The sequence below is a fragment of the Aquimarina brevivitae genome (assembly GCF_004216895.1).
Classification (GTDB): Bacteria; Bacteroidota; Bacteroidia; order Flavobacteriales; family Flavobacteriaceae; genus Aquimarina; species Aquimarina brevivitae.
The window spans coordinates 403,701-461,371 of the sequence record NZ_SGXE01000002.1 but is presented as its reverse complement, the minus strand read 5'-3'; the positions used below and the strand labels follow the sequence as shown (position 1 = coordinate 461,371).

Below are 57,671 nucleotides of genomic sequence, written 5' to 3'. Positions count from 1 at the left end.
GTTAGGCGTTAAACCAAACGACAAAGTTGCAATCATCTCTTCAAACAACAGAACAGAATGGAATATAGTAGACATCGGAGTACTACAATTAGGTGCACAAGATGTACCTATTTATCCTACTATTTCTGAAGAAGATTATCAATATGTATTGAATCATTCAGAATCGACCTATTGCTTCGTTTCTGATGAAGAGGTATTTCAAAAAGTAAATAATATTAAAGCAAATGTACCTTCATTAAAAGAAGTGTACTCCTTTGATGACATCGACGGTTGTAAAAACTGGAGTGAAGTATTAGAATTAGGTAAGGATGACAGTAATCAATCTGAAGTTGAAGCTTTAATGGCCAATGTAAAAGAAGATGATCTGGCAACTTTAATATATACATCTGGAACCACAGGTAGACCCAAAGGTGTAATGCTAACGCATAAAAATGTAGTAAGTAACGCGATTGCAAGTTCTACACGATTTCCTATTCCACCGGGTCAGGCAAAATCCTTGAGCTTTTTACCTGTTTGTCATATTTATGAAAGAATGTTAATGTACCTCTACCAGTATCTAGGGATCTCAATACATTTTGCAGAATCCTTGGAAACTATTAGTGACAATCTTAAAGAAGTGAAACCACAAGTAATGACTGCGGTTCCTCGATTACTAGAAAAAGTATACGACAAAATTATTGCTAAGGGCGCAGACTTAACTGGGCTTAAGAAAAAATTATTCTTTTGGGCTGTAGAATTAGGCTTAGAATATGAGCCATACGGTGCTAACGGTTGGTGGTATGAAAAGAAACTGGGAATAGCCCGAAAATTAATTTTTAGCAAGTGGCAAGAAGCTTTGGGAGGAAACTTAGAAGTAATTGCTTCGGGTAGTGCCGCGTTACAACCTAGATTAGCTAGAGTATTTAATGCAGCGGGTATATCAGTAATGGAAGGATACGGACTTACCGAAACCTCACCTGTGATCTCTGTTAATGATGTAAGAAATAAAGGCTTTAAAATAGGTACTGTAGGTAAATTATTACCCGACACAGAAGTGAAAATCGCAGAAGACGGAGAGATCCTAGTTAAAGGTCCACAGGTTATGATAGGATATTATAAGGATCAAGAAAAAACAGACGAAGTTCTTAAAAATGGATACTTCCACACTGGTGATATCGGAGAAATTGACAGTGAAGGATTCTTGAAGATTACCGACCGTAAAAAAGAAATGTTCAAGACTTCTGGTGGTAAATATGTAGCGCCGCAGTTAATTGAAAATGCCATGAAGCAATCTAGATTTATCGAACAAATTATGGTTATCGGAGAAGGAGAAAAAATGCCAGCCGCTTTTGTACAACCTAATTTCGAGTTTTTACGAGAATGGGCAGAACGCAAAGGCTTGGATATAGGTTCCTCAAATGAAGAAATGATAAAAAACGAAAAGGTTATCGATAGGTATCAAGAAGAAATCGACGAGCATAATGAGAAATTCGGAAAATGGGAGCGTGTTAAAAAATTCGAATTAACCGCTGACGAATGGAGTATCGAAGCAGGGCACCTTACCCCTACGATGAAGCTTAAAAGACGGATAATCAAGGACAAATACCAAGATTTATATCAAAAAATCTATAATTAATTTGTAACCCTATAGACTTTAACATATTAACTGTTAATTGTTAAACTCCTCATTTTGTGAGGAGTTTTTTTATTAATTCCTCAGAAAAACGTAAATTCCTTCTTTGATTCGTAATTTTTTAAAAAATTTATTATGCATGCATAGTAAATTTTCTTACCTTTACATCGAAAGAAAATCGGAATGCGAGAAAAAACAATTGATTATGCCCTCAGAGCTACATGGATGTCTGTGGCTAAGATGTATAATGAAGAAGCAGGCAAAAAAGGAAGCACTATGGCGACCGGATTTGCTTTGATCAGTATTGACCCCGAAAATGGAACCCCATCTACTTCGCTTGGCCCAAAAATGGGAATGGAAGCTACTAGCCTATCCAGAACCCTAAAAGTTATGGAAGAAAAAGGATTAATTTTTAGAAAAAAGAATCCTCACGACGGTCGTGGTGTATTAATCTACCTCACCCCGTTTGGTAAAGAAATGAGAAATTATTCAAAGGATGTTGTCTTTGCATTTGACAATGCCGTAAAGAATACCATTTCACCTACCAAGCTAGAAGTATTTTTTGAAGTATTGCAGAATATCAATGATCTGATTGCTTCAAAAAAGATTTATATAAACAAGGAAACATCAACTAAAGGATAAGAAATTACAATTAAGTTTCATTTAAAACAGGTAATTTTTACTGACATAACAAATCGGTATAACAACTAAAATAACTTTTAACAACAAATGAAAAGAATCATTAAAAAAGTAGCAGTCATTGGTTCAGGAATTATGGGATCAGGGATTGCTTGTCATTTTGCTAATATTGGCGTCGAAGTATTATTATTAGACATTGTACCCAGAGAGCTAAATGATAAAGAAAAGGCTAAAGGTCTTTCATTAGAAGATAAAGCAGTACGTAATCGAATTGTAAATGATTCTCTTACTACTGCATTAAAGTCAAAACCTTCACCTATCTATCATCAATCATTTGCTAGTAGAATCGCTACGGGTAATCTTGAGGATGATATCCAAAAGGTTGCTGATGTAGATTGGATAATCGAGGTTGTTGTAGAACGATTGGATATTAAAAAACAGGTTTTTGAAAACCTTGAAAAACATAGAACCCCAGGTACTCTGATTACATCAAATACATCAGGTATACCTATTAAATTTATGAGTGAAGGAAGAAGCGAAGATTTCCAGAAACATTTCTGCGGAACACACTTCTTTAATCCAGCGCGATATTTAAAGTTATTTGAAATAATTCCAGGTCCAAAAACTTCGCAAGATGTATTGGATTTCTTAAACGGATATGGTGAACAATTCTTAGGAAAAACTTCAGTTGTTGCTAAGGATACTCCTGCATTTATAGGTAACCGAATCGGTATCTTCAGTATTATGAGTTTATTCCATATGGTAAAAGATATGGGGATGACTATTGAAGAAGTTGACAAACTAACAGGTCCTGTAATTGGTAGACCTAAGTCAGCAACTTTCCGTACAGTAGATGTAGTAGGTTTAGATACATTGGTGCACGTTGCTAACGGTATTGCTGACAACTGTCCTGATGATGAACGCCACGAGCTGTTTAGGCTTCCAGACTTCATCAACACGATGATGGAGAACAAATGGTTAGGAAGCAAATCAGGTCAAGGTTTCTACAAAAAAGTAAAAAATGATGATGGGTCTTCAGAGATTTTATCTCTAGACTTAGACACCTTAGAATATAGAAGTAAAAAAAGAGCATCTTTTGCTACGCTAGAAATGACTAAAACCATCGATAAAGTAATCGATCGTTTTAAAGTACTAGTAGACGGTAAAGATAAAGCGGGTGAATTCTACCGAAAAAACCTTGCTGCTTTATTTGCTTACGTTTCACATCGAATCCCAGAAATCACAGATGATCTATACAAAATAGATGATGCGATGAAAGCAGGTTTTGGTTGGGAACATGGTCCTTTCCAAATTTGGGATGCTGTAGGTGTGAAAAAAGGATTAGAATTGATGAAAGCAGAAGGACACGAGCCAGCTGCTTGGGTTAATGAAATGGTTGCTGCAGGTAGTACTTCTTTCTACTCTGTTAAAGATGGAGCAACGTATTATTACGACATTCCTAAGAAAGAACAGGTTAAAGTACCTGGACAGGATGCATTTATCATCTTAGATAACATTCGTAAATCTGCTGAAGTATTTAAAAATAGTGGTGTAGTTGTTGAAGATCTTGGTGACGGCATCCTTAACGTAGAATTCCAAAGTAAAATGAATTCTATTGGTGGAGATGTTTTAGCAGGTATCAATAAAGCTATTGACATTGCCGAAAAAGACTTTCAAGGACTTGTAGTTGGAAACCAGGCTGCTAACTTCTCTGTGGGTGCCAATATTGGAATGATCTTTATGATGGCCGTTGAGCAAGAATATGATGAGCTTAATATGGCGGTGAAGTATTTCCAGGATACGATGATGCGTATGCGTTACTCTGCTATCCCAACCGTTGCAGCACCACACGGTATGACTTTAGGTGGTGGATGTGAGCTTTCGCTACACGCAGATAAAGTAGTTGCTGCTGCAGAAACCTATATGGGATTAGTAGAATTTGGAGTTGGAGTAATCCCTGGAGGGGGTGGTTCCAAAGAAATGGCATTACGTGCTGCGGACCTATTCCAAAAGAACGATGTGGAGCTAAACGTATTGCAAGAACACTTCTTAACTATTGGAATGGCTAAGGTGTCTACTTCAGCGTATGAGGCTTACGATACTAATATCCTACAGAAGGGTAAAGATATTGTTGTAGTCAACAAAGATCGCCAGATAGCAACAGCTAAGTCTTATGCTAAGCTTCTTGCTGAACAAGGATACACACAGCCTGTGAAGCGTAAAGATGTTAAAGTACTCGGAAAACAAGCCTTAGGTATGTTCTTAGTAGGAACAGACTCTATGGAAGCAGGGAAATACATCTCAGAACATGATAAAAAGATTGCTAATAAATTAGCTTATGTAATGGCGGGAGGAGATCTTTCTGAACCAACTAAAGTTTCTGAACAGTATTTACTAGACTTAGAACGAGAAGCTTTCTTGTCGTTATGTACAGAAAGAAAGACGTTAGAACGTATTGAGCACATGCTTAAAAAAGGTAAACCTTTACGTAATTAAGAGCCAGTACTTAAATCTATTAGCTAAAAAAATACACTGAAAAAAATGAAAACAGCATATATAGTAAAAGGATATAGAACAGCAGTAGGTAAAGCACCTAAGGGACTGTTCCGATTTAAAAGACCAGACGAATTGGCTGCAGAGACCATTGAGCATATGATGAACGAGCTGCCTGGTTTAGACAAATCAAGAATTGATGATGTCATTGTAGGTAATGCAATGCCTGAGGCTGAGCAAGGACTTAACATGGCACGTTTAATCTCACTAATGGGATTAAAAGTAGAAGACGTTCCAGGAGTTACAGTGAATAGGTACTGTGCATCTGGAATTGAAACTATCGGTATTGCTACTGCAAAAATCCAGGCTGGTATGGCTGATTGTATCATTGCTGGTGGTGCAGAGAGTATGTCATACATCCCTATGGGAGGTTACAAACCAACCCCTGATTATGCACTAGCCAAAGAAGGACATGAGGACTACTACTGGGGAATGGGATTAACTGCAGAGGCAGTTGCTAAGCAATTCAAAGTATCAAGAGAAGATCAAGATGAGTTTGCGTACAACTCACACATGAAAGCGCTAAAAGCTCAAGCAGAAGATCGTTTTAAAGAACAAATCGTACCTATCGATGTAGAACACGTCTATGTAAACGAAGAAGGTAAAAAAGCTTCAAAAACCTATACCGTTTCTAAAGACGAAGGACCACGTGCTGGAACAAGTAAGGAGGTTCTTGGTAAACTAAGACCTGTATTTGCTGCCGGTGGTAGTGTAACTGCGGGTAACTCTTCGCAAATGAGTGACGGTGCAGCTTTTGTAATGGTAATGAGCGAAGAAATGGTAAAAGAATTAAATCTAGAGCCCATCGCACGTTTAGTTAACTATGCAGCAGCTGGTGTAGAACCAAGAATCATGGGTATAGGACCAGTTAAAGCGATTCCAAAAGCGTTAAAGCAAGCTGGATTGAAGCAAGATGATATTGCACTGATAGAATTGAATGAAGCCTTTGCTTCGCAATCACTTGCTGTGATGAGAGAATTAGGTCTTAACCAAGACATCGTCAATGTTAATGGAGGCGCTATTGCACTTGGACACCCACTAGGATGTACAGGAGCTAAATTATCTGTTCAGTTATTTGACGAAATGCGCAAAAGAGATATGAAAGGTAAGTACGGTATGGTAACTATGTGTGTAGGTACTGGTCAAGGTGCTGCCGGAATTTTTGAATTTTTAAACTAATCAAATTACAAATATTAAAATTGAGTAGTAAGAAAACGAAGATGACGCCTTACTACGCTATTTTAAGTAACTATTAAATTTTATAAAAATGAGTACAGAAACGATAAAAAAGGATCTTATTAGAGGAGGTCAGTTTCTTGTAAAAGAAACAAAATGTGAAGATGTATTTACTCCAGAGGATTTCTCTGAGGAGCAAAAAATGATGAGAGACAGTACCAAAGAGTTTGTAGACAGAGAGCTATGGGCACATTGGGAGCGTTTCGAACAAAAGGATTATGCATATACGGAAGAGTGTATGAGAAAAGCAGGTGAGCTAGGTCTTTTAGGTGTTGCTGTTCCTGAGGAATATGATGGACTTGGAATGGGATTCGTATCTACTATGTTAGTATGTGATTACATCTCGGGTGCTACTGGATCTTTTAGTACTGCATTTGGAGCTCACACCGGGATTGGTACAATGCCTATCACCCTATATGGTAACGAGGAACAAAAGAAAAAATACGTACCTAAATTAGCTACCGGCGAGTGGTTTGGTGCATACTGTTTAACTGAGCCAGGAGCAGGATCTGACGCCAACAGTGGTAAAACTAAAGCAGTTTTATCTGATGATGGTAAACATTACTTGATTTCAGGTCAAAAAATGTGGATCTCTAATGCTGGATTCTGTAACTTATTTATCGTTTTTGCTCGTATTGAAGATGATAAAAATATTACAGGTTTTATTGTAGAAAACGATCCTTCTAATGGAATCAGTTTAGGAGATGAGGAGAAAAAATTAGGTATCCACTCTTCTTCTACACGTCAGGTATTCTTTAACGAAACTAAGGTACCGGTTGAAAATATGTTATCCGAAAGAGGTAACGGATTTAAAATCGCTATGAATGCCTTAAACGTTGGTCGTATTAAGTTAGCTGCTGCTTGTCTTGATGCACAACGTAGAATCGTTGGTGAAGCAACTAAGTATGCTAATGAGCGTGTTCAGTTTAAAACGCCAATCGTAAACTTTGGTGCAATTAAAGCTAAACTTGCGGAAATGGCTACCAATACTTATGCGGATGAATCTGCATCGTATAGAGCCGCAAAAGATATTGAAGATAGAATAGCAATCCGCCAAGAAGAAGGTAACTCTCACCAAGAAGCAGAATTAAAAGGGGTAGAAGAATTCGCTATCGAATGTTCTATTCTTAAGGTAGCTGTTTCTGAAGATGTTCAGAAAACGACTGACGAAGGAATTCAAATTTTTGGAGGTATGGGATTCTCTGCAGATACTCCTATGGAATCTGCTTGGAGAGATGCTCGTATTTCTAGAATCTACGAAGGTACTAATGAGATCAATCGTATGTTGGCTGTTGGTATGCTTGTTAAAAAAGCAATGAAAGGTCACGTTGATTTATTAGGACCTGCAACAAAAGTAGGTGAAGAATTAACAGGAATTCCTTCTTTTGATACTCCTGATTATTCTGCATTATTATCAGAAGAAAAAGCGATCGTAGAACAACTTAAGAAAGTATTTTTAATGGTTGCTGGTTCTGCAGTACAAAAGTACGGACCAAAATTAGAAGAGCACCAACAACTATTACTAGCTGCTGCTGATATTTTAATTGAAATCTATATGGCAGAGTCTACTATCTTAAGAACTGAGAAAAATGCTAAGCGTTTTGGTGAAGAGTCTCAAGCTACTCAAATAGCAATGTCTCAATTATACTTATACAATGCCGTAGATCTTATCCAACAGCGTGCTAAAGAAGCAATTGTTTCTTTCGCAGAAGGAGATGAGCAACGTATGATGTTAATGGGATTAAAGCGATTCACTAAATATACTAACCAGCCAAATGTGGTTGAGTTAAGAACAAAAATTGCAGATAAAATAGCTGAAGAAAACGGATATTTTATAGCATAACAAATCCAATATTGCGGCCGTGCCCTTAGGCATAAAATAAGGGAAAAAGTTGTTTAATTTTGATTTAAGAAACCGTCTTTCCATAAAAAGACGGTTTTTTATTTTACTTACCTAACGCTCTAAGCAACAACTCTTGCTTCACGAATTATAAAATCGCTCATTAGTTTCTTATCATAATTTTAAAAGGCTAAAATCTTGAACTCCTTGTTGGCGATAAAATATAATTTTTTATCAACACGAAATCGTTGTAGTGCCAATTGACGTTCTGAAAATTGAATATTTAGCAATAAATTGGGTAAAACACAACACAAGAAACACTTTTAATAACCTAAAATTATCAAATTATGAAAGCTACTTTCAACAGTACGAAACATTTCGTTCCGTTAACATCGCTTGAATTTCAATTCTTATCTGCGGGTATGTATAAAAGGAAAAAACTTAAAACGTAATCCCAGTTTTCTCCTAAAAATGCTAAACTATTTAAGTCAAATATAGCCGGCTCACTATTGGTTTAAAAAATGTCCAATCGAATAATATATCTAAAATCGGGTGTTCCATTGGGTATTCCTGGAAACCTATTCGTACGGAATATACCTATAGCGTCCTTGACTTGTTTAGCTAATTCTTCAAAATTATTCTTTTAACCCATTTTATTTCACACAAATGAATTTCAAAAAAATCACAAGATTAGTACTCCTTGCATGGGTCTTACTTATTCCCCTATTAAGCATAGCACAAGACGAAGATGTATTATTTCAGGCCTTTGACTGGAATGTACAAAATCAACCCGCTGGAATTACCTGGTACGATGTAGTTAGTCAAAATAGCACTGCAATTAACGAAGCAGGTATTGATGTAATTTGGATGCCACCACCAAGTAACGCAGCATCTCCTCAAGGCTACCTTCCTCGAGAATTATATAATTTCAATAGTTCTTACGGAACAGAAAGCCAGCTGCGCAATTTGATAAATCAATATCACGATTTAGGCATTAAAGTATTAAGCGACATTGTAGTAAACCATCGTGTAGGTACCAATGATGCAGTTACCTTTACGAACCCAGCTTGGCCGACATATTTTATCACTGCAGATGACGAAGGACGAAATTTTGTCAACTACCCAGTAGAATTTAGCATCAATGGAGATTATGTCCCTGGAACTACCTTGAAAGCAGACGGTTCTAATGGTACCTATGCCGCAGCTAGAGATTTAGACCATCAAAACCCTGAGGTACGACAAGAAATTAAGAACTGGATGAGTTTTTTAAAAAACGACTTAGGATTTGATGGATGGCGCTATGATTTCGTTCACGGTTACGATCCTATTTATAATAAAGAATATAATGATGCCACCGATCCTTATTTTGCTGTAGGAGAGCTTTTAGAAAGCAGCAGAATTCAAACGAACAACTGGGTCAACTTTACGCAGCAGTCTTCCTCAGCATTTGATTTCAACACAAAAGTATCCTTACAAAATGCTATTAGAGATAATAATCTATCCTATCTCAGAGATGGACAAGGAAGGCCATCCGGAATGATTGGTATAAATCCAGGTAAATCCGTAACATTTTTGGATAATCATGATACGGGAGCAGCACAACAATGCTGTGGGTCTAATTATGTTTTTCCTGGAGGCGAAACTAACCTCAGAAAGGGATATGCTTACATTTTAACACATCCTGGTAATCCTATGATATTTTGGACTCATTTCTTTGACGCAGGATCCGGAATACAAGAAGCGATAAAAGATTTAATCGCAGTAAGGAAAAGCGTACGCTTACACGCTAATTCTACCATCAATATTGTTGAAGCACGCAATGATTTATATGCAGCATATATAGATGGAAGATCCGGTAGGGTAGCAATGAAAATAGGAGATGCCAACTGGTCCCCCAATGGCAATGGTTGGAGTTTACAAACATCGGGGAACGGGTATGCAGTATGGACAAATACGGACGAAGAACCTGAAGAAGCTGTACCTCCCTATACGGTTCATTTTTATAAACCTCAAGGATGGAATGCTCCTATTAATGCATATTTCTTTGATGCGGGTGCTAACACTACCCTACCCGGCACCAACGGCTGGCCAGGTCAACAAATGACCAATACTAACGATACCAATTGGTATACCTTTACCGTAACTCCGCCAGCTGGTGTAACTGCCACAAATCTACGGGTGATTTTTAATGATGGCACTAACCAAACTACAGACCTGGCTAGAAGTACAGACGGTTGGTACAAAAACAGTAACTGGAGCAACAACTGCCCTTCAAACTGTAGTTCACTCCAATCTAGTACTGTACAATATTATTTCCAAAAACCAAATAGTGATTGGGGTACTGCTAACATCTATCTATACAATAAAAATACGAACACTACCCTATCCGGAACTCCAAGTTGGCCGGGTAGTCAAATGGATGACCTTAACAATACTTCCTGGGCATTCTTTACAATCAATAAACCTGCAGAAATTGATTCAAATGCAATAGGAGTTGTGTTTAATAATGGCTCAGGGCAACAAACCGTAGATTTGACACGTGGCGTTGATGGATGGTTTACTATAACCGGTAGTACCAATGGCAAAAGCACTGGTTTTTGGTCTGGCAACTGCCCTACAGACTGCTCAATCTTAGAGAATAAAAGCAACTCCGCTTTACAAGGTGAGTTTGACGCCAAAGTTATCCCAAATCCCTTGCAATCCAATACATCTCTTTATCTAACAATACCTGAACAAGGCAAATTACAAGTTTTTATATCAAATCTATTGGGTCAGCGATATCAGCTGTTGTCGAAATCAGTAAAAAAAGGAAGGCTACAAAAGCAGTTAAAATTTCCACCTTCTATTGAATCAGGGTTATACTTTGTAACCATATCATTAAACGGCAAGGTAATTAAATCAATCAAAGTGATTAAAAATTAAATCCACGTTGATTCTTTACTCAGAAACAAACAGCTATGATATTTTCATAGCTGTTTTTGTTATTTAGTTCATAAAGAACTAAAAGTGAAATTGATAATATTCAAAAAGTACAGTTTTATAACCCCATTATAATTAACAGATTACGTTTTTTACTGTTAAATTCATAATTCTCTATATTCAGCTAAACGAACACATACATTTAAAAGACATTAATTTTTTTAATTCTAAAATAATGAGTAGACTGCGACACTATAGCAAACTACTAAACAACCCAAAAACAAATACACCTGCCTATGAAATTAATGGCTTTAGATCCAGATTTACTAAAAAAAACATCTATTGTTTTTTTAATCTTAGTCTTGACGTTTATAACCATTAAGTTTATTCTCAAAAAGATAGGTAAAGATCCAAAATATTATTTACCAACTACTTTTGCAAAGCAAGTAACCGCTCCCCTAATCATATTTTTGCTAGCTACATTTCTTCAATTTAGATCCGTTAAAGCATTTTTTAAAGAATTTAATTTTGGGTATACCAAGCAAGTAGCCACACTCCTATTCATTATTTCCGTTACCTGGACGATATTGGTTTTTATAAAAGTGGTAAAAAATAAAATTTTTAAACGATATAACATTAGTAAAAAAAATAATCTAAAAGCTCGAAAAGTACTTACACAGCTTAATATCTTAGAGCGAATCAGTACATTTATTATTGTTCTTTTGGCAATAGGAATCGCTTTAATGTCTTTTGACAAAATAAAATCAATAGGTGTAAGTGTATTAACCTCAGCTGGATTGGCAGGAATTATCGTTGGCTTTTCTGCTCAAAAAGCATTAGGAACACTACTGGCTGGTATTCAAATTGCATTTACGCAACCAATTCGTTTAGATGATGTTTTGATTGTTGAAGGAGAATGGGGAATTGTAGAAGAAATAACCTTAACCTATGTGGTCATTAAAATATGGGATAAACGAAGATTGGTGGTACCTACCACCTATTTTATTGAAAAACCCTTTCAAAACTGGACGAGGTCTACATCTGACATCCTGGGTACAGTTTTTATCTATACCGATTATAATGTCAACTTTGATAAATTAAGAGGAAAACTAACTAATATTCTAGAGAATACCCCCCTATGGAATAAAGAAGTTAATGTGCTTCAAGTAACCAATGCCGCCAAAGACAATGTAGAGATAAGAGCTTTAATGAGTGCTGATGACTCTCCTACTGCCTGGGATCTTAGGGTACACGTTAGAGAGGAATTGATTAAATACATACAACAAGAATTCCCTGAAAGCATTCCCAGAACTACAGTTAGAATGGATTCTTCCTCTTAAGATTAATGCATTTTTTCGATAAATTTTTCTTCCTTGGTCAAACCTCCAGAAAAATTGGCTGCTGTTTCTATCAATGCTAAGTGAGAGTATGCTTGTGGGAAATTACCTAATAAACGTTTAGTTCTAAAATCGATATCCTCGCTAAATAATCCTAAATGATTACTGTATGATAAAAGTTGATCAAATAATTCTTTGGCTTTTTTATGTTCTCCAATTTTATACAAGCTATTGATAAACCAAAAGCTACATATAGTAAAAGAAGAAGAAGGTAAACCAAAATCATCTTTATTTTTATATCGATACATTAAGCCATCGTGGCATAATTCTTTTTCAGTAGCTCTAACCGTGTTAATAAATCGTTCATCACTGGCATCAATAAAACCGTATGACTCCATCAGTAAGGTAGAGGCATCTAAATCCTCAGAGCCATAAGACTGGGTATATGCATTGACCTTTTCGTTCCAGGCATTTTTATAGATATCCTCGTAAATTCTATTGCGAAGTTTTGTCCATTTTTCATTATTGATCGTTTTATTGATCTGCTCCCCAATTTTAATAGCTCGATCTACTGCAACCCAGCACAGTAATTTTGAAAAGGTAAAATGTCGTTCTTCTGTCCTAAACTCCCAGATTCCTTTATCTGGCTTTTGCCAATTGACATTAACGATGTGCACAATACTTTTACAGATGGTCCATAATCCTTCGCTATTGTCTAAGTCGCAATCAAATTTAGCAAACTGTTGGTAAATGACATCCATCAATATCCCGTAAATATCATTTTGTTTTTGGTGATAGGCTGCGTTACCCACACGTACAGGACTGGAGTTTTTATAGCCTTTAAGATGATCTAAGGTTTTTTCGGTTAATTTCTTTTCACCATTGATACCATACATGATTTGGATCTTCTCATCCTTATCAGGTATAATATCGATAATGAATTGCAAAAACCTTTGCGCTAATCGTTTATGCCCAAGATTAGAAATTACCTTGATCACCATCGAGGCATCTCGTATCCAGCAAAAACGATAATCCCAATTCCTCACCTCCCCTATGGTCTCTGGTAAAGAGGTTGTAGCTGCGGCTAAAACAGCACCGGACTTATCATAGCTTAATAATTTTAATACTAAGGCACTTCTTAGTATTTCATTATTATAATATTCATAAGAAGTAGTATTATCACACCAATTTAACCAATATACTCTGGTGCGTTGTAATTTTAAATAACACCGTTCTAACGACTGTTCTAATAATTTTTCGTGATAACTGATCACGAAATAGGCGTGATTGGTAAGTTCAATTTCTTTAGAATTGAGAATACTGTCATAATCTAAATCAGAGTACAAATAAAGGGTATCATACTTTTCTTCATTCGTAACACTTTTTATAAAATTATCCTTTACCTCCTTTTCTGTCTTCCCTAAAGAATACTCTAACCTAGGATCATACTTTACACTAAATTTTGGTTTCCCGGCAATTAACTTTACATATCTAACAATATCTGGTGGCGCATAAAAAGAACCATCCTCGTTGCGATACCTTGGCATAAAATCAATAAACTCAAATACATCCGTTCCGTTATTAAATTCAGTAACCAGTATATTAGTTTTAGGGATATACTTCTGAGAAATTTCATAATCGTCAGACACAATGACTTCAAAACTCCCACCTATTTCTTCGTCTAAAATTTTTGCAAAAACCGAATAAGAGTCAAAATTAGGCAAGCAGCACCAATCTAATGAGCCGTATTTAGAGATTAAAGCAGCGCTTTTACAATTACCGATTATTCCATAGTCGAGGTTATTCATAAATCCTAAAATTCTTTTAAATAGCCGTTTTTTTAATTATGTTTTGCGAAATTTAACAAAATTCGAAAAGAAAGAACCAACTTTAACCACATTTATGAGTAAAACTATCATTATCTCAAACAGATTACCACTTCAATTAAAAATCCATGATAATTCAATTGAAACCATACCCAGTGTTGGAGGATTAGCAACGGGGATGAAATCTGTCCATTCAGGTAATAACAGTATATGGATTGGTTGGAGTGGATTAACGGAAGGATCTTATGAGCAATCACTTCAACCGAAAATAAATACTGCGTTGCGAGAGCACCAATGTGTAGGAGTTGCTTTATCCAAAGAAGATATAGATGGTTTTTATTATGGGTTTAGCAATAATACCTTGTGGCCGCTATTCCATTATTTTATGGAGTATACTGAGTTTGAAAGAAGCACCTGGGAAAGCTACCAAGAAGTTAATCAAAAGTTTGCCGATGTTGTATTGGATCAGATAGAAGACGGAGACACCGTCTGGGTGCACGATTACCAATTATTACTTTTACCTAAACTAATTAGAAAAAAAAGGAAAAATGTGTCTATCGGCTTCTTCTTGCATATTCCATTTCCTTCCTATGAGGTTTTTAGAACGATTCCTTGTAGAGAAGAACTATTAGAAGGAATACTAGGCTCTGACCTTATCGGTTTTCACACCTATGATTACGAAAGACACTTTTTGAGCTCCGTACAGCGTATTTTAGGGCACGAAATCAGTTTTAACAACGTAAACTTAGAAAATAGAGTAGTTAAAGTAGATTCTTTCCCTATGGGAATAGACTATGACAAATTTTACAATACCGCTAAGTTTCATAATCAACAGAGTAACAAAGAACGATCAGAAATTCAGCAAGAGATTGACAAACACCTTGCGGATACGAATAAAGCGAAACTTATTCTATCTATCGACCGATTAGATTATACCAAAGGAATAGCAAACCGGCTTAGAGCTTTTGAATATTTTCTTGAAAAATATCCTGAGTTCAAAGGAAAAGCTAGACTAGTGATGCTTGCTGTACCATCGAGATCTGAGGTGCCTCAATATCAACGGCTAAAAAACGAAATAGATCAATTAGTTGGTCGTATTAATGGAAAATTTGCTGAAGTAAGCTGGACACCGATATGGTATTTCTATCGATCGCTACCTTTTGATAATTTAATAGACCTTTATACATCGAGCGAAGTAGCACTCCTCACTCCTATTCGTGATGGAATGAATTTAGTTGCCAAAGAATATATAGCGTCTAAAGTTGACAAAAAAGGTGTGTTGATACTTTCGGAAATGACAGGTGCTTCCAACGAAATGAGTGAAGCCTTAATCATCAACCCTAACAATTTTGAAGAGATAGCGGATACCTTAAAATACGCGCTAGAAATGCCGGAGGCAGAACAGATCAAAAGGAATACGGCTCTGCAGAAGAGATTAAAACGTTATAATGTAGAAAAATGGGCAAAAGACTTTATGCAAGCCCTAGAAAGCACTAAACAGGTCAGCAAAAAATATGCTGTGCAAAAACTATCGGATACCTTACAAGATGACATACTTAAAGCGTATAAAAATGCCAGATCCAGTATTTTATTTGTGGATTATGATGGTACATTGGCACCCTTTAAGAAAAACCCTGCTGATGCGAAACCCACAGAAAAGATCTATACGATCTTAGATCAGTTACAAAAAAGTTCTACTACTAAATTAATACTGATTACCGGTAGAGATAAGAAAACGTTCAATGAATGGTTTGGTCATAAAAATTACACATTAATTACGGAACACGGAGCCTGGTTAAAAGAGGAGGATAAAGACTGGGAGCAAATGGAAAGTGCGAATAACACTTGGTTTGAGTCTATATTACCCGTATTAGAATCCTTTACTGACAGGACTCCTGGCTCATTAATCGAAGAAAAAAATTATTCCTTAGCATGGCACTTTAGAAATGTTGATCCTGATCTTGGAAAAAACCGCGCAAACGAATTAAAAATTACAATTCGTCATTTGATCGCTAATCATAATTTGGAGATACTTGAGGGTGACAAAGTTATAGAGATAAAGGTTAGTGGTATAAATAAAGGTAAATCGGCTGCCAAAATGTTAATTAAACAAAAGTATGATTTTGTGTTAGCTATTGGAGATGACTGGACGGATGAGTATATGTTTAAAGAATTACCAGAGCAAACACATACGATCAAAGTTGGACTTAAAAAAACAGTTGCAAAGTACTATGTGGAGGACACCGACCAGGTACATCAGCTATTAAAAGATTTTGCTACCTTAGCTCCTTAAAAGTAACGCGCTGAAATCCAAATTCTACATACTTCCTATCATCATTATTTCGCAATTTTTATGCACCTCATTGTGGTTTGCTGGTAATGTTGTGATAGATGAATTGGCTTCACAAATAAAGTCCTCTTTCGATTTGTTAGGCTACTTGATCTCCTTTGTTCAATTTGGTTTTATTGTTGGAACGTTGACTTTTGCGTTACTAACAATCACAGATCGATTTTCGCCTTCTAAAATTTTCATGATCTGTGCGCTGTTAGCCTCGATCAGCAACCTGACCATCTTAATCCCAAATAATAATGTTATTAATCTATTAACCGCTAGATTCGCTACCGGATTCTTTTTGGCAGGTATCTACCCTGTTGGTATGAAAATAGCATCCGATTACTTTCAACACGGTTTAGGAAGAGCTTTAGGATTCTTAGTTGGAGCCTTAGTGCTTGGAACCGCTTTTCCACATTTTATTAATGCAATTACCTGGACTAACGACTATACTACGGTAATTATAAGCACCTCGGTAATTGCCTCGTTTGGCGGAATTCTATTATTAGTTTTAGTTCCAGATGGACCTTATAGAAAACCTGTTAGAAGATTGCAGTTAGGCGTTATCAGCGAACTCTTTAGCATTACCAATTTTAGAAAAGCTGCGATAGGTTATTTTGGTCATATGTGGGAGCTCTATGCGTTTTGGGGATTTGTACCTATCCTACTAAAAACCTATACAAATATCAATAGAGTAGTTTTACCAGTATCCTTTTGGTCCTTTATTATTATAGGAATAGGAGCTGTTTCTTGTGCAATTGGAGGTATAATTTCTATTAAAGCTGGAAGTAGAAAAGTTGCTTTTATTTCCTTATCGCTTTCAGGCTTATTTTGTTTGTTATCACCTTTACTATTTCTAGTGCCACCTATTCCATTTCTTATTTTACTTTGTATTTGGGGAATGGTAGTCATCGCAGATTCTCCTCAATTTTCATCAATAGTGGCCACCGCAGCTCCCGCAGAGTATCGCGGCACTGGACTTACTATTGTAAACTGTATTGGTTTTGCTATTACGATTTTTAGTATTCAATTGTTGGATTTTACTATGGGGATCATTCCGTCTCAATTTTCATATATGTTGCTAGCTATTGGCCCCATAATTGGGCTTTATATATTTAGAAAATAAGTACATTTAACAAAAAGACACCAGCACAAATTATTATGAGTCAAAAATTAAACTTTGTTCTTTTTCTAGTTACTTCCATTTTTTATGCCCAACCTGATACCGAAGTTTATCTTTTTAACGTCAATTCTACAAAAAAAGGAATTTCATTAGAATTAGTTTCCAATATTTCTAATAATCCAGGATATGACAATCAACCCTATTTTTATAACGATAACATTATAATTTATGCGGCTACACAGGGAGACCAAACAGAAATAGCTAAATATAATTTAAGAGACAAAAAAACCACTGTGCTTTCACAAACACCTAACGGCAGTGAATACTCTCCAACAAAAATACCAGAGCAAAAAGCAGTTTCAGCAATTCGCCTGGGTAAGGATGGAACACAGCTGCTTTATAAATATGACTTTACTAGCGGTAAAAGTGATGTGTTGATTGATTCTCTTAAAGTAGGCTACCACAGCTGGTATACGAAAGATATTGTAATTTGCGCAGTTTTGGTAGAAGATAGAATGGATTTGTATTCTTATAATATCAAAAGAAAATCAAAGAGACTTCTGGATAAAAACGTGGGTCGATCCATCCATAAAATTCCTAATTCATCTTTAATAAGCTATATCAGTAAAGAAAATAAACTTTGGGAAATACGAAACATCAATCCCATAAGTGGAGAACGTTCAAAAATTATCAATACCATAACCAATAATGAGGATATGTGCTGGTTGAATAATGGAACAATACTTTTACCGGTAAAAAACCGTATTTACTATTTTAACCCGCAGCAAGATACTACCTGGAATATATTAACAACCTTTAAGGAAGATAATTTACATTCGATTACTAGAATAACCACAAATGAAATAGGAAATTTGCTTGCTTTAGTCTCTGAAACTTCACCTGAAAAAGTAGTACAGCAACAACTAGATGCATATAATAATAGAGATATTGAGGCGTTTGCCGCAGCGTTTTCTGAGGATGTAGAAGTCTATAACTTTCCAAATCAATTACAATTGAAAGGAAGAGATAAACTCAAGAATGCCTACGATGAATTTTTTAAAAACACACCAAATTTACATTGTATTCTACAAAATCGTATTGTACATGATAATAAGGTGATTGATGAAGAATTAGTAACGATCAATGATACTGAAATTAGTGCCGTAGCCATTTATGAAGTCACTAATGGTAAGATTAGTAAAGTAACTTTTATAAGATAACAAATTGCAAATTTCAATAGCCTATACCGGTTAAACAATATGCTCTTTAATCGCATACTTTACTAAACCAATCATGTTTTTTACGCCAAGCTTTCGCATTAAATTTTTACGGTGACTCTCTACGGTATTAATTGATATATGTAATTCTTCAGAGATAGTAGCTGTGTTTTTTTCGTAGCAAATTAGTTTTAGCACTTCAAGCTCTCTCGGACTAAGTGTCACATCATTATTTTTTCCTTCAGCTTTGAGTAAACTATTCTTTAATTCTTCTACAGCCTCTTTAGTAAAATAAGTGTGACCAGAAACTACCCTATAAATTGCATTTAACAATTCAATTTTACCCGTCTTTTTAAGCAAATACCCATCAACATTAGCAGATTTTAATTTATCTATAATTGTTCCATTACAATGCGATGTCAAAGCAATCACCTTGATATCCGGATGGTGATTTTTAATATACTTTGTAAATGTAATACCATCTACTTTTGGCATTTCAACATCTGTCAAAACAACATTAGGCTTCTCTTTTTCTAACAACTTAATACCTGCTTTACCATCTGCTGCAGTTCCTAAAATTTCAATATCCGGATTATTATCCAACAAGGAAATAATACCCTCTATGAACATCCTGTGATCATCTACAATAATTACCTTGATTATAGTATGCATCGTGTAGTAAAGAAAGTTTAATTTATATATGAATATTGCTTAAACCTAACCTTTTGCTCGATAGGGATATCAATACTTACAGAAGTTCCTGTTTTGGAATTAGAATCAATCGTCAAAGCACCTTCAAAGGCTGCAACTCTTTTTCGGATACTTTTCAAACCAATCCCAGCTTCTTCTTTTTGGTCAAGAGAAGTAAATCCTTTTCCATTATCTTCAACCATTATATTAATGACATTATTTTCGTGAAGCGTAATATTAACAAACACTTCACTAGCTTCAGAATGTTTGTTCACATTAGTTAGCAACTCCTGTACAATTCGATATATATTCATCTGTATATCTTCAGGAACTGTATTTAATTGATCTTTAGGATAAAATTCATAATTCGCTTTAATCTCATCTTTTACCGAAAACTCTATAACATGCTTCAAAAGCTCTATAAATTGTTGCTCTTGAAAATTTTTAGGTACTAAATCGTGAGAAATCGAACGTACCTCATCATAGGTCACCTCAAGACTATCTATTATTCCTTTGATTTCATTGTTTTGGTTTTCAACCAATTTTTCGAGTTTCATTTTTATACCAGCAATAGTTCCACAAACCCCATCGTGTAAATCTTTTGAAATTCGCTCCCGTTCTTTATTTTGCCCTGTTATATGAGCTTTAACATTTTGAAGCTTATGATGTTCTATTATTTTTGATACTTTTTCGTCATTCAACTCTGCTTGTTTATCAAATAAAAGGCGCTCCCTCTTTAACTTTTGTTTGTAAAGCAACAGTGTAATAGCCAATAAAATGGTTATGATAATTGCTGCTATTAGAATGATCAGATTAATTCGTTTTTGTTGTTGAATGGATTCAGTTTTTCTTGCAATTTCCGCATCTTTTTCTTTTACCTCATATTCAGTTTCAATTTCGGCAATAGCCTTAGCTTTTCGGTCATTAAAAATACTATCCTTGAGCGAAAAATAGCGCTCTAGATATTTATCTTCATTTTTATTGTCTCCCTTTCTTGCATAGGCGGTCATCATTTGAAAATTCAAATCCTCGAGCATTTCCACGTCCTTGGAATCTTTGAGTAATTTTTCGGCCTCTAACAAATAATCTAGTTGCCTATCAAACTTTTTTAAATGTCTTGATACTCCTGCTAAGTTTAATAAAGTTCCACCTAAATATTCATTGTATTTAAATTTCTCTTGGATCGCTTTGGCCTCTAAATAATATTCTTCTGCAGCCTTATATTCCTCCTTACGCGAGTATAGAGCTCCAATTGACTTAAGCACCGAACTATAACTTCGCTGTACATTATTTGCTTTGAACATTTCTGCTCCTTGTTTATAATAATAGATAGCAGAGTCTAATTTTTGCTGACTTCCATACACTCGACCTATTGAACTGTATACATAAGGTAAAAGACCTGGGTCCTTGGTTAAGTCTAAGATTTTATTGTAGTTCGCCAACGCTTTTTCATATTCTTGAATGTCTGTATATATATCCGCTAAGGTAAAAAGCAGATTATTTTTCATACGTTTATCCCGCTCCGAATCCTTTAACATATCCATAGCCTCATAGACTAACTTGGTCACCTTATCGTGGTTACCAATACTGAGCTCTACATTTCTTGAATTAACCACTGAAGCTGAAAAATAGAAAGGATCCTTAAGATTACGTGATAATTGAATCGCATTATCGTAATAAAATTGAGCAGAATCAGATTTTGCAAGTTCTACATATACACCGGCTAAATCCCAATAACTTTCGATAATTTTTGTATCGATCTGGTAAGCTTTACTGTATTTTAACCTTTTTTTGAAATGTACTAGTGCTTCTTCAGCATTTCTTACGGTATTAATCTCTTGTTTAATAGAATCAAACTTTTTCAGCTTAACACTATCTATTTCCTGAGCAGCACCATAAAACCCTATAATTGAGATTAATGCAAGAGCTATGATTTTAGCCAACGATGTCATGAGTTTCTATTTTTTTGCAAATAAAAGAATTAATAATCGAAATAAAATCACCAGAAACCGTGAGCATTATGATTAATAGCTCAATTACTTTTGATGCCAGATAATGAATGTAATAGTAGCCTCATATTAACAAAAATGATTTGAGAACTTAACTATTGACACCTATCAAATAATATAAACAGTCATTTAAAATAAATAATTATGGTAGCTTACGGAACTAATACATCAAGAGCCAAATCAATTCAATCCTTACACGCTGTCTGCTCACATTGCGACACCAAAGGATCAATCCAATTTACACTGTATCATTGGTATGCTTATCTTTTTTGGATCCCAATGTTTTCTTTAGGAAAAAAAGGAATATCAGAATGTGGACATTGCAAACAAACGTTAGAAGCAAAACAAATGCCCGTTTCATTAAGAAATGAATATGATAAAATAAAGCAAGAAACCAAAACACCGCTTTGGCAATTTACCGGTATTCCCATAGTACTTGTTATTATCGCTGCAATATTCTATATAAATAATGAAGTTGATAAAAATAACAATACTTACATCAATGCTCCTCAAATAGGCGATGTTTACGAATTTAAAACTGATACTGGTTATTACTCTACACTTAAAATTGTAAATATTGTAAAAGATAGTGTTATCGTTGTTCCTAATTTACAGGAGATTTCAAAAAGATCTAAGCTCTACCGGATTAACGATGATACAAATTATAGCACAGAACATTATGCAATAGCCAAGTCTGAGTTGCCTAGGATGCTTTCTGAAGATATTATAATTGGTATTAACCGATAAATTGTGTCCGCATTGCAATTACTTGCCCAAAACCTTTACTACTCAATATTTTAAAAATCACGGAAAACCGTTAATAGTAATACTTAACAGTCAGATATTTTTGCGGCGTTAACAAAAAATTAAGGAATAATGAAATACACTAACTTCATCTTACTATTCGCACTAGTAGGATTCACATCTTTAACCAAAGCACAAGAAAACATTCCTACGGTGCCCAAAGAAAACTTTTTTAAATTCGGGGTTCAATTAGGGATAGGACTGGGTTTTGAAAACATTGATGTTTTCCCGTACACAGAAACCGATCAAGACGGTAATGTTACAGGATCTGGAGATGCATCCATAAGTGCTGGAGGTGGCTGGCACATCAATATCAGTGGAGATTATATCATTCAAAAAAAATACTCTATAGGAGCTAATTTCGGATATCATTCTAGTTTTTTAAGACCAGAATTAGAAGATGCATCAGTACGATTCAATAGGTTATCTTTTCAGCCTACCTTTAAATACATGATTGGACTTGATAAATATAAATACCAAACCCTAAACTTTGGTACAGGCTATGGTTTTTATTTTAGCCCTAAACTTAAGTTGGATATAGATGATGCCGGTAAAGCATCTTCTAATTATAAAGGAAGTAGCGGTTTTCATTTCTTGGCAGAGTATGAATTTTTTGGCGACAAAACAGTAGGTTGCATCGTGGGTCTAAAATACTATAATGTAAGCTTTGAAAGTAAAGAGGAAATAGGCGTACAAGAATTCGATGATTTCAATGGAAATGGTATCGATCTATACGTAACAATTACCCTTCGTTAATGCATTTAAAATAAATCTTTAAATTTTTGAATAATGAAATCACTCAACTCAGTTACAATTATTATTGGAATAGTATTGTTATCTATTCTTAACATATCGACCATTCAAGCTCAAGAACCTACTCCACCTTCGGAAAATAAAGCCGTGGTCTATTTTGTTCGTACCTCAACAGGAGGAGCTCTCATTGGGTTTAAATATTTTGATGACAACTCTTACATTGGTAAATTCAAAGGAAGAAACTACCTACGCTATGAATGCGAACCAGGAAAACACACATTTTGGGCTACATCAGAAAACACCGACTTTATAGAGGCAGATCTCAAAGCAGGCGAAATCTATTTTGTTGAAGTAAAAGCACAAATGGGATTAGCTGCTGCACGTGTCAAATTACTTAATGTAGATTACGGTAAAGCATCTCAGTTAAAAAAAGTAAAAAAGGTACTTGCCAAAAAAGAGGGAGTAACATTTGAAGCTAATGAACTTCTTGAGCAACAAGAAAAAATGGCTTCTAAAATAAGCTCTAATCTTGAAAGAATAGCGGAGAAAAAACAAAAGAAAGAGTTTACAATAATTACACAAGATATGCACTATATGTTGAAATAAATAAGGGTTTTTACACTTAAAATTCTTAACTCAGTTCAACATCAAATCATATTGTTGGTTAGTTTGTGTAAGAAAACCGTAGGATCTGTACATCTGCACTTCCTACGGTTTTGCTTTAGATACATATCAATACCAAACTTTTATAATTATGCGAAAAAGTTACTATACTAAAATGATTAATCTTATAAAACCTTGTATTACACTAAAGGTGCAATTCATACTTATATTATTTATACTACTTACAATTAATGATGTACATAGTCAAAACAATATAAGCAATGTAGAACTTGAATTATTTAGCAAAATCAAACTTAAAGACCGTTCCGTACCTATAAAAATACTTGGACAAGATAGCACGGGATATTATATCTTATATGGAAATGGGCGATATGGTCAAAAAAGCAAATCCATCATCAAGTTCAATTTAGATTTTACCCCAACTGATCAAGAGAAAGTTATCTTAAACACTAAGGAAGAACCTAATACCGAATATCTTGGTACAATCCAACTAAATTCCAATGAGATCGTTTTTTTCACAGTTACAAATGAGGGCGAGAGCTTTGCTTACTACTACGAAAAAATTCAATTAAAGCAACTCAAAGTATCTGCAAAAGAATTCATAAAAAGAGAAGAAATTGATCAATACGAGTTCGAATATGTCAACCACCATTTGTTCAAACCTAACCCCTCATACACGGCAATAGTTTATGAATTTTTTCAAAAAGGCACAAAAAAAAGGCTAATAAAAGCCTTATACTTTGATAATAACTTTTCTAATATAACAGAGCAGAGATACGAGCTTCCGCAAACCTCAAAGGAATTTAAATGGGTTCATATGCGCCTTATCGATGATGGTAGTATTTTTTTGTTGGCAAAAAATATGTATTCTAAAAATCATTTTGACTATACGTTATATCATTTGAAAAATAATCAATTCAATATATTACACGAGCTCGATAAACAAGAACATTATATCAGTGATGTACAATCTATTCTTACGGAAAATGAATTTATTTTATCAGGATATTATTCAGATATATCTGAGGATTATATGAAAGGTATCTTCTTGTATAAATTGAATCTAAAAAATCCTGAGGTTCATAGTATAGTATATAGCCCCTTAAAAAAAGAATACTTTCTTCAGCTACTAAACGAAAATAAAGCCAACAGAGTATCGGAAGAAATTGACAAAGGTAATTATGAAGAATCTTATTTTGATTTAAGAAAAATCTATCGATATGAAAATGGTGATATGGTCCTTATCGGGGAATACAGAGATACTTTTTATGCTGATGCTATTCTTTACTTTGTTCGACAAGATTTAGCAATAATAAAAATAAACAAAAAAGGTGAAATTTTATGGTCAACTAAAATTGGTAAAAATAATACAGATTTATCAACGGATATGTTTGGTGACAATTATATCTTCTCTCAAGATGATTCTATTTACCTAATATATAATGGTAATTTTAGAAACTTAAATCACACCTCTGGAAAATTATTTAAAATGTATTCTCCTGGCACATCAATCATACTTTTAAAAATTGATAAAGAGGGTAATTATTTTCGTGAATCATTGTACACAACTGTTCAGTCTGATAATTACATGTTAGGCACAAATTTCGCAGGCTTTAGAGATGGTGATGCATTGATATTATTGACCCATAAAATGAATAATATCAAAAAGCAACAATTCTTTAAATTAAACCTAGTGGATCAAGAAAAAACTGACGAGATTTTACCTACCACAAACATCAATGATAAATAAATAAAACAAAATATGTATTTAGTAAAGCTAAAAGGTTCTGACCAAATCAGAACCTTTTTCTTTCTATATAAAATGGGGTAATCTGATAAAACCCTTTAATTTAAACTCCACACTGTATTATTGGCAACAGAAAAATTGCTGCGCTGTGCTCCACCAACTGCAAATAGCTGTCCATTAAGATTTAGCAATTCAAAATAGATTGCTTGTAGTGGTACAGACGCTATACTTGTGGCAGGAATCCAATCTTCACCGTTAATAGACTCAAAAAATGTAGCACTTGTGATTCCTCCACCCTCTGGTGTGGTCATTAGAATTAATTTATTATTATACACCACACTACCGATAGAAGTTATCCCTCTTTCATTGGTAGCAAATGTTGTTGTTGCTGACCAATTGACTCCGTCATTACTAGATCTTATATTAATTTCTGCTATATCCGTACTAGGATTTGGTTCTATACCATAGATGCTATTATTGAACGTTTCAACTAAAAAACCAAATTTAGTTTCAAATCTGTGATTTTCTGTTTCTAATGTCCAATTTAAACCATCTGCACTACTATATACATTACGTTCTTCGGATAAATCCTCTACACTAGCATCATAACCTGCGATTCTGTAAATCCTGTCCTCAAAAACGGTAAACCTCGAAGACTGATATTGAGTAAAGGGCGTTGTTCCTGTTTCAATATCCCATATCACACCATCAGAGGAACTATAAATAGCATTTGATAATACACCTGCAACAATTCCTCCATAGATCCATAATTTACCATTAAACGCTATAAGTTTATGTCCATAAATTGCTCCAAAGGATAAACTTCCTTCATTGGTCCAGTTTGTACCGTTAGTACTAGACCAAATATCATCTAGGGGAGTATCTGCTTCATTTCTTCCGCCTATGACCCACATCTTATCATTGAACACTGCCATCCCTGCTCCTTTACGGGCACTATACGCTGCCGTTTCTGTCAATAGTACTGGAGCGACAGTTTCGGTAGTAAAATTTCGTACTTCACTCTCGGCTATCAGTTCACCATCGACATATGCGTTTACCTTCCAAAAATAAACCGTTTCTAGATCTAAAGCTTCTGTAGCTGTGATAGTTAAGCTTGTAGCGGTAATATCCGTACTGAATTCATTAAGCATCGTAGCAGAGGTCCCTAAAAAAACGGTATAAGTTACTGAACCTTCGGCTTCGTAGGTTTCCCAAGTTAATTCTGGTAAAGTTGAAACCGGTCGTAAACCATCACCTGGACTCGTTAGCACAACGCTATTTATTACTGGATCACCTCCTCCATCATCATCACTACTACAAGAGTAGCCCAGGAGTACGATTAAACTAAGTATGATAAACTTATGTAAATTCATGGTTAATTATTTAATGTTAATTTTCTATCTTAAAATTGTCACTGCTCATATTTTGTATCTTTCACTGGATATAGCTCCAGGGAACCCCTCTTTATTTAATTTGTTGCAGAAGGCTTTTAGACATCCTTTTACCATTTTGCTTATAGGATTCCTCTTTTACCATACCAACACCTTGCGCAATCCATTGCGTGCAATTATAAGTCTTTCGAATTCCCATTTCTATCGTATTGGAATAGGTAATAACAAAACAATCAAACGTACCTGCATCGGTAGTGACACTTTCTTTTCTAACCACCTCTCTATCCGTCATTACTATGGAAACATTCATCTTCATCACTCCGGCATCTACACTCATCAACACCTCTCCATCTGGTAAACTCTGGCCGACAGTAAGGGAATTAGGAATTTGCAAACCATTTCCACTAATGGAGTACTCCATATTTTGATATTGTTCCATCAAGCCTGGAGATACTAATGCTTCAGGTTCAATCCAAGTGTTTTCTCCATCACATTTTACATCATAAGTACCTACCACAATACTATCGCCATCATCCTCTTTCACTTCAGACTTAACTTTGAGCCCATCTGAAGATACATCTGTAATAGTTGACTCCGTAATGGAAGTCAATTTATCTTTTTTATTGAAGTGATGAACTACATAGGTTTTGCCTTCACCTGATGGATAAAAATCCGAACAGTTATTTTGTGCACTTACACCAACCGAGAGTAGGACTATAATGACTAAGAAAAAATATTTCATAATTTTATTTTTTTAATTGTTGATGGTTCTTTGTTCATAGCTCATCGTATAGGTATATATTAACGTACCATCACCGCTTCGTGCAGCCACTGAAGATATGTTTCCATCACTGTTTCTTGTGGTAGTGCAAGTCAACTCACCACCCAAGGGTATTGTAAAAGAATTAACTTCATTTACTGAGAAAAAATAACTTATCCTTGCCACTGCGCCTGCCCCGATAAAAAATAAAACAGGTTGAAATGCTACTTCTGTAAAAGGACCTTCTTCTTCATTATAAGTTACGGCTAATGTTCCACTACCACTAATAAATCGGTTGTTTGCATCTAAGGTGAAGGTGCTACCGTCAAAATCATAAGTACCATCCGTGTAAGAAACAGGTATTACATCATTGGTATCGAGATTTGTAAAACTGACTACGGTAGACCCTGAATATTGAATACTGTAGGATTCAGCAGCTGAGCCGACATTAAATTCGTTTATCAAACCCTGCTCATTATAGGAGAATGTCACTATTTGTCCACCAAAATTAGCTTCAGCTATTTGATTATTGGTATTATACGTAAAACTTGTGGTATTTGAAGTACCATCAGCATTTGTTGTTAGAACTATTTCATTAGGAAAAAAACCTGTACGAGCGTTACCATCATCATCACTACTACAACTGATAAGGATTAGTAGGCAACAAATCAGAGGTATTAATTTAATTATCTTCATGACTATATATTTATGTATGCTTTATGTTTATTTTTTAGTTCGATTGCACCGGTTAATCAAAGGCCCAAACATCGTTTTGTTCATCTCCATCATACCCCCCAATAACCCATATTTGATTATCAAAAGCCACTGAGCTATGCCCTACTCTAGCGCTAAATGAAGCTGTTGCCGTTAATTCATTCCAAGTGATACCGTCATCACTATACCAAATATCATTTAAGCGCTGTGTATCATTAGCACCTGCAGTGAGCCATAATTTATTATCAAAAACTACAGTACTATGCGTACTTCTTGCAAGCATTGATAAGTCGGCAGCAACTGTTGTCCAATCATTTCCATTACTACTATGCCATATCTCAGCAAATGCGCCAGAAAGATCTCTACCACAAATCATCCACATTTCATTATCAAAAACAACGGTTGAATGCCCTGTTCTTCCTATAAAGTCTGCACTTTCTGTAGCAGGAACCCAAGTGATTCCATCAGTACTATACCATCCATCGCTTTCATAACCCGCTGCACTTCTACCACTAATCACCCAGATTTTATTATCATAGACAACCGAGGAATGACCTAATCTTGCTGAAAATGGTGCATCTGCTGTCGCTTCAGACCAATTTATACCATCACTACTAAACCAAACGTCATTCCTATAATTGGCTGCGGCATCAAAACCTCCAATAACCCAAATTTTATTATCAAAAACTACGGAAGTATGATTAGCACGAGCTGTAAAAGGTGCGCTCAATGTAGCTGCAGTCCAAGTACTACCATCTTCACTAAACCAAACATCATTACTAGCACTGTTAGTCGCCAAATCTTGTTGACCTCCAATCACCCAGATTTTACCATCAAATACTACGGAACTATGATTTCTTCTTCCTGGAAATGTAGCATTTTCAATAACTAAATTATCTGTAAGGTTTAAATTCCGTGTCGTAAAACTATAAATGTCACTCTGTGTAGTGTTACCAGATGCATCAGTGGCTTCTATACGCCAATAATATTGCGTAGCTAGTAGTAATCGATTACTAGCCGTAAATGAAGTAGAAGTAATCCCTTCAGATAAAACAGCTTGTGGGGTACTGTTAGTATCTAACAAAATTCGATAGGTCACAGCTTGCCCTTCTGGATCAATAGCATTTTCCCATCTAAATGTAGGTAGTACATCAACTTCTATTGCCCCATCAGTAACACCTATAAGACTAAAGCTTTGAGGTGGAAGATTATTTGCATCATTATCATCACTACTACAATTACTTAGTGATAATCCGAGCAATAACAATAATATATTTTTAATAGTTTTCATCAGTGAAAGTTTAATATAGTTAGTAGAACAATTCATTCTATCTGAACTTAAAGTTTGATAAATTCAACCCTTCGGTTCTGAGCCTTACCCTCACTAGTGTCGTTAGAAGCCACAGGATCAGATTCTCCTTTACCATCTGTAGTTATTCTGTCCGCCGCTATTCCATATTGGTTGATTAAGGAATTCTTTACTGCTTTAGCACGTTCTTTTGACAGCTCCAAATTGCTAGATTCTGATCCGTCTGAGTCTGTATGTCCTATGATTTTGATACGCACATCGGCATTATCCTCAAGTACCTGGGCAATTTCTCTTATGGTTTTATACGACTCAGTAAGTAAAGCATCACTACCCGATTTAAACTGAATGGCATTAGTACTCAACCTACCTTCCGTAATCAACTTACTTCTGTTATCTACACCAGCTTTGCCTACTCTAAAATTGGTGATGTATACCTCGTCTTTATCGGTATCATCCCGGAGTCCTCTTACGAAAAGTTTAAATTTATTTGCCGTGGCAGGGACCATTCTTGGAACATCAATTAATTTATTATCGTTCATCCATAAACGCATTCTGGGTCCATTAACGGCAATAGCAATATGTAACTTACCGTTAATAAGATCTCGGTAATCTTTACCGATCTCATTCCAAAATACGCGCTTTCCATTTTCTCTTTTCTCAATATATCCAGGAGAATTTATAAACTGACAAGGAGATAATTTTATCATTGCAGAAGCTGTAGAACGTTCAAATCGTGGTGAATCGTGCAGCAATAATTCAATCCAAGACTGTGAACTTGTTTGGCGATCAAGACCCACAGTATACATATCAAATTCAATGGTATAGTTTTCGGGTAAGGTTTCTTTAATCATTGGTACGTATAATGATTTACCACCTATTCTAAACCATTTCTTTCCTTCAATCACTACAATTTCGCCACTACCATTGGTATCCCATTTGGCTGGAAAATCACCTTGGTTATCTCTGGAAAAATCATCTTCAAAAATGGTTACTGCTCCTGGTTCAAAATCCGAAGCTCTTTCTACCTTTACATCAGTGCTATTTTGAGAGGTGTTATCATCGGAAGTTCCAATAACCGGATCTTTAGATTTTTTATTGCGCTTCTTTTTCTCCTCTTTTCCCTCAAAAACCTCATCTAAGGCTTTATCCGTTTCTTTTTGACTTTCTTTTTCTACTCTTCGTTCAACAGTACGTTCAGCAGCTTTTTCTGCTTTCTTTGCTAATTTTTTAAAAAATTGAGCATTAGCAGCACTTACTGTTCCTATAAAAATAAGCGTTAATAATATTTTAATCGTTTTCATAATCAACCTGTGTGTTTTTATTGTTTTGGTTTATTTATTGGTAATTTGGTAATCTGTTATGCAAAGTTTTATGGGTTCCATTCTGTAAATACCGCTCCATTAAGTGGATCTAATAGTGTAGTAGTAGCATCGGGTCTAAACCACCAAAAATCATTAGGCTCCAAACTATTCTCGCCTATGGTCATTTCATCAAGATCCAAGAAAAAAGTTCCTCTTATTTCCAAGAATTCATCAAAGGTATATCTCGTACCATCCTCATTATAGGTCTCTGCTTCGATAACCATGCTATAATTATCACTTGGATCAATATTCAATACTTTAAATTTTCCAAATCTACCGCTGTCTGTTTTATACAGTACGATAGTTCCAGATGTCCAGACTAAGCCAGCATCATTTGTTGCTGTGATGACACCATCTCCCATTACGGCTTCTAATGAGGAGATATATTCTGCTGTTATTTCCTCAAAACTTTGTGGTGTCTGTGTTACATTACCATCATCATCAGAGCTACAACTTATTAAAAATGCAAATAGACCTAGAATAAAAATTGATTTCATTGTTTTCATGACTGTTTATTGTGTTATGGTTTACTTATTAGTGGTTGTAAGTATTCAAAGGTTAACATTGTCTAGTAAAGTTAAGGTAATTCTTCTATACTTCTAATTTTACCGGTCATTTCATAAGGTCCTGCCGGTAATCCCTCATAACCTCCAAAAATCCAAATCTCCCCGCTATAGTTTAGCGCTGCGTGATCAAACAGTCCGCGATCTGCAGGTAAGGGTTCATATCTGGTCCAATTCACCATATTCGAAGAGTACCATAAGTCTCCAAGCGCTCCACTGGTCCCAAAGCCTCCTCCAATCCAAACTTTATCATTATAAACGGTTGCTGTATGCGAATGTCTGGCGGTGAAAGCTGCGGTTGTTGATACTTCCGTCCAGGTACTACCATCTGTGCTTCGCCAAATTTCGTCATAAATGGTTCCTATGTTTTTTCCTCCTAAAACATAAATAGCACCATTAAATACTACGGCTTCAAACTTTTCTCTTGCAGCAAAAGCAGCATTATTCTCCTCCAACCAGGTCAAACCATCGGTAGAAGACCAAACAGAAACATTATCGCCAGTGGAGTTTGAAATTTTAATCAAAAACATTTTATTATCAAACACCACAACTTCGTGGTAAGCGGAATCTAAAAAGCCAGGTGTACTGGTTACCAAAGTCCAGTTTTCGCCATCTGTAGAAGACCAAACATCTCCCAGATAACTACCACTGGTATCTACACCTCCAATAAGCCATAATTTATTGTCATAAACGGTTAAGGTATGCCCGGATCTTGCCGCAAACTGATTACTGGTCACCGATATCCAGTTGACGCCGTTGTTACTTCTCCATACATCACTGGATCGGTTGCCACCAGAATAGGCATTGTAGCCACCGACAGACCAAACACTGCCATTAAAAACGGCCATAGCATTCTCTGCAAATGCGCCCATTTGATCTTCTTCGGTTTGGTCAGTAATTGCTACTATAACGGTTTCTGCCGGTAATGCGCTATCGTCGTCAGTGTCACAAGAATAAAGTGACAACGTAATTAATAAAATTAATGCTATGTGATTTTTCATGATGACTGTGTTTTTATAAGTTAACTATTAATTTGTATTGTGAAATGAGCAATAGTTAACATTTCAATTTTATTTTTTTGTAAAAGTTGTGGTCTTCACTACTTTATTTTTATAAACAATATTCAATTCATACTCACCTTTTTCTAAAGCGTTTATATTTAGATAAATCTTTTTATCCGGAACTTCTTTTAAATTTCCGTAAAGGGACATCTTATCATTTGGCATTAAAAAGCGGGTTCTATAGAGTTTGTTTACTCCAAAGCTATTCTAATACGATTAAAGCTATTGGAACATATGTAACAAGGTTTATTACATATGTAACACAGTAGATATAATGCAGGACGATGACGTATTTAGCTGTATTAAACTAATTGCTTTTTGAGTAGTCTGAAGGTGATACACCAAACTCTTCTTTGAAGCATTTTGTAAAATAAGAGTGATTATTAAACCCTACGGCATACCCAATTTCTGAAACATTTGCATTGGATTTACTCAATAAGTCAGCTGCTAATTTAAGGCGTTGCGTACGTATAAATTCTGTGGTTGTCAATCCTGTTAGTGCTTTTAATTTTCGGTGCAATTGCATTCTACTCATACCGATAGATTGGGCAAAGCTTTCTGCAGTAAAGTCACTCTCCACCAATTCTTGATCCATTATTTCTTTAATATTCATTAAAAACTTTTGTTCTACAGAGTCTATAGAAATCTCTTGAGGTGTAAGTAACACTTCTTGACTAAAGCGTTCTTGTAGTTTTTTTCTGGAGACAAGCAAATTTTCAATAGTTGCTAATAAAATATCAGAATTAAATGGCTTGGTTATGTAAGCATCAGCACCAGTCTCGATACCTGATAATACATTTTCATCTCCTGATTTTGCAGTAAGCATGATTATAGGTATGTGGCTGGTATTGATATTATCTTTTACATTTTTGGTCAACTGAATACCATCTTCATTAGGCATCATCAAATCGGTGATGATTACATCAGGAACGTATTGTTTAGCCTTACTAAAACCTTCCTTACCATCTTTTGCTGTGTATACAATATACTTTTCCACACATAAGGAAGAGAGATATGCTCTTAAATCAGCATTATCATCTATAAGCAATACTACTGGTAAGTCATCATTTGTGTTACTTACTTCAATATATTCATCCTGCATTTTTTGAAGTTGTGGCGCTTTATTACTTAAATCGCTTAGTTCCGTGATGCTAATATCTTTTGGCAGCTTTTCGTTATCCCGATACAGCTTTTCCGATATTGGAAGTTTGACGCTAAAACGTACTGAATTAGTGTCGCTATTTGCATCAATTGTTCCCTTATGTCTTTCTACTAATTCTTTGGTCAACGCTAAACCTATTCCTGTACCCAACTGATTTTCGTTTGAAGAATGGAATCGTATAAAAATATGTTCAAGTTCATTTTCAGTAAGGTGAACACCATTATTTACTATTTGGATAGAGAGCACATCATTGCCTAACTTTACTCCACAAGTTATTTTTCCCTCCTCTGGTGTAAATTTAATAGCATTACTCATTAAATTGGTTACTACTTTTTCAAGAATATCCAAATCAACCCATCCTACAGCATCAGTACCATCTATTACTGTGACAAGTTCGATTCCTTTAAGCTCTGCCTGATAACTAAATGAAGAGATTAATGTGGATAACGTTTCATCTAACTGCACTTGCTGCACAGCTAACGTATATTGATCAGCTTCAATTTTAGAAAGATCTAGTAGCTGATTAACAAGTTGTAATAGTCGCTTTGCATTATTCTTAGCAATTATCAAATTACGTTTGGCAACAGGGGCTAAATTTTTAGATTTGAGTTGTTGCTCTATAGGACCACTAATTAAAGTTAATGGAGTTCTAAACTCGTGAGAAATATTTTCGAAAAATTTCGATTTTGCTTGGTCTAACTCCTTTAGTTTTTTATGTGTTTTCTGACGGTTACGCAGTAAAAAAAACAGAAAGACAACGACTAATGAAACTATAGAGAACCCTAAAACAAATAAGGTACGTTGCTTTGATTTTTGCAGTTCAATTGTTTCCTTCTGAGCTGCTAAAAGTTGTAATTCTTGTTCTTTTTGTTGGGTTTCATATTTAGCTTCAAGATCTAAGGCAAGTTCCTTTTGTTTTCTGCTGTCTAGTGTATCCTGATAACGCATAGAGAGCTCATAAAATGTCGCAGATTCTTCAAATGCATTAATCCTAAAATAAGATTCTGCCAAATTTTTGGTAATGCCTAGCAAAATCCCACTACTGCCGGCATCTGAATCCTTGTAATACTCATAGGCCTCTGTAAAATATGGAATTGCCGCTCTGTGATTCTTAATTCTATATAAAAAGCCACCATATGTTCTTTTGGCATTAGCAATATCCCCTTCATTACCATTATCCAACATCAGCTGAAGCCGCTTAGCATAATAATAATCTGCTTTTTGATAATCATTGAGATCTGTATATATGATACCTAAAGACCAATAAATACCGGATAAGTCCTTGTAAGAATTGGTTTTTTCAAAATAAGCAGCGCTTTTCGTAAAAAAAGGCATTGCCTTTTCAAACTCACCTCGTTGTCCATATACGTTGCCTAGCATAATGTACCCGTAATGCTCTTCGGACTCATTGCCCAATTGTTGGGCAACATGAATTGCTTTTTTAAAATAATTTTCTGCTTTTCCGATATACGAAGTGTCATTTACACTATAAGTTCGTAGCAATACTTTCCCTCTATTAAAATACGCTTTAATTAGTGATACATCTTGGTGTTCATATGCAGTAGCGACAGAATCTATTTGTTGATAGCGTGCAAGTGCTTTTAAATCTTCGAACTTAGCATAATGAATATTAGCCAAGGCCAAATATGCACCCATAATTACCTCTGGATAGTGTTTGGTCGTACCTACTGCTAAAGCTTTATTTGCGTAAACCTGTGTAGAGTCATAATTATTCTTTTTAAAATAAAGCGCAGCTATTTCATTTTGTAGTAAAGCCATTTCTAAAAAGGCTTCCTCTTTGTTTGCTTGCTCATATTGTTTTTTGGCAAGTCGCAAGGCTTCATCGTACTTTGACAATTTTACTAACGAATCAATACGAACGGATTGACCGTATATGGAAAAAAAAGCAATACTAACAATTAAGAGAATTGAATTTCTCATACCTTTTGGGGATTATGCTTTAAAAGTAAGAAATCATAACAAAATATTAAGAAGATCAACCTGATTATCCTTATAAATATGTTAAGGCAACAAGGGACTTTATGAGTTTTATTTATCTTCAACCCTAAAACGTTACACGAATGAAGACCCATTTTTTATTGTTAAGTTTACTTTTTTCAACAGCAATTTTTGCTCAAACCCAACCAAAAATATACGATATTATTAATTCTGTGTCCCCAGATCGAATAGCACAAGACATAAAAACCTTAGCCAATTTTGGAACCCGACATACGCTAAGCGATACCGTGTCCGAAACACGGGGTATCGGAGCGGCTAGAAGATGGATAAAAGCTGAATTCGAAAACATCTCAAATAACTGTAATGGATGCCTTCACGTTTTTTATCAAAAAGATTTAGTCGAAAAAGGAACCAATGAACGAATTGTAAAAGATGTAATGGTTGTTAATGTGGTTGCCATCCAGCGGGGTACCAAACACCCTAATCGCTTTATTATTATGAGTGGTGATATAGACTCCAGAGTTACGGATCCAACTGATTTTACTTCTGACTCTCCAGGTGCCAATGATAACGCAAGTGGAATGGCAGGAACCATCGAAGCTGCTCGCGTATTGTCAAAATATCAATTTGACAGCAGTATAATTTATGTAGGCCTCTCCGGAGAAGAGCAAGGTTTATTTGGCGGCAAAGGTTTAGCTGCTTATGCTCAAAAACAAGGATGGGATATAGTAGGGATTCTTAATAATGATATGATCGGAAATATAAAAGGTGTAGACGGTGTTATCGATAATCGCACCTTTAGAATCTTTTCTGAACCTACTCCACCCACAGAAACCGAACGCGAACGAAACGCCAGACGGTATTATGGTGGCGAAGTAGATGGGATATCGAGACAGCTGGCCCGATATGTTCATAAAACCACCCAGACTTATATGCCGGAGATGAATCCTATGATGATTTATCGACTAGATCGCTTTGGACGAGGGGGACATCATAGACCTTTTAATGATGCTGGCTATGCAGGTATACGTATTATGGAAGCTCATGAAAACTACACCCAGCAACATCAAGATATTCGAACAGAAAATAATATTGAATACGGCGATGTAGTGAAGCACGTTAATTTTGATTATGCTGCCAAACTAACCGCAGTTAATGCAATCAATCTGGCAAGTATAGCCTGGGCTCCTCCTACACCTGAAGAAGTGGAGATCGGTGGTATTGTAGAGCCTTCGGTAAAATTTCGCTGGAAAAAAGTTGCAGACCCCGATGTAAAAGGATATAAAATATATTGGCGAGACACAACCTCTCCTACCTGGGATCACAGTAGATTTGTTGGTGATGTAAATGAATTTACATTAGATGGAATCGTGATTGATAATTATTTCTTTGGTATAGCCACAGTAGGAAAAGATGGATTCGAAAGCCCCGTAGTATTTCCTTCAAAAGTTTTTAGATAGTAATCAAAAAAACTTTAAAGCAAAAGGATGAAATTATCCTATGCGCTATCCACCCTACCTAAGGATAATGCAATGCCGGTATTCACTATTTTAGAATCGATGTATAAAAAAGGAGTTAGTTTTTACTATTTTTAGCGCTTAAATCTCATTTTTGTGTAATGATAGAACTTTCTAACCTAGATATAGGACTTATATTTTCCTTTTTCGCGCTTACCCTTTTCATTGGTCTTTATGTATCCAAAAAATCAGGAAAAAACGCTACTGAATTTTTCCTTTCTGGAAGAAATATGCCTTGGTGGTTACTGGGGCTGTCCATGGTTGCCACTACATTTTCTACAGATACGCCCAATCTTGTTACGGATATCGTTCGAAAAGGAGGTGTGTCTGGTAACTGGGCCTGGTGGGCCTTTTTGATTACAGGATTATTAACTGTTTTTGTATATGCTAAATTATGGAGAAAGTCTAATGTCAAAACAGATATAGAATTCTATGACCTAAGGTATGGTGGTAAACCTGCCCATTTTTTGAGAGGTTTCCGAGCCTTATACTTAGGAGTAGTATTTAATATTTTGGCGATGTCTGGGGTTACACTTGCAGCCATTAAAATTGGACAAGTCATGTTAGGTTTGTCTCCTATAGAAACGGTAGGTATTGCTTCAGTAGTAACCGTTATTTTCAGTGCTATTGGTGGTTTTAAAGGAGTTGTTTATACCGATTTTTTGTTATTCTTTACCGCTATGGTTGGGTCAATAGGAGCAGCATATTATATCATTAACTTACCAGAGGTTGATGGTATGACCAACCTCATTACGCATCCCCAAGTAGTAGATAAAATCTCGTTACTTCCTGATTTTGACAATACGGAATTGGTAATTACCCTACTAATCATCCCCTTGGCGGTACAATGGTGGAGTTCTTGGTACCCGGGAGCAGAACCAGGAGGTGGTGGTTATATTGCGCAGCGAATGTTAGCCGCCAAAGATGAAAACCACGCTATCGGAGCTACCTTCTTTTTCAATATTATGCATTATGCTATCCGGCCCTGGCCATGGATATTAGTGGCCCTGGCTTCATTAGTAATTTTTCCAAAAGATGATCCCGAAGCAATGGATATTGCCAAAGAAAAATACGTAGCTCTGCAAGAGGTTTCCAATTCAAGAGGTTTGACTCAGGAAGAACAAAAACAAATGGACACCTATTACTTTGCATCCGAAGGATTGACGGCTATACGAAAAGCTTTCCCTGAAGACAAAGTACAAAAAGACAAAATTGGTCATGACCTTGCCTATTCTGCTATGCTAACGCGATTACCTTCTGGTTTACTCGGTTTAGTTTTGGCATCCTTAATCGCAGCTTTTATGTCCACCATATCTACTCATCTCAACTGGGGTTCCTCCTATGTGGTCAATGATTTTTATGTGCAACAGATTAATAAAAATGCTTCAGAAAAAGAATTGGTTACTGTTGGTAGAGTATCTACCGCAATTTTAATGATTTGTAGTGCACTACTAGCTTTGTTTCTTACCAATGCGAAACAACTTTTTGATTATATCATCATGTTTGGCGCGGGTACAGGACTAATCTTTATTCTCAGGTGGTTTTGGTGGCGTATCAATGCGTGGAGCGAGATTTCTGCCATGTTTGCATCAGGTATAGTTTCCCTAATTTTCAATACACAAACAGTTTCTAACGCCTTATTTGGTGAAGATCTTTTACCAAGTTGGAGTAAATATCCATTGGTAGTGTTAATCACAACAATCATATGGATTATTGCCACTTTTATCACCAAACCTGAAACGGAAGATGTGCTAACGAATTTTTACGCTAAAACGCAACCCGGGGGTCCTGGATGGAAAAAAATAATCGAAAAAACAAAACAAAAAGGAATACTAAACACCACAGAAAAATGGAGCGTTCCCTCAGGTATTTTAGCAATGCTGGTAGGTTGTGTTTTGATTTATGGTGTGTTATTTGCAACAGGTTATTTTATCTATGGTCAATACGTTAAAGCAACCATTTTATCGCTAATTGCTATCATAGCCGCTTTTATCATTTTTAAACTTTGGAAACGAATTAAATCAAATATTCTTTAAGAGATTACTATGTCTAAATCCACAATAAATACAACGCAATTGAAATCATTCCTATTACTAACTATTGGTATAGTAGCTTTCGGTTTTGGTCAGGAAAAACAGTTTACACGACAAGATACTTTACGAGGTTCCATAACACCAGAACGAGAATGGTGGGATCTTACCTACTATCATTTAGATATCAAAGTAGATCCGGATAAAAAAACAATTGAAGGTAAAAACACAGTTCAGTATAAAGTGTTACAGCCTAATAAAAGGCTTCAAATAGATTTACAGTCTCCTATGACTATTGATAAAGTTACCCAAAATGGTAAGGAGCTCGAAGTGACTTCTGAAGGTAATGCTCACTTTATTACTTTGCAAGAACCTCAAAAAATTGGTGAGATTAAAGCGCTAGACATTTATTATGGTGGAAAACCAAGGGAAGCGGTTAATGCACCCTGGGATGGTGGTATTTCCTGGAAAAAAGATCAAAATGGCAAACATTTTATTGCTTCTTCTTGCCAAGGTTTAGGGGCTAGCGTATGGTGGCCAAATAAAGATCATATGTATGACGAGGTTGATAGTATGAAAATAAGTGTTAATGTTCCTAAGGGGTTAACTAACGTCTCCAACGGAAGACTTCTTAAAACAGAAGAAAAAGAAGATAACACTACGACATTTCATTGGTTTGTTAGCAACCCGATCAATAATTACGGTGTTAATATCAATATCGGCGATTATGTACATTTTGGAGAAACCTATGATGGCGAAAAAGGCCCATTGGATATGGATTATTATGTATTGAGTTATAATTTGGATAAAGCCAAATCTCAATTCAAAGATGCACCCAAAATGATGAAAGCTTTTGAACACTGGTTTGGGCCCTACCCTTTCTATGAAGATAGTTTTAAATTAGTTGAAGTGCCTTATCTAGGTATGGAACATCAGAGTTCTGTTACCTATGGCAACGGCTATGTTAATGGGTATAGAGGATATGATTTATCTGGATCAGGCTGGGGAAGTAAATTTGATTATATCATCATTCACGAGGCAGGACACGAATGGTTTGCCAATAACATCACCTACAAAGATGCAGCGGATATGTGGGTGCATGAAGGGTTTACAACCTATTCCGAAAGCTTATTTATTGACTACTATTACGGTACTGATGCAGCCAACGAATATGTAATCGGGATCCGTAAACTTATTCAAAATGACAGCCCTATTATCGGAACCTATAATGTAAACAAAGAAGGATCTAGCGATATGTATTATAAGGGTTCTAATATACTACATACGCTAAGGCAACTTATTGATGATGACAATAAATGGCGAACGATCTTACGTGGGCTCAATGAAACCTTTTACCACAAAACAGTAACTACTCAACAAATCGAAGATTATATTAGTAAACAAAGCGGAATTGATCTAACAGAATTTTTTGATCAGTATCTAAGAACCGTAAAAATCCCAACTTTGGAATATAAATTGAATCAAGGGGAACTCACCTATCGATACACCAATATTGTCGAAAATTTTGATATGCCCGTACGTATTTTTGTAGGTAATCAGGAGCTTTGGATTCAGCCTACCAAAGATTGGCAAACTAAGAAATTAAAAAATGAAGGGGAGATTAACGTAGACAACAATTTCTATATTCTCAAAAAACGCCTATAGCGTATGGAGTTTGATATTGTTGCTGAACAGCCTGATGAGGAGCTTAAGGACTACATTAAAGAAACCTATCGATTACGTTTTAAGGGGCTACAAGAAGATCAATACCGTATCGTGGTAGATGATGGTTGTTATGACTTTGTTTTTTTTAAAGAACGGAAATCGATCATGAAGTATGCTGATGACCAACTTGCCCCAATTTCATCTAAAACCTTTACCATACATCAATTGGCTCCGCCCTATAAATTGAATTTTGGTCAACAGCTCACCTTTTATACCGCAAAAGTGCAGCCTTGGTGGAATCGAACTTTTTTCGATTTACCAACATCCGCGGGCATATATGACTTAGCCCCCATCTATGGAAAACCAATAGAAATTGCTCATCAAAAAATATTTGAAGCAAAAAAATTTGAAGAACAAAATGAACATTTCAAAGCATTTATAGTAAAACATCTACCCCATAAGACAGCTACCGTTAATTTGGTTGAAAACATATGTAACCATATTTATAATTGTAAAGGAATAACTACTGTAAATGAGCTCTCAGCAATTTTTGATATCAATCGCCAACAGCTCAATGCCGTTTTTAAAACAGAAGTAATGTATACGCTGAAGCGATTTATTGCTATTGTAAGAATCGTGGAGGCCATACGCTACAAGATTAAAAACCCTAAACTATCTTTTACCGAATTGGCTATAGCTTCAGGATATTTTGATCAGGCACATTTCAATAATGATTTCAAAAAAGCTTGTGGTACTACGCCATCAAAACTATTTAAGGACCTGCCTGAATTTTTCTTTAGACATCAATAAAAGAACAGCTACCATTTTTACAATTTTATGAATTTAAATTCCTTTTAGTTTGCATAAAATTTAAAATGATGTACAAAATAGTTTTTCTTTTCTTAGCAATGGTTTGTTTTGGTTGTCAGCATACAGAACAAAAATTGACCCAACAACAAGCAATGACTTACTCAAAGATAGATGAGTACTTCTCTGCCCTCACAAAACTGAAAAAATTCAATGGAGCTGTGGTTGTAACTAGCAATGGTGAAACTCTACTGAATAAGGCCTATTCGATAACAAAAGATAAAAATTCTCATCTATATGTCACCAAAAATCATCAATTTGACATCCGTTCCATATCCAAATTAGTAGCAAAGATTGCAGTATTACAATTAGAACAGAAAGGCCTAATAGAAAGAAGTAAAACGATTAATACGTATTTAAATGATTTTCCTTATGGAGATAAGGTAACTATTCAGCATCTAATGGATAATACATCGGGCTTACCAAGAAGGTTGGATCAGGAGTATGATTTTTTTGCGATGGAGATTGAGGAAACTATCGCTTTGATTAAAAAAGCTGCTTTAGAATTTGAACCGGGTACTGCATATCGCTATTCTAACCTCGGATACGAACTACTGTACTATATCATACATCAAATAACTGGTAAACCATTTGTGCAATATGCACAAGATGAAATATTCGATCCTTTGGAGATGGAACATACGGGAGCACATTTTTATTCCAACGTTAAAAATCTACATCAATTCGCATATTACCATAGCTTACAAAATGACTCGATTACAGAAGTGGATCATTTTAATGAAGAGCGTAACCGACAAGTTAACCTCTACTCTACTACTTCAGATTTGATGAAGCTTATGGAGTATGTTCGTAAAGAACCTTTCGTTACTGAATTGCAAAATGAGCAAGGCATCATTGGACATTCCGGTGGATCCGAAGGAATACGTGCACACGTACAAACTGATATACTTAAAAACTACAGTTTCGCATTTTTATGTAATTATGATGAAATACCTTTTGCACAAATCATAACTGACTTAGAAAACATAATCGAAGAAAAACCATATACCATTCCAAAACCGCTACATAGAACAAGTATGACCATATCACCAGCTATTCTCCATAATTATAAAGGTAAATACGATGTAGCCGAATTTAATCACAAAATATTAGAATTTCGGGTAGAAAATGACAGTCTGGTTTTTTATCAAGATGATCAACGCGAAGTGGCGCTTAAAGCAGAGAATGACAGTACGTTTTTTGACAATCCAAAATCCACAGATTCTTTCATTTTTCAAAAATCTGATAGCCTTAACAGCTATGATGTGATTATGAGATGGAAGGGGGTCGATTTTAAAGGTATTTTAATTGAGGATTAAACTTTAAGATAATCTTTCGTTCTGATTAAACGAGTAGGTAGTATCTTATAAACTCATATAATAAAATTTATCATGTTCAATTTTTTCAAAAAGAAATCTAAAAAGGAAATTCTTCAAAAGAAGTATGCAAAACTATTGGAAGAAGCTCATAAATTGTCACATACCAATAGAAAAGCAAGTGATGACAAACAAGCTGAAGCGGAGGCTGTTCTCCAAGAGCTGGAGGCACTTCCATAGGTAATCAATTTGCTACAGCTTATTAATGTATCCTTGATTTGTATTCCTAATTATTTGAAATCTACAATAGATTTTGCAATAATGGACATTTTACACTGGTAGTTCAACTATGATATATGCTATCAGTCAAATCACTACTTTACTTCGGTAGCATAAGTTAACATTGCATATTTTCATACTATTATAAATGGACTTGTGGAAGAAGCGTTAAACAAAACTTCCCAATATTTTTAATAAAGATGAGAATTTACTTTTTTAAGTAATTTCATAAGTGAATACTTCAGAAAGACTTAAAAACAAATACATAAAATAAAGCGTTTGTTTATAATATTACTTTTTTTGGAAAAGGGATACTAATAAAATGATAAGAGTTATTCCTGGGTATAATGTTTCATCTTCTGATCTTACAGGTGACCTTGTTGGTAACAACACTATTTCCATAACAGTGGTACAACTAAAACGTAAAGGTTTGTTTTTTAGCAAATAAGACTAAAAAAAACTTAATTTTTTTAACAAAAGTTATTATCTTTAAGGTAAAGCCAACGCTCATGGAAACCTTATTCAATAACCGCCGCACGCACACTAAAGTTCTCTATATTGGCATATCCATTGCACTTATAGCCATACTAATTGCTGTTATTTACTTTTTCCTATAAGTTTATTTATTGTCGCAGGCTTTAATCTTTTGTAAAGAAAATCGACAGTAGAAAATGTGGGCTAATAGCAGTAATAAATTGTCTGTTCCTACCACTATTTAATAAATAGTCTTAAAGTTTGTATAGCATCAAAGCGCTAAAACTACTTGTAAATTCAATTAAAAATTAATAATTTCTTTTATTCATTACATATAAGACATAGATATGGTAGTACGCGATAGATTAGCTGATCTAAAGAATTATGGGATAATGGACACCTCTCCAGAAGAGGAGTTAGATGAGATGACAGCTATAGCCACTGCAATTTGTGATACACCAATTTCTCTTATTACCTTACTGGATGATAAAAGACAATGGTTTAAATCCAAACACGGATTAGCCATTGACCAAACACCTATTGAACAGGCCTTTTGTAGATATACGTTATCTAAGCCAGATGAGGTACTTGTTATTGAAGATGCTAAAAAAGACCCAAGATTTAGTGAAAATCCTTTAGTAATTGAAGATCCTAAAATACGCTTTTATGCCGGCGCACCGTTGGTAACACCATTAGGAAATGTATTAGGTACGATTTGTGTAATTGACCGAGTTCCTAAACAAATTTCAGAGAATCAACGAAAAGCGCTCCAGCTCTTAGCTAAGAAAACAATGGATTTTTTAAACCTACGAAAGTTAAATTTAGAGCAAGCTCAAACCATTGCAGGCAATGAGGAACACCTTCAAAAAATAACAGAACAGGTTCCTGGTCTAATCTTTCAATGCATCCAAACTAAACATCTAGAAATTGAAATACCTTTTATTAGTAAATCATTATCCTACATTCATCCTAAGCTAACTAGCCTAATTTTAAAAAACAACCCTAAAGTAATTTTAGATGTCATACATCCCTCTGACCTTTGTAAAATCAAACAGGCTTTAGAAAGATCCTTTGTCGAAAAACATATGATTAATATTGATTTTAGAGTGGTAACACCTAATCAAAACGTAATATGGTATCGCGCACTTGCTGCGCCAGAGGAAAAAGATAATGATTCAGTTTCCTGGTATGGTATTTTACAAGACATAACAGACAATAAAGAATATGAACATCGATTGGAGCAACTGTCATTTGACATCTCTCATGTGTTACGTAAACCTATTACTACACTTCAAGGATTAAATCATTTAATTCAAAAAGACGTATTGGATGAAACTTTGATCAAAAAATATGCAGGCTTTATTAAAATAGTAGCTGACGAACTTGATATCTTTACCCGCAAGTTAAATGAAACCTATCAGCAAAAGAATACTACCCTTTATAATACTCATGTAAAACATTCTGATAATTAACATTATCCAGTTATGACCTTAAATAAAAGCACACTTATTATACTATTCTTTTTAGTACAACTGGCTGCCTCTGCCCAGGTTAAATTTGAAAAAGAAAAACGTGTTAAAAGCTCCGATGTACCAAAATCCGCAACCACCTGGATTGACAGCCTTCCGTTTACTCATAAAATCAAATGGTACAAAGAGATCAGTCAGGATGGAACTAGTTATGAAGCTAAAACCTGCCTTCACAAAACAAAATACAGTATTGAATTCACTGCAACTGGTCAATTAATTGATGTAGAACTACAAACTCCTTTTAGGAAATTAAACGAGGCGGTAAAAAAAGAAATTGAAGAGGTACTAACCAAAAACTACGACAAGTACAGCATACAAAAAACTCAAGAGCAATATATTGGCAATAAGGACTCAGTAGGAAAACTTATTATTGACAAAAACACACGATCAGAACTTACTAAAAATTACGAGCTAATTGTTAAAGTAAAAGAAGATGGAGATTACAAAACTTACGAAATTACTTTTGATAATGAAGTAAAGCTTATAAAAAAATTAGTCGTCGATCAAAGACGAAGCGATAATATTGAATTTTAGCCAATAGTATGAAACAACTATTGTTCCTTTTATGTAGCTTATATTTTGGCACCCTACTGATCCATAGTCAATCCGATTACAATTTGGGATTGTTACCTAAACTAACGCTAACAAAGCCAATAGCATCCAAAACAAAGCTTGTTCATAGTATAGAATCACGTCAAATTTTCTACGATAACACTTCAAATCCGGCACAAACTTATCAATATGTACTGACTGACTTTACTACATTATTTTCGTATAAAATTGGTAGTAGTATGTCCTTAAATGGTGGCTACTTATTTAGAATTAGGGGGAACCAAATCGTTCATCGTTCGATTCAACAATTTACTGTAGTTCAGTCCTTGGAAGGATTTCGTTTTGGACATCGGATTGCTACAGATCAAACTTTTTCTAATACCACCAATCCTTTATTTCGGCTTCGGTATCGTGCAACTTTAGAAATACCTATTAGTGGTTTACGTGTAGATGCTCAAGAATTTTATATCAAAGTCAATAACGAATATCTTGGCATCTATCAAGATAGTAGTGGAGATTTAGAATTACGTTTAATGCCTTTTTTAGGATATGAACTTAACCGAAATAATAAAATAGAAACAGGTCTAGATTATAGAATCGATAATTTTATTCAAGGGCGAAGTAATCAAGATTTTTGGTGGGTACTAAGTTGGTATACTACACTATAAAACCTTATCCTGATAATATAGATATTATCAAACCTTTGCTTGGTTTCGTAATACGTGAATTTTTAATCACGAATTAGTTTCTCTATCCACTCCACAACACTGATTAATAGACGTTCTCGTTCCATATCATTATGCAATTCGTGATACCCTTTATCAAAGAGCATAACTTCAGCATTTGTGGCCTCCTTGGCAAACTTTAAGGTAGATTCATAATCTGTGATTTGATCCCCTGTACCATGAACCAGTAATACAGGAACCTGCAATTGATTTGCGTGCGCTAATGCCCACTGACCTGCTTCTAAAACTGGTAACAAAAGAGAAGGACTTACTTTGTCATGAACCATTGGGTCGGTTTCATATTTCTCTACTTCTTCAGGCAGTCGAGATATTGCTCTAGCGTCTAAGCCAGATGATAGCGTCAAAGAAGGCAATACCTGTTTAATGATTTTACCCATTACCAACTTCCACCGTGCAGGCTGAAAAGACAATTGTAAAAGAGGACTCGACACTACTGCACCTTTGATGATAGGTTGATTTCTTAAAATATAATTAAGCACTAAATTGCCACCCATACTATGCCCGTAAAAAAACACAGGTAAATCATTTGCTAAGGTCTGGGTCTTCTTTAAAGCGGCCTCTATCACTTCCATCAATGCAGCGTATCCTGGACAGTAACCTCGCTTTCCGCCACTTTTTCCATGTCCAAAGTTATCAAAGGCAACTACACCAATATGTTTGGCAAGGAACTCAGGTATAAGAAACTCTTTGTACCGGCCTAGATGCTCTCCCATACCGTGAACTAATAGTAACATTGCCTTACAACCCTTAGGCAACCAATATTCTCCATACAATTTGTAGCCAGTATGGGTCATAGAAAACTCCCGATGTTCCATAGTTTAAATATAAACTTTTTAGTCGAATAAAATTTAGCTAAATGTCCTGTTAAGATTTTTTATAACTCAGGATATCATAATCTAGAAATAATTATAACAATAGGCCGATGAATACCAAAAGGTAAAGTCTTAATCAAATAAGATTTAAAACATTGATTTTTAATCATAAAGGGGTAAAAACCTCTGGTATAACTTTTAAACATCCCGTATCTTTATGTTGCAGGCAACAGATCCAAATATTACAAACAACTTTGTTTTGTTATCCTATTCCAATAGTAAAATGAAACCACGTTTAAGAGATAAAATAGCAACCATCACAGATTCTAACCAAAAGTTAAGGACTAAGCTAAGCTTTATAATTCCTGGAGCATTGCTGATACTTGGTTTTATAATTCTGATCTTATATGCAATCTCTACAGGAGCTTGGATGACAGTACTTTCTACCATCGCTATGGTTATGCTCTCCAGTTTTTCTGTTGGAGCACTTATTGGTTTCATTTTTGGTATTCCCAGAACCTTACAAGAAAATAAAACAGAAGGTATAGTATCCAATAGTAACCTGGAACAGCTTAGTGACTGGCTGACTAAAATAATTGTAGGAGTAGGTTTAGTAGAATCCAAAGAGGTATTTGGTATGGTCAGCTTTTTGGCAGAAAAGTTATCCCAGGGCTTTACCAACGCATCGGTAGGATACACTATAGTAGCTACAACGCTTATCTTCTACTTTTTTGGTGGTTTTTTTATTAGTTATTTGTGGAGTAGAATTTTATTAGAACGTATTTTTCAGGAGAATCTCGACACCGAAAAACGAATCTCTGCACTCGAAGAAAATAAAGATGCCCAAGATGAATTGAACGAATTACAGCTGGAGTATAATAAAGAAAATGCATTTTCGGTCATTGAAAAAAGCCTCAAAGAAATTAAGGACCCTAAACGCCTAGCTTCTATTTTTGATAAAGTAATCGGTATCGCTTATGAAAAATTAGACTACTCCACCATCAATGAACTGGCCAACCAGTATAACACTAAAATTAATATCTCAGCACGTACATGGGCTGATATTGCATTAGCAAATCTCAATTTGTATAATACCACCGGAAGCCCCATCTATTCGGAAGGTGTACTCATTGCCAGCGACCAAGCGAATAAGATCCTCAAAGATTACGGAATACCTGCAATGATCAAAATATATCTGGCCTTAGTTGAATATAAAAAAGGTAAAGAAATCAATGATGAAAACAAAGTCAGAAAAGCCCAGGAGGAAATCAATAATATCATCCATCATATTCTTAGCGAAGGCACTATAATGGCATATGAAGCTTATAATTATATGCTCCGCAATGATAATACCTCTTTTTCAGAATTTAATCAAATGTTTAGAACAGAGTTCAAAGAGCAATTTGAAGCGTTAAAGATGAAATACCTACAGCATTTACCAGAATCGAGCTAAATCTAATGACACCAAGAATGAATTCTTAGTTTACTGAAGGTATCCAACCCACAAACTAACATACTTTACTTACCTTGCAGGCATGAAAGCTGCAACGGTAAGAGAACTAAAAAAAGAATTAGCCTTTAAATCCAAAGAAGAACTCATTGCAATATGCTTACAGTTATCTAGATTTAAAAAAGAAAACAAAGAACTCCTTACCTATTTATTATTGGCAGTTGATGACGAAGCTGGTTATATTCAAGGTGTAAAAGAAGAAATTGATGAACAGTTTTTAAACATCAATACACTTTCGTATTACTATATCAAAAAGAGTGTTCGAAAGATCTTGCGAATGATCAAAAAATACGTCCGGTATTCAAAGAATAAAGAAACGGAAGTGGAGTTACTCTTCTACTTTTGCAAAAAATTAAAAACACTTACCCCTCCTATCCATAAAAACAGGGTATTGCAAAACATATACGAGCGAGAGTTAGCAGGTGTGCAGAAAAAGATTAATGCACTACACGAAGATTTACAATATGATTATAATCTAGAACTCGAAGCATTTTTTAATGATTAACAAGGTTCAAATTTTTAATAATAAAACAAACCTAAAGACTCGGTATAAAAAATGCGGTTTTACCGTAACCAACTTACTATAATATTTTATAGCTTTATAGCACTTATCGTAAACCACCACCCCAAAATTTACAAAATAATTTAAGTCCCCTCTACTACTTACCCTAAAGTAGAACTATGTAACTATTACCAATATAGGTGCATTCATGGTATTACTATACGCTTGCCCAATACACACGTGTAAGCAAAGTAATTAATAGTTATCAGATTATATAAAAAATCTAAATATGAAAAAACTGAGCTGTATGCTTCTCGTTATACAGGTATACTGTGGATTTGCTCAAAATCAATTCAATCTTACCATAGAGCGAAAACTCACCACAGCACATTGTACGTTGGGGTATCTTATCGCGGATGATGAAGTGCTTTGTTATAGTTTGGAGTTACCCTGGAAGGATAATCAAAACAATATAAGTTGTATCCCAGAAGGTACCTATGATGGGATACTTAGATATGACAAAACAGATGGTTGGCGTATACAATTGAAAGATGTACCTAATAGAACTGGAGTTCAAATACATATGGGTAACTATACCAGTCAGATTAAAGGATGCATACTAGTTGGCAAAAGTGCCAGTATTGATCAATGTAGCGTTCAAAATAGTGCCGCAGCTTATCAAAAGTTAAAAAAGGCATTTTATGGCACAAGCACTCCTAATAGTACTCCTAATAAGACAATCACACTAACATTTAAATAATAACTCAGATGAAAAATGTATATCTATCACTTCTGATACTTTTGCTAAGCAACTCCGTTGTTACGGCACAAGTAACACCTAATTCCAAACGTTTTGAAGTTAAAAACTATATCGCTATAGATAATAATGGTCAGTATTATCCCTACCATTCGCACGGATTTGTTGAAAACGTTGGTAGCGGTAGTAGTCCACGGATATTTATCATGCCAATACTTGAATTTGATTTAGATCATATCAAATACATCAACCAAGAAGGATTAGAAACCTCAAGCAGCACTAATAATCTTCGTAGTATTTCTATCCCCATTACTGCAGAGCATAGTTTACCCAATGAAAGTCAAAAAGCAGCAATAGGAGCTACCTTAAGTGCTGGAACTACGCTCAATTTCTATTATGGTCCAATCGCCAAAAACAATATGGGAGGCCCACTTATTGATCCAAATGCAGGGATGTATACTCCACAAATTATGGCTCAGGCCAACAAGTATGAGCAGAATCTAAAAAAACAACAAGAATACATAGATGCTTACAAAAAATACACACCCGAGTTAATTTCACTACTGGAATATGAAGTGATTATGAAGGTGGGTAATGATGTCGTTTATGACCAACGATTTCCGGGGTCCTACATTGCTATGGGTAATTCACTTGATGACATTTCTATCGATTACCCAAGTAATTATGTTAAAAATCGAATTAAACAAGGCAATTTTAATTTGTTAGTAAAGTATAAGTTCAAAGACTCCAAAAACAGCTATATCAATGCTTCAATTGATGCCAAATTGATCATTGATCAATTCCTAAGTGAAGCTCAGCAAAGTACTGTTAGCCAAAAATCTAGTGGTTGGTCTTTTTTAGGTTTTGGTAGCCGAAGAAAGTCTATTAAATCCCATTTTGATCAACAGGTAAATCAACAATATAATGCACAGCGTTTTACCAATACAACTATTGAAATGTACGATGCAGATGACGAAATGATTGCAATGTTCGAAGAACTATTTTTTCCAAAACTAGCCAAACAAAAAGTTATTGATAATCATTTGGCAGCAGCCGAAAAAGCCAAACAATCTGGTAATACCGAATTACAAAAATTACATTTGGATTATGTAAAGTCGCTTCAAAATAATGATCCTGATTTGGAAGTTAATGTTGGTGAAGCTGCGGCTGCACTAGCTCGCAAAGATTATGTTGGTTTTATCGCTCATGGCGTGCGTTGGGGTGATTACCAAGCCAGTGGCAATAGCTCATTTCGACGTGTTTTAAATAGTAGCGAAATGAGTGAAGAACAATCTAAATGGAGCCAGACCAAAAAGATCACCGTACAACATGCAGTTACCCAAAAAGTAGGACTTACTAAAAAAGTAAAATTGAGAGCATTCATAGGACTTATTGATGGCATACCTTATCAAGGTAGAGTGGTAATTAATAATGGCTTTATGAATCAATGGGAAAATATTAAAGGCATTATTACCGGCCCAGTTGTAAACGGAGGATCTTTACATCAAAATAATATTATTTCAGGTATAATGCTGCTGCGCGTCGGTAACCGTTCAGTTAATGATGCACAAAGCTTAACCAATGCGTTAAATGGTTACGACCCTGGTGATAACATACCAGTTGAAATCCTAGAACGCGTTGGTAACAACGTATATCGAAAAAAGGATGTCTACGTTACCTTAGGCGGTTATCCTATGGCCAATTAATTGCCACAAATGATTCATCAAACGCTTGATAATAAATCAATTAAATTATCTAAATTAACAAGTACACCTTATTAAATCAGCTCTTAACACTACTTTATGATTTTAACGCATAGGAATTATGTAATTTTCAATGAAATCGAATGTTTAGAATTGTCATAACATAAAACTAGCGCTTGGTATGCTAAAGTATTGGTTGGTCATTTTATCGTTATTATGTATAGGGTGTAGTCAAAACCCTTTACCAGCTTATGATCTAGTAATTACCAATACTAATATTTTAAATATTGAAAACGGAAAATATCTTAAAGGAAGTGTTTTTATCCAAGCAGATACCATTGCTGAAATTGTATCGGGTAAAGATTTAAAAAAATATACAACCGCATTTAAAGTTGATGGAACCGGTAAATTTGTTTTACCGGGATTTTGGGACAATCATATCCATCTTAGAGGTGGAGACTCCTTATTGCAAGAAAATAAGGATCTCCTCCCTCTATTTATTATTAATGGAATTACCACGGTTAGAGATGCAGGAGGGGATTTAACACTAGCCATTCAAAGCTGGCAAAAAGAAATCAAAGAAGGCTCCTTGATTGGTCCTACCATTTATACAGCCGGACCAAAAATTGATGGTCCCGACCCTACCTGGGCAGGCTCCATAGAAATTGACACCCTGCCTCAAGTAAATCAGGCATTAGATAGTCTACAACATCTCAATGTGGACTTTGTAAAACTATATGATAGTAAGATTAGTGGTGACTTATATTTAAAAAGCATAGAAGAAGCCTCCAAAAGAGGAATGATAACCTCTGGTCATATGCCATTTACGGTTAATTTGAAAGAAACGGTCAATTCTGGTTTAGGAGCTGTGGAGCACCTCTATTATATATTGAAAGGATGTTCCGCGAAAGAAAAAAAGGTGACTACTGCAGTCAAAAAACAGCAACTTAATTTTTGGACAGCTCTGGATACATTGGTAAACACCTACGATCCTAAGAAAGCGCAACAAACGTTTGACCTCTTAAATGACCATAATGTATTTGTGGTACCTACATTGCATATCGGAGATGTTTTAAGCGAATTGGGCAACCAAAATCATCAAAATGACCCCTACTTACAACTTATAGGTCCGGGCATTCAAAAAACCTATACATATAGATTAAAAAGCGCTTTACAGCGATCTGAATCTGCAACCACAGCTCGTAAAAAACTAGATGCATTTTTTGATGTTTTAGTAAAAGAACTTGACGATGCCAACGTTCAGCTCTTAGCTGGATCTGATAGTGGAGCTTTCAATTCTTTTGTTTACCCTGGAGTTTCGTTACACCAAGAATTACAAGCTTTACAAAACGCCGGACTTACACCGCTAAAGGTTTTACAAGCTTCAGCATATAATGGAGCAGCTTTTTTACAAAAGGACTCACAATACGGAAGCATAACAACAGGCAAAAAAGCGGACTTAGTACTCCTAAATTCAAATCCCCTAAAAGATATCAAGAATACTAGGGATATTTATCGAGTTGTAAAAAACGGTAAGTCTTACGATCCGTTGGCACTAGCAGAAAAATATAATTGTGCACCCTGTTTTACATTAAAAAATTAAATAGACTTTACCTATGTCAGCGATACAAAAAATAGTAGCCTTAGGATTTCCATGGCAAACCAGTGACCCTTTTTTATTCTGTGCTTATCACGAAGACCAGTACCCTAAAGGCAACTCAAATATGGGTCCGGATGCGGACTTCAGCGGCAGGCTTCTAGGACAAGATTTTGACCCCCACCATTCTTGGAGAATGTATCACGGCAAAGAGGTACCTGGATTTCCTGCACATCCACATTTAGGTTTCGAAACCGTAACGATTGTTGAACAGGGATTAGTAGACCACTCTGATTCTTTAGGTGCTGCTGCCCGATTTGGTAATGGTGATGTGCAATGGATCACAACAGGAAAGGGGTTGCAACATTCAGAAATGTTTCCGCTGTTAAATGAAAAAGAAGAAAATCCACTGTTGTTATTTCAAATTTGGTTGAATCTACCGAGAGCAAGTAAAAATGTTCCTCCCTATTTCCAAATGCTATGGCAAGAAGATATTCCTGTGGTTACCTTAACGGATAAGCATATGCATAACGTGTCACTTAAACTCATTTGTGGTGCATATAAAGAACATCAGGGAGCTCAACCAAACCCTGATTCTTGGGCAGCAGATCCCGCGAATGGTGTAGCGATTTGGCTTATAAAACTTGAACCAAATGCTGAATTTGAGTTACCTGAAGCAGATGAGACCGTTAATAGATCGTTGTACTATTTTAAAGGAAAAGAAATACAGGCTGACGGGTATCACATTCCTGTTAAACACGAAATCCGACTTGATCCTTCAAAATCAATAACGCTACATAATGGTACAGAAACTTCATGTTTTTTATTCCTACAGGGTAAACCAATAAATGAACCTGTTATACAACAAGGTCCATTTGTTACCAACAGCGTTGGAGAGATCAAGGAAGCTATGCTAAGGTATCATAAAGATCAATTCGGTGGTTGGCCCTGGCCAAAACACGATAATGTACATCAAAGAAATAAAGGACGTTTCGCTATTCTACCGAATGGATCCGAAATCATAAAATAATTTATTCTTTCCTTTCGATTGAACAAAAAAGCCTAAGATTTTTAAATCTGTTAAAATTGTAATATCTTTAAGGAAGGGTATGAAGAGTAAAAAGTTGATTATTAAAATGAAGGCTTATGTTAAAAAATATACGGTCAACTTACCCACTAGTAGTTATAGTGCTACTTTTCTTTTCGTGTTCTAAAACCGTAAGCATAAGCACGGATGAACAAAATTACCTTAACAGTGCTGAACCCATATCAGTAGGTTTGTTTCCCTATTACCCTCCTTACCAATTTGTAGATGATCAAGGTGATATTAATGGAGTATTTATTGATTACCTAGATGCTATAGAAGAAAAACTAAATTATAAATTTAAACGTGTTCAGTACGACGATTGGATCACTCTTGTTGATGATGCCAAAACAGGAAAATTAGATATCGTACTTGAAATTCAAAAAACAGAAGAACGCAGGGACTACCTCAACTTTTATGCAGAATTATTTAAGTCGGCTCACGTTTTAGTGACCAAAAAAGGAAATAAGTCAATAAAGAACCTTTCTGATCTTAAAAATCAAAGCATTGCAGTTCCGCAAGGATATTCAGTAGAGCAATTACTTGCTAAAGCATATCCTTCTATTAAACTTAAACCTTTTAAAGATGATATCGCCTGCCTAAATGCGGTGCATACTGGAGAAGCGAAAGCATATGTAGGTCCAAAAGCCTTAGCGAACTATACGATAAGAAAGCTTGATTTAACAGACCTTAAAATCGTATCAGAAACTACTTTATTCTATAAACCTAGTATAGGCGTAAATAAGCAAAACGAAGTCTTAAATTCCATAATGAATAAAGCTGTGAAAAGCTTTACACTTCAGGAAAAGCAGGATATTATGGACCGTTGGCTCTATAATGTAATTTACCCTTTTTATCAAAACCCAAAATTTTGGATGGGAGTTGTGTGGGTTTTTGTCCTTGTAGTCATCGCACTGTTTTTAGTGAATCGATATTTAAATTATAAGGTGGCTAAAAGAACTAAGCAATTATTAAATGCTAAAGAAAATATCGAAGAAAGTGATCGCCTAAAAACAAATTTTATACGCAATATATCCCATGAGATTCGAACCCCTATGAATGGAATCATTGGGTTTTCTGAAGCCCTGAAAAATCCTGAGCTGACAGAAAAAGAAAAAAATGAATATTTAAATATAATTATTAATAGTGGTAAAGAACTCTTAAGTATCATAGAAGATATATTAGAAATCTCCAAGTTACGCTACCGACAAATTACTGTCAATCCAGAAAAAACAAACCTAATCGTACTTATAGAGATGCTTTTTACCATCTATCAGGTTGAAGCAAAAAAGAAAGGATTAAAGCTGCTGTTAGACAATCAACTACCACAAAATCAACACTTAATTCTTATTGACAAAGGGAAGTTAAAAAAGATCATAAGCAACTTACTGGATAACGCGATTAAGTTTACCGAAGAAGGAACTATTGAAGTTCGTTGTTATAAAAACGATGAATTTGTTTATATTAACGTCAAAGATTCTGGTATTGGCATAGCGCCTAAGGACAAAATTAGAATCTTTAGAAGTTTCAATCAATCTGAAAAAGAGATATCTAAAAACTACGGAGGCCTGGGATTAGGGCTTACTATAGCCAGAGAGAATTCAGTACTGCTTGGTGGTGAGCTTTCCCTTGAATCTGAATTAGGAAAAGGAACAACATTTAAATTAAAATTACCCTATATAGCTTACATGGATAAAGAAAATTTGACCCCAGAATTAAATCAACAGGAAACACCGGATGATAAACATATCGTCTTAATAGCCGAAGATGGCGATATAAACTTTTTATTTTTACAGATGGTGCTTCAAAAAATGCAAAGTTATACCTTTACCATTCACAGAGCAAAAAATGGTCAGGAAGCCGTAGCACTTTGCAAAGAAAATAATAAAATTGACTTGGTATTGATGGACATCAAAATGCCAATTATGGATGGCTACGATGCTACCAAAAAAATTAAAAAAATTCGACCCGAGTTGAAAATTGTGGCGCAAACAGCCTATTCTACAGAAGAAGATATCAAAAGAGCATTAAATGCCGGATGCGACGATTTTCTATCGAAACCTGTGGATCAATCTAAACTCAAAAAAGTGCTTAAAGAGCATTTCGATTTTTCAACCAAACAAGATTCTTAAGGTTACGTTTTGATAAAAGAAATTGATGAATTCCTAGGGTTTTCTAAAACACCATCACTTTGGAAAGGAACGCTCTTTGATTTAGATCAGTTTGAAACCCCGCAGGTAAAAAATAGTGAACAACTGAATGCATATTACAAACACCTTCAAAATACAAAACATCAAGTACTAGGAAAGCGAGCTGAAGAGCTTTTTGAACAAGCGATTACTAATTTTAGCGTGTATGATATCTTGGCCAAAAACATTCAGGTGTTCGAAGAAAAAATTACGTTGGGAGAATTAGATTTTTTGCTTCACAATAGCCTCAATGCACAAGGCTACCACATAGAACTAGTGTATAAACTATACTTATACGACCCAGATTTGCAGGGCACATACGATAAATGGATTGGGCCTAATCGCAAGGATCGCTTGGTGGACAAAGTTTCCAAACTAAAACATAAACAATTTCCTCTCCTACATCAACCTCAAACCAAAGAAAGGTTATCCGAATTAGAATTACCTACTATTTCCACCTGGAAGCAACAATGTTGTTTTAAGGCACAACTTTTCCTTCCTTATAATAATCCTCCTAAGGATTTAAACGGTCTTAATACAAATTGCGTTGCTGGAGTATGGCTGCGACTTTCAGAACTACATACAGCAGTAGCTGTAGATACGCTTTTTTATATGCCCGGTAAAAAAGATTGGATGCGCAATCCTGAATATCATAAAGATTGGGTCACCTATGAAAGTATTTACCAGGACATTCAATCCATGCATCAAAAAAATAAATCCCCACTAATTTGGACAAAAACCAGTGAGGATATATATGCTAAACTTTTCGTAGTCTGGTGGTAGTTATAGATCTTTTATATAGCCCCCATACAGATCATTAAATTGAAACCCTTCAGATAACCGATGTTTACTTAGCTTTTTATACTCAACTAAACCCCAAAGTACAAACTCCTTGAAAAAGTAGGTATCGTGTTCACTAAGGTCTGGTTGGTATTTTTTAAGTAGTTGATCTAACGGTCGTATAGCATCAAGCTGTTGTTTATAGGTCTCTTCAGATGCAT

General features: G+C 35.3%; 44 protein-coding genes (2 of these 44 cut by a window edge). 31 read left to right on the top strand and 13 right to left on the bottom strand.

Translation table 11 applies throughout. The annotated features are described in order from the left end of the window. From EV197_RS09845 to EV197_RS09815, 7 genes are all read left to right on the top strand, one after another. Positions 1–1,615: the 3' portion of an AMP-dependent synthetase/ligase gene (locus EV197_RS09845; RefSeq protein WP_130286585.1), read on the top strand. Its footprint begins 158 nt before the window's first position; 1,615 of the gene's 1,773 nt are visible here — the last part of the coding sequence; its start codon lies off the left edge, out of view; its stop codon occupies positions 1,613–1,615. A 180-nt stretch (positions 1,616–1,795) separates the two neighbouring features. After that, entirely contained in the window at positions 1,796–2,254 is a 459-nt protein-coding gene (locus EV197_RS09840; protein ID WP_130286584.1) for a MarR family winged helix-turn-helix transcriptional regulator, read from the top strand. A gap of 87 nt (positions 2,255–2,341) precedes the next feature. Next, positions 2,342–4,747: a 3-hydroxyacyl-CoA dehydrogenase/enoyl-CoA hydratase family protein gene (locus tag EV197_RS09835; RefSeq protein WP_130286583.1), complete on the top strand. Its 2,406-nt coding sequence runs from the start codon at positions 2,342–2,344 to the stop codon at positions 4,745–4,747. A gap of 45 nt (positions 4,748–4,792) precedes the next feature. Beyond that, complete coding sequence (locus tag EV197_RS09830) at positions 4,793–5,983, top strand: acetyl-CoA C-acyltransferase (protein ID WP_130286582.1); 1,191 nt, start codon at positions 4,793–4,795, stop codon at positions 5,981–5,983. 88 nt (positions 5,984–6,071) lie between these two features. Then, positions 6,072–7,883, top strand: coding sequence for an acyl-CoA dehydrogenase family protein (locus tag EV197_RS09825; RefSeq protein WP_130286581.1), 1,812 nt, complete (start codon positions 6,072–6,074; stop codon positions 7,881–7,883). 663 nt (positions 7,884–8,546) lie between these two features. Continuing rightward, positions 8,547–10,802, top strand: a complete 2,256-nt coding sequence (locus tag EV197_RS09820; protein WP_130286580.1) for a starch-binding protein — start codon at positions 8,547–8,549, stop codon at positions 10,800–10,802. Positions 10,803–11,095: 293 nt separating this feature from the next. Then, on the top strand, positions 11,096–12,139 hold the full coding sequence (locus EV197_RS09815) for a mechanosensitive ion channel family protein (RefSeq protein WP_242610717.1): 1,044 nt from the start codon (positions 11,096–11,098) through the stop codon (positions 12,137–12,139). Positions 12,140–12,141: 2 nt separating this feature from the next. On the opposite strand, the gene EV197_RS09810 is transcribed toward EV197_RS09815, so the two are convergent. Continuing rightward, the gene (locus EV197_RS09810) at positions 12,142–13,944 is read right to left on the bottom strand and encodes a glycoside hydrolase family 15 protein (RefSeq protein ID WP_130286579.1); all 1,803 of its coding nucleotides are present in this window, start codon (positions 13,942–13,944) and stop codon (positions 12,142–12,144) included. Positions 13,945–14,038: 94 nt separating this feature from the next. Between EV197_RS09810 and EV197_RS09805 the strand changes: the two genes are divergently transcribed. From EV197_RS09805 to EV197_RS17140, 3 genes are read left to right on the top strand one after another with little or no spacing between them, the layout of a single operon-like run. Beyond that, positions 14,039–16,255, top strand: a complete 2,217-nt coding sequence (locus EV197_RS09805; protein WP_130286578.1) for a bifunctional alpha,alpha-trehalose-phosphate synthase (UDP-forming)/trehalose-phosphatase — start codon at positions 14,039–14,041, stop codon at positions 16,253–16,255. A 10-nt stretch (positions 16,256–16,265) separates the two neighbouring features. After that, the gene (locus EV197_RS09800) at positions 16,266–17,420 is read left to right on the top strand and encodes an MFS transporter (protein WP_130286577.1); all 1,155 of its coding nucleotides are present in this window, start codon (positions 16,266–16,268) and stop codon (positions 17,418–17,420) included. A gap of 35 nt (positions 17,421–17,455) precedes the next feature. After that, on the top strand, positions 17,456–18,637 hold the full coding sequence (locus tag EV197_RS17140) for a nuclear transport factor 2 family protein (protein ID WP_207224202.1): 1,182 nt from the start codon (positions 17,456–17,458) through the stop codon (positions 18,635–18,637). A 30-nt stretch (positions 18,638–18,667) separates the two neighbouring features. On the opposite strand, the gene EV197_RS09790 is transcribed toward EV197_RS17140, so the two are convergent. Further along, positions 18,668–19,306, bottom strand: a complete 639-nt coding sequence (locus EV197_RS09790) for a response regulator (RefSeq protein WP_130286576.1) — start codon at positions 19,304–19,306, stop codon at positions 18,668–18,670. A gap of 17 nt (positions 19,307–19,323) precedes the next feature. Continuing rightward, the gene (locus EV197_RS09785; RefSeq protein WP_130286575.1) at positions 19,324–21,276 is read right to left on the bottom strand and encodes a tetratricopeptide repeat-containing sensor histidine kinase; all 1,953 of its coding nucleotides are present in this window, start codon (positions 21,274–21,276) and stop codon (positions 19,324–19,326) included. A gap of 201 nt (positions 21,277–21,477) precedes the next feature. On the opposite strand from EV197_RS09785, the gene EV197_RS09780 reads away from it, so the two are divergent. From EV197_RS09780 to EV197_RS09765, 4 genes are all read left to right on the top strand, one after another. Then, positions 21,478–22,080, top strand: a complete 603-nt coding sequence (locus EV197_RS09780) for a hypothetical protein (RefSeq protein WP_130286574.1) — start codon at positions 21,478–21,480, stop codon at positions 22,078–22,080. 129 nt (positions 22,081–22,209) lie between these two features. After that, positions 22,210–22,893 carry a hypothetical protein gene (locus tag EV197_RS09775; protein ID WP_130286573.1) on the top strand — a complete coding sequence of 228 codons (684 nt, stop codon included), beginning with the start codon at positions 22,210–22,212 and terminating at the stop codon, positions 22,891–22,893. A gap of 33 nt (positions 22,894–22,926) precedes the next feature. Continuing rightward, a complete protein-coding gene (locus EV197_RS09770) occupies positions 22,927–23,496 on the top strand; it encodes a hypothetical protein (protein WP_130286572.1) in 570 nt (189 codons plus the stop codon). A 148-nt stretch (positions 23,497–23,644) separates the two neighbouring features. Beyond that, positions 23,645–25,264, top strand: a complete 1,620-nt coding sequence (locus EV197_RS09765) for a hypothetical protein (RefSeq protein WP_130286571.1) — start codon at positions 23,645–23,647, stop codon at positions 25,262–25,264. 95 nt (positions 25,265–25,359) lie between these two features. On the opposite strand, the gene EV197_RS09760 is transcribed toward EV197_RS09765, so the two are convergent. From EV197_RS09760 to EV197_RS09725, 8 genes are all read right to left on the bottom strand, one after another. Next, positions 25,360–26,634 carry a DUF6242 domain-containing protein gene (locus tag EV197_RS09760; RefSeq protein ID WP_130286570.1) on the bottom strand — a complete coding sequence of 425 codons (1,275 nt, stop codon included), beginning with the start codon at positions 26,632–26,634 and terminating at the stop codon, positions 25,360–25,362. Between the two features lie 91 nt (positions 26,635–26,725). Continuing rightward, positions 26,726–27,394, bottom strand: a complete 669-nt coding sequence (locus tag EV197_RS09755; protein ID WP_130286569.1) for a TapB family protein — start codon at positions 27,392–27,394, stop codon at positions 26,726–26,728. A gap of 12 nt (positions 27,395–27,406) precedes the next feature. Next, positions 27,407–28,108, bottom strand: a complete 702-nt coding sequence (locus EV197_RS09750; protein WP_130286568.1) for a hypothetical protein — start codon at positions 28,106–28,108, stop codon at positions 27,407–27,409. Positions 28,109–28,160: 52 nt separating this feature from the next. After that, positions 28,161–29,417, bottom strand: a complete 1,257-nt coding sequence (locus EV197_RS09745; protein WP_165389039.1) for a kelch-like protein — start codon at positions 29,415–29,417, stop codon at positions 28,161–28,163. A 47-nt stretch (positions 29,418–29,464) separates the two neighbouring features. Continuing rightward, positions 29,465–30,736 (bottom strand): OmpA family protein, encoded by a 1,272-nt coding sequence (locus EV197_RS09740; protein ID WP_130286566.1) that lies wholly within the window; start codon positions 30,734–30,736, stop codon positions 29,465–29,467. Between the two features lie 68 nt (positions 30,737–30,804). Further along, entirely contained in the window at positions 30,805–31,293 is a 489-nt protein-coding gene (locus EV197_RS09735) for a hypothetical protein (protein WP_130286565.1), read from the bottom strand. Between the two features lie 80 nt (positions 31,294–31,373). Next, on the bottom strand, positions 31,374–32,360 hold the full coding sequence (locus tag EV197_RS09730) for a DUF6242 domain-containing protein (protein WP_130286564.1): 987 nt from the start codon (positions 32,358–32,360) through the stop codon (positions 31,374–31,376). 367 nt (positions 32,361–32,727) lie between these two features. Continuing rightward, positions 32,728–35,523, bottom strand: a complete 2,796-nt coding sequence (locus EV197_RS09725) for a response regulator (RefSeq protein ID WP_130286563.1) — start codon at positions 35,521–35,523, stop codon at positions 32,728–32,730. 140 nt (positions 35,524–35,663) lie between these two features. Here EV197_RS09725 and EV197_RS09720 point away from each other — a divergent pair, with 140 nt between their 5' ends. The 9 genes from EV197_RS09720 (at position 35,664) to EV197_RS09680 (ending at position 46,438) form a co-directional block, all read left to right on the top strand. After that, a complete protein-coding gene (locus tag EV197_RS09720) occupies positions 35,664–37,001 on the top strand; it encodes a M28 family peptidase (protein ID WP_130286562.1) in 1,338 nt (445 codons plus the stop codon). A gap of 158 nt (positions 37,002–37,159) precedes the next feature. Then, a complete protein-coding gene (locus EV197_RS17190) occupies positions 37,160–39,094 on the top strand; it encodes a sodium:solute symporter family protein (protein ID WP_242610716.1) in 1,935 nt (644 codons plus the stop codon). Between the two features lie 9 nt (positions 39,095–39,103). Then, positions 39,104–40,753, top strand: coding sequence for a M1 family metallopeptidase (locus EV197_RS09710; protein WP_130286561.1), 1,650 nt, complete (start codon positions 39,104–39,106; stop codon positions 40,751–40,753). A 3-nt stretch (positions 40,754–40,756) separates the two neighbouring features. Next, positions 40,757–41,563, top strand: coding sequence for a helix-turn-helix domain-containing protein (locus tag EV197_RS09705; protein ID WP_130286560.1), 807 nt, complete (start codon positions 40,757–40,759; stop codon positions 41,561–41,563). 65 nt (positions 41,564–41,628) lie between these two features. Next, the gene (locus EV197_RS09700) at positions 41,629–42,939 is read left to right on the top strand and encodes a serine hydrolase domain-containing protein (RefSeq protein ID WP_130286559.1); all 1,311 of its coding nucleotides are present in this window, start codon (positions 41,629–41,631) and stop codon (positions 42,937–42,939) included. Positions 42,940–43,011: 72 nt separating this feature from the next. Next, the gene (locus EV197_RS09695; protein ID WP_130286558.1) at positions 43,012–43,176 is read left to right on the top strand and encodes a Lacal_2735 family protein; all 165 of its coding nucleotides are present in this window, start codon (positions 43,012–43,014) and stop codon (positions 43,174–43,176) included. 860 nt (positions 43,177–44,036) lie between these two features. Then, complete coding sequence (locus EV197_RS09690) at positions 44,037–45,161, top strand: GAF domain-containing protein (protein ID WP_130286557.1); 1,125 nt, start codon at positions 44,037–44,039, stop codon at positions 45,159–45,161. Between the two features lie 12 nt (positions 45,162–45,173). After that, positions 45,174–45,752 carry a hypothetical protein gene (locus EV197_RS09685; protein ID WP_130286556.1) on the top strand — a complete coding sequence of 193 codons (579 nt, stop codon included), beginning with the start codon at positions 45,174–45,176 and terminating at the stop codon, positions 45,750–45,752. An 8-nt stretch (positions 45,753–45,760) separates the two neighbouring features. Next, positions 45,761–46,438, top strand: coding sequence for a DUF2490 domain-containing protein (locus EV197_RS09680; RefSeq protein ID WP_130286555.1), 678 nt, complete (start codon positions 45,761–45,763; stop codon positions 46,436–46,438). A 62-nt stretch (positions 46,439–46,500) separates the two neighbouring features. Here EV197_RS09680 and EV197_RS09675 read toward each other — a convergent pair whose 3' ends face one another. Beyond that, positions 46,501–47,331: an alpha/beta hydrolase gene (locus EV197_RS09675; protein ID WP_130286554.1), complete on the bottom strand. Its 831-nt coding sequence runs from the start codon at positions 47,329–47,331 to the stop codon at positions 46,501–46,503. Positions 47,332–47,545: 214 nt separating this feature from the next. Here EV197_RS09675 and EV197_RS09670 point away from each other — a divergent pair, with 214 nt between their 5' ends. The 8 genes from EV197_RS09670 to EV197_RS09635 all read left to right on the top strand — a co-directional run bounded on the left by EV197_RS09670 (position 47,546) and on the right by EV197_RS09635 (position 57,453). Next, complete coding sequence (locus EV197_RS09670; protein ID WP_130286553.1) at positions 47,546–48,781, top strand: hypothetical protein; 1,236 nt, start codon at positions 47,546–47,548, stop codon at positions 48,779–48,781. Between the two features lie 82 nt (positions 48,782–48,863). Then, on the top strand, positions 48,864–49,343 hold the full coding sequence (locus EV197_RS09665; RefSeq protein ID WP_130286552.1) for a hypothetical protein: 480 nt from the start codon (positions 48,864–48,866) through the stop codon (positions 49,341–49,343). 286 nt (positions 49,344–49,629) lie between these two features. Then, on the top strand, positions 49,630–50,100 hold the full coding sequence (locus EV197_RS09660; RefSeq protein ID WP_130286551.1) for a DUF5675 family protein: 471 nt from the start codon (positions 49,630–49,632) through the stop codon (positions 50,098–50,100). Positions 50,101–50,108: 8 nt separating this feature from the next. After that, entirely contained in the window at positions 50,109–51,803 is a 1,695-nt protein-coding gene (locus tag EV197_RS09655; protein WP_130286550.1) for a hypothetical protein, read from the top strand. A 178-nt stretch (positions 51,804–51,981) separates the two neighbouring features. Continuing rightward, a complete protein-coding gene (locus tag EV197_RS09650) occupies positions 51,982–53,403 on the top strand; it encodes an amidohydrolase family protein (RefSeq protein ID WP_130286549.1) in 1,422 nt (473 codons plus the stop codon). A 13-nt stretch (positions 53,404–53,416) separates the two neighbouring features. After that, positions 53,417–54,427: a pirin family protein gene (locus EV197_RS09645; protein ID WP_130286548.1), complete on the top strand. Its 1,011-nt coding sequence runs from the start codon at positions 53,417–53,419 to the stop codon at positions 54,425–54,427. Positions 54,428–54,543: 116 nt separating this feature from the next. Further along, complete coding sequence (locus EV197_RS09640; RefSeq protein WP_130286547.1) at positions 54,544–56,613, top strand: ATP-binding protein; 2,070 nt, start codon at positions 54,544–54,546, stop codon at positions 56,611–56,613. Positions 56,614–56,622: 9 nt separating this feature from the next. Further along, a complete protein-coding gene (locus EV197_RS09635; protein ID WP_130286546.1) occupies positions 56,623–57,453 on the top strand; it encodes a DUF1853 family protein in 831 nt (276 codons plus the stop codon). Here the strand turns inward: EV197_RS09635 and EV197_RS09630 are convergent, their stop codons facing one another. After that, positions 57,454–57,671, bottom strand: partial view of a magnesium chelatase gene (locus EV197_RS09630; protein ID WP_130286545.1) — the 3' portion only. It continues 1,246 nt past the right edge of the window; 218 of the gene's 1,464 nt are visible here — the last part of the coding sequence; its start codon lies beyond the right edge, outside the window — the gene reads right to left on this strand; it ends in the stop codon at positions 57,454–57,456.

What these genes read in the sequence shown, in the direction of transcription:
- EV197_RS09840 (WP_130286584.1), top strand. Translation starts at nt 1,796, where the DNA reads ATGCGAGAAAAAACAATTGATTATGCCCTCAGAGCTACATGGATGTCT.
- EV197_RS09835 (WP_130286583.1), top strand. Translation starts at nt 2,342, where the DNA reads ATGAAAAGAATCATTAAAAAAGTAGCAGTCATTGGTTCAGGAATTATG.
- EV197_RS09830 (WP_130286582.1), top strand. Translation starts at nt 4,793, where the DNA reads ATGAAAACAGCATATATAGTAAAAGGATATAGAACAGCAGTAGGTAAA.
- EV197_RS09825 (WP_130286581.1), top strand. Translation starts at nt 6,072, where the DNA reads ATGAGTACAGAAACGATAAAAAAGGATCTTATTAGAGGAGGTCAGTTT.
- EV197_RS09820 (WP_130286580.1), top strand. Translation starts at nt 8,547, where the DNA reads ATGAATTTCAAAAAAATCACAAGATTAGTACTCCTTGCATGGGTCTTA.
- EV197_RS09815 (WP_242610717.1), top strand. Translation starts at nt 11,096, where the DNA reads ATGAAATTAATGGCTTTAGATCCAGATTTACTAAAAAAAACATCTATT.
- EV197_RS09810 (WP_130286579.1), bottom strand. Translation starts at nt 13,944, where the DNA reads ATGAATAACCTCGACTATGGAATAATCGGTAATTGTAAAAGCGCTGCT.
- EV197_RS09805 (WP_130286578.1), top strand. Translation starts at nt 14,039, where the DNA reads ATGAGTAAAACTATCATTATCTCAAACAGATTACCACTTCAATTAAAA.
- EV197_RS17140 (WP_207224202.1), top strand. Translation starts at nt 17,456, where the DNA reads ATGAGTCAAAAATTAAACTTTGTTCTTTTTCTAGTTACTTCCATTTTT.
- EV197_RS09790 (WP_130286576.1), bottom strand. Translation starts at nt 19,306, where the DNA reads ATGCATACTATAATCAAGGTAATTATTGTAGATGATCACAGGATGTTC.
- EV197_RS09785 (WP_130286575.1), bottom strand. Translation starts at nt 21,276, where the DNA reads ATGACATCGTTGGCTAAAATCATAGCTCTTGCATTAATCTCAATTATA.
- EV197_RS09780 (WP_130286574.1), top strand. Translation starts at nt 21,478, where the DNA reads ATGGTAGCTTACGGAACTAATACATCAAGAGCCAAATCAATTCAATCC.
- EV197_RS09775 (WP_130286573.1), top strand. Translation starts at nt 22,210, where the DNA reads ATGAAATACACTAACTTCATCTTACTATTCGCACTAGTAGGATTCACA.
- EV197_RS09770 (WP_130286572.1), top strand. Translation starts at nt 22,927, where the DNA reads ATGAAATCACTCAACTCAGTTACAATTATTATTGGAATAGTATTGTTA.
- EV197_RS09765 (WP_130286571.1), top strand. Translation starts at nt 23,645, where the DNA reads ATGCGAAAAAGTTACTATACTAAAATGATTAATCTTATAAAACCTTGT.
- EV197_RS09760 (WP_130286570.1), bottom strand. Translation starts at nt 26,634, where the DNA reads ATGAATTTACATAAGTTTATCATACTTAGTTTAATCGTACTCCTGGGC.
- EV197_RS09755 (WP_130286569.1), bottom strand. Translation starts at nt 27,394, where the DNA reads ATGAAATATTTTTTCTTAGTCATTATAGTCCTACTCTCGGTTGGTGTA.
- EV197_RS09750 (WP_130286568.1), bottom strand. Translation starts at nt 28,108, where the DNA reads ATGAAGATAATTAAATTAATACCTCTGATTTGTTGCCTACTAATCCTT.
- EV197_RS09745 (WP_165389039.1), bottom strand. Translation starts at nt 29,417, where the DNA reads ATGAAAACTATTAAAAATATATTATTGTTATTGCTCGGATTATCACTA.
- EV197_RS09740 (WP_130286566.1), bottom strand. Translation starts at nt 30,736, where the DNA reads ATGAAAACGATTAAAATATTATTAACGCTTATTTTTATAGGAACAGTA.
- EV197_RS09735 (WP_130286565.1), bottom strand. Translation starts at nt 31,293, where the DNA reads ATGAAATCAATTTTTATTCTAGGTCTATTTGCATTTTTAATAAGTTGT.
- EV197_RS09730 (WP_130286564.1), bottom strand. Translation starts at nt 32,360, where the DNA reads ATGAAAAATCACATAGCATTAATTTTATTAATTACGTTGTCACTTTAT.
- EV197_RS09725 (WP_130286563.1), bottom strand. Translation starts at nt 35,523, where the DNA reads ATGAGAAATTCAATTCTCTTAATTGTTAGTATTGCTTTTTTTTCCATA.
- EV197_RS09720 (WP_130286562.1), top strand. Translation starts at nt 35,664, where the DNA reads ATGAAGACCCATTTTTTATTGTTAAGTTTACTTTTTTCAACAGCAATT.
- EV197_RS17190 (WP_242610716.1), top strand. Translation starts at nt 37,160, where the DNA reads ATGATAGAACTTTCTAACCTAGATATAGGACTTATATTTTCCTTTTTC.
- EV197_RS09710 (WP_130286561.1), top strand. Translation starts at nt 39,104, where the DNA reads ATGTCTAAATCCACAATAAATACAACGCAATTGAAATCATTCCTATTA.
- EV197_RS09705 (WP_130286560.1), top strand. Translation starts at nt 40,757, where the DNA reads ATGGAGTTTGATATTGTTGCTGAACAGCCTGATGAGGAGCTTAAGGAC.
- EV197_RS09700 (WP_130286559.1), top strand. Translation starts at nt 41,629, where the DNA reads ATGATGTACAAAATAGTTTTTCTTTTCTTAGCAATGGTTTGTTTTGGT.
- EV197_RS09695 (WP_130286558.1), top strand. Translation starts at nt 43,012, where the DNA reads ATGTTCAATTTTTTCAAAAAGAAATCTAAAAAGGAAATTCTTCAAAAG.
- EV197_RS09690 (WP_130286557.1), top strand. Translation starts at nt 44,037, where the DNA reads ATGGTAGTACGCGATAGATTAGCTGATCTAAAGAATTATGGGATAATG.
- EV197_RS09685 (WP_130286556.1), top strand. Translation starts at nt 45,174, where the DNA reads ATGACCTTAAATAAAAGCACACTTATTATACTATTCTTTTTAGTACAA.
- EV197_RS09680 (WP_130286555.1), top strand. Translation starts at nt 45,761, where the DNA reads ATGAAACAACTATTGTTCCTTTTATGTAGCTTATATTTTGGCACCCTA.
- EV197_RS09675 (WP_130286554.1), bottom strand. Translation starts at nt 47,331, where the DNA reads ATGGAACATCGGGAGTTTTCTATGACCCATACTGGCTACAAATTGTAT.
- EV197_RS09670 (WP_130286553.1), top strand. Translation starts at nt 47,546, where the DNA reads ATGTTGCAGGCAACAGATCCAAATATTACAAACAACTTTGTTTTGTTA.
- EV197_RS09665 (WP_130286552.1), top strand. Translation starts at nt 48,864, where the DNA reads ATGAAAGCTGCAACGGTAAGAGAACTAAAAAAAGAATTAGCCTTTAAA.
- EV197_RS09660 (WP_130286551.1), top strand. Translation starts at nt 49,630, where the DNA reads ATGAAAAAACTGAGCTGTATGCTTCTCGTTATACAGGTATACTGTGGA.
- EV197_RS09655 (WP_130286550.1), top strand. Translation starts at nt 50,109, where the DNA reads ATGAAAAATGTATATCTATCACTTCTGATACTTTTGCTAAGCAACTCC.
- EV197_RS09650 (WP_130286549.1), top strand. Translation starts at nt 51,982, where the DNA reads ATGCTAAAGTATTGGTTGGTCATTTTATCGTTATTATGTATAGGGTGT.
- EV197_RS09645 (WP_130286548.1), top strand. Translation starts at nt 53,417, where the DNA reads ATGTCAGCGATACAAAAAATAGTAGCCTTAGGATTTCCATGGCAAACC.
- EV197_RS09640 (WP_130286547.1), top strand. Translation starts at nt 54,544, where the DNA reads ATGTTAAAAAATATACGGTCAACTTACCCACTAGTAGTTATAGTGCTA.